Genomic DNA, 57,671 nt, shown 5'->3' on the forward strand with positions numbered 1-57,671 from the left:
CATACGAACAGCCCGCCCCACAGCCCGGCGAACGCGCCATTCACCAGCAAGACCCAGTACGGCGCCGCCGGCCACCAGGCGATCTCGGCAGCCCACAGCCCGAACGGCAGCGCGCCGAGCAGCAAGCGCAGCGGCCAGGCAAGCGCGCTATACCGCGCCAGCAGACCTGCGGCAAACAGCCGCTCGGGCCGCCTGGCCGCAAACCACGCAGCCCACAGCCCGATCGTCGCGCCCCAGCAGCGCGCGCATACTGCCATTGGGAAGCCCAGCAGCACATACGACTTTGCCGGCGTCGGGCAAACGTAGCGCGAAAGCAGGTCGCGCGCGAGCGCGCCCGAGTCGGCCAGCAGCGGCAGGCGCGTCGCCTGAAACAGCGGCGCAATCAGCGGCCCGAGAAACAGGATCGCCAGCAGCACCCGCAGCGGCCACAGCGGCCAGCGCGCCGGCGCCGCCGGCACATGGCCGAATGCACGCGTGTAGCTCATGCGCGCCCCCACCCCTCGGCGCGCAGGCGGCGGCGCACGCGCCAGAGGATCAGCAGCTTCTCGAGCAGCGGCACATACGCGCGGTGGCCAAACACGTCGAAATTGGCTGCTACGATCTTATCGAGAATGCCGCGATAGATCGCCGACGCAGCTGCGATCGCCAGCTGGCCGTCGGCCTGCAGCAGCCCAATGCCGGGCCAGGCTTCGTCGTACAGCTGGTGCGCGCGCGCGATCTCGAAGCGCATCAGCTCGCGAAACGCCTCGTCGCGGCGGCCATTCAGAATATCGTGGTCGGTCAGGCCGAAGCGCGCCAGGTCTTCGAGCGGCAGGTACACCCGGCCGCGCCGGGCATCCTCGCCAACATCGCGCAGGATGTTGGTGAGCTGCAGCGCCACGCCCAGGCTGATCGCATACTTCGTGGCGCCCTCGCGGTAGCCGATGATATGCATCGAGATCAGGCCAACCACCGAGGCCACGCGGTAGCAGTACAGCCACAGGTCGTCGAACGTGGCGTAGCGGCTGACCGTCAGGTCCATCGTAATGCCGGCCAGCAGCTCGTCGGGCAGGTAGCGCGGCACGTCGTAGCGCACCACCGTATCATTCCAGGCCAGCAGCACCGCGCTATCGGGCGGAGGCTCGGGCGCGTGCACCCGCGCGACCCAGGCCGCCAGCGCCTGGGTCGCGTTCAGCGACGAGTTATCGACAATATCGTCGCTAATGCGGCAAAATGCGTACAGCGCGCGAATCGCGGCGCGCTTATCGGGCGGCAGCAGCTGCGTACTCAGAAAAAAACTACGCGAGTGTGCCCGCGTAATCTCGACACACATCCGGTATGCGTCAGGGATCGGCATCGCTGGGCATGTGGGCCGCGCCACCTCGGTACGCTGCGGTTGTTCGTGCTCGGCGAGCCGCCGCAGAGTAGCCAGTAGCGCCGAAGCTTCGCTGTGCGGTACCTCGCGTTCGCTGTGTGTGAGTGGTATCCAACCAGGCGAATGACTAAGCGACACGCACGACTCCTTCCTTCCAAACGGCACGTGCGCCGTGGCGGTCCCAAGAGATTATATAGCGTTTAGCGAAGCTCTTCGCTGATTATACGCGACTTTGGTACAATTCGGATGTGACGCCTGGCGCCGATATGCAACCACCCCCTTCCTCGGGCATGAGAAAGGGGGTAAGGGCGTGTGATAGCCGAATGGGCTTAGTCGGGCGTATAGGCTCTCAGCGCGTGTCGCGCTCTTCGCCATTCGACGCGGTGCTCCGCGTCAGCAGCACCCCAACCATGTCGACGAACTCGCGCGCGTCGTGGCCCAGGAATGTGCCTGGAACCGAGGCGCACAGCTCGGGATTGACATTAAACACCCGGCCGCCATAGCCGAACTGCACGTCGGGGAATGTTTGCTGCAGCGCCCTGCCAACCGCGATAAGCTCGCTGGCGGTTTCCATCGTCGAGGCCGAGATGCACACCAGCGACGGGTTGACCCGCGTCACCGTGTCGAGCAGGTCGGCCAGCGGCACCTGCGGGCCGAGGTACACGACATTCCAGCCGCGCCGCACCAGGAACAGCGCCGACATGAGCAGCCCCAGGTCGTGCAGCTCGCCCGGCGCGCACCCCACGATCACCGTCGCGCGGTGGCTGCTGCCCTCGAAGACGTTCATCAGGCCAGAAAGCTTGCGGCGCACAAACTGGGTAGCGAAGTGCTCGGCCGCGACATTGATCTCGCCACGGTGCCAGCGCTCGCCGACCTCGACCATGGCCGGCTGGATCACTTCAAGCAGCACTTGCTCGAACGGGTAGAGCGAAAACGCCTCGCTGAGCAGCTGCTCGCTGTGCTGCAGGTCGAACGTGGTCAACAGCTGCAGGAACTCTTCAAGCAGCCGCTCGATCGAGCGCGAAGTCGTATTGCTCGCCGGCTCGCCGGCTGTCTCGTCAAGCGAGTTCGTCAGCAGCATCACGGCATGGCTGATGTTCACGCCCTCGGCCGTGCGATCGCGCAGCCAGCGAATGATCGCCATGTCGTGCTCGGAATACAGCCGGTGGCCGCCGGCGGTGCGCTGCGGCCGCGGCACGCCATACCGGCGCTCCCAGGCTCGAAATGTATCGGCGGGGACGCCCGTCTCGCGCGCGACCGCCTTGGTATTAAATACTGGTGCCGTTGAAAGTTGCGTCAGGAGTGGTGATTGGGCCATACGTGTACTCTATAGCGTGGGCGTTTACAAGCTCTCAGTGTATCACGTCGCACAGAGTACGTCAATCAATTGCACAACCCCGATTCAGAATCTAGAGCAGACGCGCCGCGGCGACGCTGCGGATCGGCGGCAGATCCTGCTTAACAACCTGCCAGCTGCGGCCCCGATCGCTGCTGATCAACAGCTGCCCAGCCTGGCCACCGGCAAACGCGACGTCAACATGATAGCCGGCCGGGGCGAGCACATCCAGCATGCTCTCGGCCTGCACGCTGCTCCAGCTGGCGCCATTGTCGTCGCTACGCGCGACCCCGCCGCCGGCCGCCGCCAGCAGCAGCGCCGGCTGCTTGCCAGGCAGCGCGGCGAGCGGCCCACGCGCGGCCGGCGCGCCATGAAGCGGCTGCCAATCGTGCTCGGCCGGGCCGAACGCATAGAGGCGCGCGCCGGACACCGCGTAGAGCAGGCCGGGGGTTTGCGGATGCAGCGCCAGCCCGCCAACCGGCGCCGGCAGCGGGCCACCCAGCCGCGCCCAGCTCTCGCCGGCGTCCTCGCTATGCAGCACCTCGGCGCCGGCCGCTACGTACAGCTCGCGCGGGCCGGCCACCAGCGCGCCAAGCCCCGCCGCGCCAACCGAGCGCGCTTCCCAGCTCGCCCCGGCATCGCGGCTGGCAAACACGGCATCATCGCCAAGCGCGAACACCTGCCCAGGCGCCTGCGGCTGCCCCACAATCGCCGCAGCCGCCCAGCCGAACAGCGGCTCCCAGCTTTGGCCGCCGTCCTGGCTGCGCTGCACGCCCAGGCCCTCAGCCGAAGCCAGCACCGTCAGCGGGTTATCGGGCTGCGCCCACACCGCGCGCAGCGCGTGCCCGCGAAACGGCTGGCCGATCCGCAGCCAGCGGCCGATCTCGTTGGGGTTGCTGAACAGCACCAGCCCGTCGTCGGTGCCTACGAACAGGAGCCCTGCCTTGGCCATAGCTTTCCTCCACCATCCGGCTCATCGCCATACGCGCTTCAAAGAAATTGCTACAGCAGCGCGCCGAAGCGCTCGAAGAAATCGGGGAAGGTTTTGGCCACTGCCTCGGCGCCGCCGATCCGCAGGCCGTCAATCTTCAGCCCGGCCACCGCAAAGCCCATAGCCATGCGATGATCGTAGTGCGAGTCGATCAGCGCGGGCTGCCGCCAGCCTGGGGCGATCGTCAGGCCATCGCGGCGCTCGTCGACCTCGACGCCGAGCTTGCGCAGCTCAAGCGCCAGCGCCGCGATCCGGTCGGTTTCGTGGTGGCGAATCAGCTCGACATTCCGGATGTTCGTCGGCCGGTCGGCGAAGGGCGCGAGCGCGGCCAGCGTGATCGCCATATCCGGCAGCTTGCTCATGTCGGCGTCGACGCCGCGCAGCTGCGCCGGCCCACACACTTCGACCCAGCCGTCGCCGGCGCTAACGCTGCAGCCCATCTGCGCGAGCACGTCGAGAAATGCGATATCGCCCTGGATCGACGCGCGCGTCAGGCCCGCCACGCGTACGCGGCCGCCGGTCGCGGCTGCGGCGGCAAAGAAATACGAGGCATTCGAGGCATCTGGCTCGATCTGGTAATCGCGGGCATGGTAGCGCTGGCCCGCGCGCACCTGAAAGCGCTCATAGCCCTGGCACGTGACGCGCGCGCCGAAATCGGCCATCATCGCGGTGGTGATGTCGATATACGGCGTCGCGGCCAGCGGCGCGCTGAGCATCAGGTCAACGTCGCGCTCGGCGTAGGGCGCCACCATCAGCAGCGCCGAAAGAAACTGGCTGGTTTTATCGGCTGCGAGCCTGGCCGCGCCGCCGCGCAGCCCACAGGCCTCAAGCGCGATCGGCAGCCCGCCGTGATCGCCCAGGCTGTGGCAGTACGCCCCGAGGTCGTTCAGCGTGGCGATCAGATCGGCCATCGGGCGCTGACGCATGCGCGCGTTGCCGTCGATCAAGTAGTGGCCCTGGCCCAGCGCGGCATATGCCAGGAGAAAGCGCGCGGCAGTGCCGGCAAGCTCGACCCACAGCTCGGCCTGGGTCGAGGGCGGGCCGCCGCCGACGCCATGCACCCGTACTTGCGCGGCGGCCTGGTCGGCGTCTACCGCCACGCCCAGCCGCCTCAGGCCCTCCATAAACCAGTGGCTGTCGTCGCTGAACAGCACGCCGTCGAGCTGCGAGATGCCGCCAGCCAGCGCGGCCAGCAGCAGCGCGCGGTTTGTAATGCTCTTCGAGCCGGGCACGCGCGCCACTGCGTCGATCGGGCGCCGCGCCACAGGCACCGTCACTACTGTCACACTCATTCTCTCTCTTTCTACAGATGCCACAGAGCGACGCGAGCCACGCGCTCAGGCCGGCACTGCCATGTGAAACATCACCAGGCCGTACTGCTGCTCGTCGAGAGTGCGCAGGCCGTGCGTGGCGAAGCGTGCCGAAAGCTCGCCCGCCGGCCAGAAGACCACGCCGCCGCTGCCAAGCAGCCCCTGAACCGCGCGCCCCGGCGCCGTCGCAGCGCGCGCAAGCGTCATAGCCACGAAGCGCCCGTCGGGGCGTAGCGCGCGCCGCACCTCGGCCAGGCAGCCGTCGAGGTCGCCGATCTCATTCAGCGAGCCGCCGATCGCCACGCCGGAAGCCTGGCCCGCCAGCACCGGCAGCGCCTGGGCGCTGGCGCGGGCATAGCTGATCGGCAGCCCGGCATCGCGCGCGAAGCGCCGCGCCTGCGCCAGCATGGGCAGCGAGTGATCGACCCCCAACACATGGCCGGGAGCGCCGCGCAGGGTGCGCGTCAGCGCGCGCGCGTACAGCCCGTTCGAGCAGGCCACATCAAGAAACAGCCCGCCGCGCTGCGGCTGCATGAGATCGACCATCAGCGGCAGCTCGCGCCGATACGGGAAAGCCTCGCGGCTGAGCAGCGTCAGCGCAAACGGGCGCCAGCCGCGCTCGTAGATCCACGCGGTCAGCGGCCACTCGTTGGTTACCTGGGCAGGGGTTGGTGGGCGGGGCGGCCCTAAAAAATCGGCAATGCCCTCGCGAATCGGGAAGATCGCCTGGCAGCCGGCGCAGGCCAGCTCACCTTCGAGGATCTCGCCAAGCGCGTCGCGGCGATCGTGCCGCAGCGCCAATGCCGCGCGGCAGGCCGGGCAGCCGAGAAACGGAAGCGCGTCGGTATACACAGGCACTCATCATAGCTCGCCGTCGTGCAGCACCTCGGCGCGGATGCGCTCGGGCTGGAGCTGGCCGCTGGCGATCAGGTCGAGGAACACATCGAGCATATCGGGATCAAACTGGGTGCCGCGCGCGGCCTTCAGCCGGCGGATCGCCTCGTCGTCGCTCAGCGCCGCGCGATACGGCCGGTCGGTAGTCATGGCGTCGTAGGCGTCGACGATCGTAATGATCCGCGCGCCCACCGGAATCTCCTCATCCTTCAGACCGCGCGGGTAGCCGCTGCCGTCCCAGTACTCGTGGTGCGCCAGGATGATCGGCTGCACATCGCGAGCGAAGCGCATCTGCGAAATAATCTGCGCGCCAATCTCGGGGTGGCGGCGCATCTGGGCGGTTTCTTCGGGGGTAAGCGGGCCGGGCTTGCGGATGATCGCCTCGTCGACGCCGATCTTGCCAATATCGTGCAGGATGCCGCCATAGCGCACCGCGCGCACCTCACTGGGCGCCAGCCCATACGCCAGAGCCAGGTGCTCGGAGTACGCCCGCAGGCGCCGCAGGTGCCCCTCGGTATAGGCGTCCTTGGCCTCCACCGCTGCGGCCAGCATGAAGATGACTTTTTCGGTATGCTCGAGCTGGTCGGTCAGGCGCTTGAGGCGCAGCTGCGAGCGGATGCGCGCGCGCAGGATGCTCTGCTCGAACGGCTTGGTAAGGAAATCGTCGGCGCCGGACTCAATGCCGCGCGTGCGATGCTCGCGGTCGTCGAGGCCCGTCAGCATAGTGATCGGGATGAGGGCGGTGCGCTCGTCTTCCTTCAGGCGCTGGCACACGCTAAAGCCATCGAGCTCCGGCATCGTCACATCGAGCAGGATCAAGTCGGGCGGCTCTTGCTGAACGCGCTCGAGCGCTTCGCGGCCATTCGCAGCTGTTACAACACTATACCCCTCGCGTGTAAGAAAACGTGTTAAAACGTCAACAATTGAGGGTTCATCGTCAACGACGAGAATTTTGGCAAACATATCGAACAGCCTCCTCGCGATCGGGCCAAATTGTCGCCAAATGGCTGAAATAATGCTCTGGCCTCGGTGAAGGCAGTTTTCCGGGGCAAACTACCAGGTACATTCGTATAACGACGCTAACAGTATAGCATATGTTGTCGATCGTCCGACCAGCCGGCACGCTCAATCGAGCGTTCGTAGGCGCGGCGGCGGCGCCAAACCGCCGGCCAGCACAAACGCGTCCATCGCGTCAATCAGCGCGCGCACATCGATCCCGCGCACGGCGGGCGGCAGCGCCACCAGCTTGGGCCGGCTTTTCTCCCAGTTGCGCCGCAGGCCGCGCGGGTTGCCACGCTGCCAGTGTACCAGCGCCGCAGCCGCCTGAATAATGCCTTTGAAGAAGGTTGAATCGGGCTCGGACGAGCGCATCCAGCACTGCTCCCACTGCTCGTGCGCGTGCCAAAACTCGCCGGCGTTGAACAGCCGGATGCCCTCGCGGTACGCCTCTGCGTCGTCATGTTCGAGCATGGTTCAAACAGCCGCTATTCGGCTTCCTCAAGCTACGCGTTTTTGCCCGCAGCAGCATGGCACTGCTCCATCTTCCGGGTTTTTCTGCGCGGAGCGCGAAAAAACCGCACGCAATACACAGGCTAGTGCCGCTCTGCCGAAGGCTGAGCGCGCCAGCTGCGCCAGCCCTAATGATAGCCCGTGCAGCGCTAGGCCGCAACACCAGAGATGAAACTTGGCGCTGTGCCGTTAGTAGCGCGCAATCGCCGGGTCGACGCGGATCGACCACTCGTTGATTCCGCCGAGCATATTCGCCACGCGCCCGAAGCCGCGCTGGCCGGCCAGGAACGCGGCCACTTGGGCGCTACGCCCGCCGTGATGGCAGAAGAACACGATCTCCTGGTCGGCTGGCAGCGTGCCGACCCACTCATTCGCCCGGCTTAGCGGCAGCAGCTCGGCGCCTTCGATCCGCGCCACTGCGTGCTCGTGCGGCTCGCGCACATCGATCAGCCGGAAGTCGTCGCCGCGCTGCAGCTTCTCGTGTACCTGCTCGACCGTGAGATTGGCATACTGGGCCATACTGTCTTCTCCATGCGAATCAAAAAGAGCTACCCGAAAACACGCCGGGTAGCTCTTAGCGTCTGTGTGAAAAGCGGGACGGCCACTCGCCTGAAATGAAGCGCGAGGGGCCTGTTTCAGACAGGCTCCCTAGCAGCCTGCCAGGCAAGTGCTAACCGTGGCCGCAGTGGCCGCAGCCGCCGCCGGCGTAGCCGTTATCGTAGCCGTCGTACTCTTCGGCCGCCTGCTCGTCCTTCGCGCGGAACGAGTGGCCGCAGCCGCAGCTCGCGACTGCGTTGGGGTTGTCGATCTTGAACGCGCCGGCGAGCATATTATCCTGCTGGTAATCGATCGAGGCGCCGCGCAAGTAGTTCGCGCTGATCGGGTCGACGATCAGCTTGAGGCCGAAGGCATCCCACGTGGCATCGCCCTCGCGCACCTCGTCGTCGAACGTCATACCATATTGCAGGCCCGAGCAGCCACCGCCCGACACAAACACGCGCAGGCCGTAGCCAGCTAGCTCTTTCTCGCCCATCATCGCCTGCAGGCGCTTCGCGGCGGTCGCGCTAATCGCTAGCAGCGGCGCCGGCGCCATGACGGAATTCACACGGATCAGATCCTGCTCGATCACTGCCATAACACTGCCTCCTCGTGGGGCTCTTGTTCGCTAACCGGCCACAGTATACCAGATATTCACTAGTTTTGCTAGAGCTTTCTTTCGTATCTCAGCCGCCCAATTGCGACATCCCGCGCAGCGTTGGCAGCACATGCTCGGGCAAGCCGTGGCCCCAGGGTTTGAGCGCCACCGCGTGCCGCACAATCTGCTCGACCTGCTCGGGCGTAGCGCCGCCGCGAATCGCCGCGCGCAGGTCGACTTCGTCGTCGCGCAGCAGGCACAGGTGCAGCCGGCCGTCGGCGGTCAGGCGCATGCGGTTGCAGGTAGCGCAGAACGGGTCGCTCACCGCGCTGATAAAGCCAAGCTTGCCGCGCGCGCCGGGGATGCGGAAGCGCCGCGCCGAGTCGGCGGCGGCGAGGCCCAGGCTTTCGAGCGGGCCGTGGATGGCCTCGAGCCGCGCGATCAGCTCGGTGCTCTTTACCACGCCATCCTCGGCCACGTCGGCCACGCCGGTAAGCGGCATCACCTCGATAAAGCGCATCTCCCAGGGGTAGGTGAGCGTCAGCGCGGCCAGCTGCGGTACTTCTTCGTCGTTCAGGCCGCGCACCACCACCGCGTTGAGCTTGATCGGATGCAGGCCTACCCGGTCGGCGGCGGCGATGCCCTCCCAGACCATCTCGAGACGGCCGCCGCGGGTTATCTGCCGGAACTTCTGCGGGTCGAGCGTGTCGATGCTGATGTTCACCCGGTCGAGGCCGGCGTCTTTCAGCGGCTGCGCCAGCTTACCCAGCCGCAGGGCGTTGGTGGTGAGCGCAATATGCTCGATCCCTGGCGTGGCCTTGATCGCCGCGACGATCTCGACCAGGTCGGGGCGCAGGGTTGGCTCGCCGCCGGTCAGGCGGATCTTACGGAAGCCGGCGGCGGCGGCGGCGCGCACCACCAGCAGCAGCTCATCGCTCGTCAGCAGCTCGGGGCGCGGCACGAACTGCATGCCCACGGCGGGCATGCAGTAGACGCAGCGAAAGTTGCAGCGATCGGTAAGCGAGATGCGCAGGTAGTCGATCCGCCGGCCGAAGGTGTCCTGAGCCGGCGCGCTGGTGTCGTAGCGCGGGATGGGGGCGCGCGCCTCGGGTGTATAGAGCGGGATCGTCGTCGTTCTCAGCTCTTCATTCAGCATACGCAGCCCCCTTGATGTCGGCTTCGTGTATGGCGCTCCGCGCCACCAGAGCACAGAAAAACAAATACCTCGCTGCCGCAGCCAGCGCCGGGAGGCGCGCAGCTCGCTAGGCGTACTCCATCACGCTGACGCGGGCCGCCAGCTGCTGGGCGATCTCGCGGAACACGGCCGCGTATGCATCCGGCTGGTCGCTGGTAGCGGCCGGCTGGCCGGCGTCGCCGCCAGAGCGCACGCTCATGCCAAGCGGGATCTGGCCCAGCAGCGGCACGCCGAGCTGTTCGGCCAGGCGCGCGGCCCCGCCGGTGCCGAAAATATCGTAGCGCGTGCCGGTATCGGGGGCCACGAAATAGGCCATGTTCTCGATCACGCCGAGCAGCGGCACATTCACTTTCTTGAACATCTCCATGCTCTTGAGCACATCGAGCGTGGCCACCTGCTGCGGCGTCGTCACCGTCACCGCGCCGGTGAGGCCGGCATTCTGCAGCGACTGCGCCAGCGTCAGCGCGATATCGCCGGTGCCGGGCGGCATGTCGATGATCAGATAATCGAGCGGCGCCCACTCGACCTGGTAGAGAAACTGGCGTAGCAATTGCGATACCATCGGGCCACGCCAGATCACCGGCTGGCTATCGTCGACGAGAAAGCCAACCGAGATCATTTTGATGCCGTAGGCTTCGATCGGCTGCATGCGCGGCTGGCCATCGGGGCCGCTAGTGGCCAATGGCGTCTGGCCCTTGGTGCCGAGCATCAGCGGGATCGACGGGCCGTAGATGTCGGCGTCGAGCAGGCCGACGCGCGCGCCCTCCTGCGCCAGCGCCACCGCCAGGTTCACCGCCACGGTGGATTTTCCCACGCCGCCCTTGCCTGCCGAAACCGCGATCACGTGGCTCACGCCGGGGATGGCGGCTTTGTCGAGAATGCCGCCGCGCGGCCGCACCGTGGCGCTGAACTCGATCGCTACGTCGGCCTTTGGCACACCGGCCACGCGCTCAAGCGCGGCCTCGCACTCGGCCTGGATCTGATCTTTCAGCGGGCAGGCCGGCGTCGTCAGCTCGACGGTGAATGCTACCCGATCGCCTTCGATCTTGAGGTTCTTAATCATCTTGCGCGAAACCAGGTCGCCGCCTAGCTCGGGCTCTTCCACTGTGCTGAGCGCCCGCAAAACCAGCTCTTCGGTGACCCTCGCGCTACTTCCGCGCGAAAACAGCCCCATCATTTACTCCACGTTACAAGGGCGCTGATGCGCCCAAGATTCGCGCTGAACATGCCAGTCCAACAGCACCTGCGGCAGCTTCTGTGTACAGCTTTCCCGCGCTCCGTATGGTACTGCGCTTTCTTTGTGCTGAGAGCCTGTTGGCGGGCTCGCCTTTGGCGCCACCAGTGGCGGCTTTGTCTCCTTTTGCTGAGATGTTGGCGCAAAGCGCCAACATCTCAGCACCATCCATGAAAAAGCACCGCTCTGCCGAAGGCAAAAACGCGCACCGCGTAAGTCCTGGATAGTATCGCTCTGCCGAAGGCTGAGAGCGCCAACTGCGTAAATCCTGCCTATTATACCACGGTTTAGAAAGTAAACACTATCGAAAGTCGGCAGAGTAGGTGCCGTCAAAGTCCGGCGCTGTTTGCCCTTTCTCGCTGCCCCTACCTGCGCGGGGCCAGAGGCCGGCACAACGGGCTTTAGCGGCGCGCCTCCTCGCCGGTAAGCAATTCGGCAACCGGCTGGCCGCCGCGCAGGTGGCGCTCGACGATCTGGCGCACGGCGGCGGGCGTGAGCCGCGAGTAATGGTATGGGCCAGGCCAGATCGTAAGGTTCGGCGCATAGTCGCAGCGATCCTGGCAGCCGCTGACGCGCACATCGACGGCGCCGTCGATCTGGCAGGCCCACAGCGCGTCCTCAAGCGCGCGCAGCAGTGCGTCGCGCCCTTTGGGCGTGCAGGTCGATCCGCCGCACACATACACCCGGTATTGCTTTTCGTCGCTCATGGCTGGCTTGTGTCTCTCGCGCTGCCGGTTGAGATGCGCATTGTACCACATGAAAATTCGAAGGCCGGGCCGGCGCTGCTATTGTGGCAGCGCCGGCCCGGCCAGGCAGGTCAAACGGCCAGGGCTACTTCATGCCGGTCAGCTCGCGGCCGAGCAAGCCCAGCAGCACGGCATAGGGCGTGCCGGCGTTCTCGGGGTGGTACTCGAAGCGCGCCCGCTCGAAGTGCTGCGTCAGGTACTGCTGCCCGTTGGTCGGGTTGGTCTCGACGGTAGCCTCGGAGAGCGGCAGGCCGAACAGCGCCAGGCTCTCGTTGAAGCTCTTGCCGGGCCGTCCGTCGAACTCAAGGCCATGGCCGGCCCAGTAGTCCCAAAACTCAGGCGCAATCGCGTGGCCAGTCTCGGCGAAGTAGTGCGGCGCGCTCGGGCTGGCCTTCGGGAAGGTCTGCCAGTCGCGGCCCTGCACGCCCAGGCTGCCCGCGCCAAGCCGGCCCAGCAGCACGTCGTAGGGGCGCGCGTTCTCGGGGTGCAGCTCAAGGCGGTTGCGCTCAAACAGCTGGGCCTGCACCGTCTGGCCCTCAACCTTCTCGGCGGTCTGGTCGGTGAGCGGGTAGCCAAACACCGGCAAGCCACCGTTCTGATCCCAGTACTCGAGGATGCGCCCGCACACCTGGTGGCCGGTCTCGGGGAACTGGCGGCAGCTGCCGCCCTGCGGCGGCGCGGGCGGCGGCGCGGCCTGGCCGGCATGATACTTGTCGCTCCACTCCTTCGTGAGCCGCAGGTACAGGTCGCCATACTGCTGGCTCGGCTCGATATGCGAGCCCTCGAAGAACTCATTCCAGCTCGTCACGATCACGCCCGCAGCATTGCGGTCGATCGCCGTCTGCCAGGTGCCGCGGTAGTAATCGCCATTGGCGCGGTCGCGGCGGTGGCCATTGCGGATCTTGATGTCGTCGTAGCCGGGCATGACCGTGGCGATGAACGGCTTACTGGAACCATGCGACGAGTTGTAGCGATCGAGCCGGCCGCCGTACGACGCCATCGCCGCGCCGGGGCGGGCCTCCCAGCTGATGTCGAAGTAGTACAGCGCGTCGTACACGTCGAGGTAGCCAAAGTTATCGGTACCGCCAAACCAGTACTCGTCGTGGTTCGGGTCGGCGCGGCCGCGCAGCGCCTGCCAGGTGCCCACGTCGCCCAGCGACGGCGGGTTGAACCAGTAGACTGCGGGCTTGCCCTGAAAGCGGAAGTACGCCGGGCTGCCCATAAAATCGCGCCGCAGCACATCGAGCGCGGCAGCTAGGCCATCGACCGTGCGCATGGCCGGGTCGAACGCGGCCGACTGATCGGGAATGATCGCGACCTTGATGTCGCGCCCGCTACCTTCGACCAGCTGGAGCAGGCGGCGGCAGCGCTTATTCAGCCGATCCTCGTTCGGGCCGTACCAGGTACAGATCAGCGCATCGATCCCGGCGTCGGCGGCCTGCTGGATGTGCCGGCGCAGGGTCGCCTCGTCGCCGCCGCTATAGGTTGGCGCGGCCACATCGCTCATTTTGTCGTAGCTCCAGTCGCCCGGCTCGTACCACGGATAGTAGAATGCCATCACCGGGCGATCGGAAGCAGCCCGCGCCGGGGTAGTGGCGTGCGGCGCCAGCAGCGCCAGCGCGCCGACCATCAACACGGCCCAGATAGCTGCGCGGTGTCGACGAACACGCATAATTCCTCCTCAGGCAGGGCCATACGGCACCTGACATATCTTGAACCAGAGCGCCAGGACATGCGCGACGCGGCAAGAAGCGAGGAGCGGTGAGGAAGCAATTTGCGGGGTATCAGGGAAACAGGGGAAACCAGGCAGGCCGCGCGCCAATGTTCTGCTGCTCTGCCGCCGCCTGAGCGCGACGTTACAGGTATGATACCAGGCCCGGCGCCTGCATGGCAATAGCCCACGGGTACTAGAATCGACGCGTATGTGCTACAATGGCTGGCGCATAGCGGTATTGCACGCGGCACGTGCGCTGAGCTTGGCCATGGATCAGCACCCTACAACACACACAATCGGCACCCCAGCCTGGCGCTGGCTGCTGGCGCTCGCGCTCGCGTTCGCGCTGGCCGCCTGCGGCTTCGACCCAACCAGCACGCCGGTGCAGGGCCAAGCTGGCGGCGGCGGCCTTTCGCCCGAGCTGGTAGCGCAGAACTTTTTCGACGACCTGAGCGCCGCGCTGAAGGATAAGCAGATCAGCAACGACACCAAGCGCAGCAAGTGGGTCGACCAGCTGGCGAGCTATTTTGCGCCGGCCGAGCGCGACGACATCAAGGTGGCGCTCAGCACCGCGCTCGACACGTACGTCGACGGGTTGGGCAAGCTTGGCACAAACGAAGCGATCACGCTCGACGTCAAATACGATCGCATCGAGACGATATCGGAAGACGGCAACCGCGCGCTGGTGCGGCCGATCAACGGCAGCATCTACCTGCTGATCACACGCACCACCGAGACAGGCGCAGTGATCACGCTGTGGGAGCAGGACGACCCGCTGAACAAGATCATTGGCAACGCCGACGGCGCGGTTCCGGCCGTGCGGATCGGCCGCACATGGTTTCTCAGCGAGGGCTGATACCAACTTGGCTTGATTCCTGACACTTTGGTGGGGGTTTGGCGGCTTCGCCGCCCCCATTTTCGTATTGTGTTGCACGACGTGGCGAAGCCACGTCGTGCAACACAATCTAGAAGTGATCAAGCGAACAGCGTATGACACGCCACGCGCCAACCGAACGTGGTACAATAGCCGGCACGACTGCCGCGACTGCTCGCGCGGCGCGTAGCGGCCGGCGCATCACGGCCGCAACAGCCTCCACGCAATGATGGGCGCTTCGCTCGAACACCAGCGCCAACATGATCTCACACAGGCGCACGCCCAGGCGCTCGCTCGGCAGCACGAGCAACGCAGCCTCCGCCAGGTCGCTGCGCTTGCCCAGCTCGACTGCCTGCGCGGCGTCGCGCCCGAGCACCTGGCCCAGATCGCCGCCATGAGCGCGCTGCGCGCGTTCGTGCCCGGCACGGTGATCCTGCACGAGCGCGCGCCTTGCGAGTTCGTCTACCTCATCCTGCGCGGCACCGTCAGCCTGGCGCTGCACGACCGCGGCGGCCAGAAGGTGCTGATCGGCATCCTCAACCGCGGCGACTGCTTTGGCGAGGGGCCGCTGTTTGGCGACCTGTTCCGCGGCGCCAGCGTCACCGCCGAGACGATCTGCTACCTGCTGCAGATCCCGCGCAGTCAGCTGCGCACGCTGCTGCCCGAAGCCCCCGAGCTCGCCCAGGCCCTGCGCTCAATCTACCGGCATCGGCTCGTCGAAAGCACACTTGGCCAGGTGCCGCTGTTTAGCCGGCTCTCGCCGTTCGAGCGCTCGCGGCTGGCCGCGCTGCTCCAGCCCGAACACTACCCGCGCGGCGCCACGATCATCCGCGAGGGCGAGCCGGGCCAGGCGCTGTATGTGATCGAAGAGGGCCAGGTGGTGGTGGCGCAGGGCGAGCAGACGATCGCGCACCTCGACGAGGGCAACTTCTTTGGCGAAATGGCGCTGCTCGATAAGCTGCCGCACAACGCCGACGTGCGCGCGCTGACGCCCGTGGAGGTGCTGGCGCTGCCCGCCGCCGACTTCGCCGAGCTGCTGCGCCAACAGCCGGCGCTGCTGGTGCAGCTGAAGGATGTGGCCAACCAGCGCCGCGCCGACAATGCCGCAATCCGCACCAACCACGAGCGCACCCAGGAGCTCAACGCGGCGATCCAGCGCGGGCTGCTGCGCGGCACGCACGTGCTGGTGCGCGACCCGGCGCGCTGCGTCGAGGGATGCAGGCTTTGCGAGGAAGCCTGCGCGGCACGCTTCGGCGCCACGCGCATCACCTTCAACGGCGTAATGCTGCACAACCTCGACGTGACCAACTCGTGCAGGCAGTGCCGCGTAGGCGCCGAGTGCGTCGAGGCCTGCCCCGAGAATGCCATTCAGTGGAACGACAACGGCGCGCTGGTGGTGACCGACCAGTGCACCGGCTGCGGCGCGTGCGTGCCAGCCTGCCCATACGACGCGGTTCAGCTCGTCGCAGACAAGGGCGCGCACAGCTCGCCGCTCTGGGCTCTGTGGCGCCAGATCAAGCACCTCCGCCACCCCACTATCCCGCTTCAAGCCAGCCAGCCGCCGCAGCGCGCCAACAAGTGCGATCTGTGCCACGGCCACAGCGACATGGCCTGCGTCAGCGCGTGCCCAACCGGCGCGCTGCGGCTGATGCCGGTCGAAGAGCTGTTCTCTTTTTAACTACACGAGTTACGCGGTGGGGGTTCGGGCGCGGCAAAGCCGCCCCGAAAACTTCTTTATGGCTGGTCGCGGCCACGGAGTGGCCGACCAGCCAAAAAGAGTGATTTCTGGAGGGCTTGCGCCCTCCAGAGCCTCCCACGCGCGAGGACACCGCATAACTCGTGTCATTTAGGATTGCTATAGTACCAAACGCATGCGCAAAAGAGTACTCTGGTGGTATTCCGGGCCAGCGCCCAACGGCGTATACTGCGCCAGGGAATACTTGAGCACAGGTGAGGAATGGGCCGCCAGACACTGCTCGAATCGCTGCTGCAACTCCTATTTCCCGAGCGCTGCGCCGGTTGCCGGCAGCTTGGGTCGCTGTTCTGCCAGGCGTGCCAGGCCCGGCTCGCGCCGTACATCCCCGATGCGCGGGCGCGGCCGGCAAGCCTGGCGCAGGTGCATATCGCCTACAGCTTCGAGCCGCCGCTGCGCGAGGCCATTCACGTGTTGAAGTACCTCAAGGCGCGGCGTGTCGCCCGGCCGCTCGGCGAGCTGCTGGCCCGGCATATTGCCGCGCAGCCCTACGCCTTCGACGCAGTGGCCGCCATCCCGCTCCACCCATCCCGCCAGGCTGCGCGCGGCTTCAACCAGGCCGAAGCACTGGCCCGCGAGGTAGCGCGAGCGCTCGCGCTGCCGCTGATCGACGGGCCGCTGGTGCGCCTGCGCGACACCGCCCAGCAGGCCACCCAGGCCGACACCCGCGCCCGCGCCGAGAACATGCGCGGCGCGTTTGGCTGGCGCGGCGCGCCGCCGCCACGCCGCATTGTGCTGGTCGACGATGTATACACCACCGGGGCGACCATGAACGCCTGCGCCGAGGCGCTGCGCGCGGCAGGCGCAGAGTCGGTGCAGGCGCTGGCGCTGGCGCGCAGCCGGCTTAGCTAGCAGCCGCCCCAAATTTCTTAGAAGCTGTTTGAAAGGTGGTTTGGAGGACTTCGTCCCTCCCAGCTTTCACTTTTCTGGCGGGTGGCGGCCACGAATGTGGCCGCCACCCGCCAGAAGAAGTGCGAGGGGCTATGCCCCTCGCGCACCCTTTTCAAACAGGCTCTTATTGTGTTGCACGACGTGGCGAAGCCACGTCGTGCAACACAATCTATACCTGATCAAGCGAACAGCGTATCAGACGGCTTCTAAAAATACAAACCGAGAGCCGCCGTGCAAACGGCGGCTCTCGGCGTTTGGTTCTCGGTTCTGCCAGGCTGCTACCAGCGCCCCTGGCCAGGCACCTGGGTGCCGAACACACTCGGCGGCAGCTTGAAGCCGTGCGCCTCGAGCCGCGAGGTAAAGCGCGGGCGCGTGCCGGTGGGCTTCAGCTCGGTGATCAGCTTGCCGTCGGCGGTTTTACCCTTCACCTCGAGCACGAAGATATCCTGCAGCACAATCACGTCGCCTTCCATGCCCTGCACCTCGGTAATATAGGCGATCTTGCGCTGGCCGTCTTCCAGGCGGCTTTGCTGCACGATCAGATCCACCGCCGAGGCCACCTGCTCGCGGATCACCTTGAGCGGCATGTCCATCCCCGCCATCATCGCCATTGTCTCCATGCGCGCGCAGGCATCGCGCGGGGTGTTGGCGTGCAGCGTGGTGAGCGAGCCGTCGTGGCCGGTGTTCATCGCCTGGAGCATGGCCATCGTCTCGCCGCCGCGGCACTCGCCGATCACGATCCGCTCGGGGCGCATACGCAGCGAGTTTATCACCAGGTCGTTGATCGACACCCGCCCCGAGCCGTCGATCTCGGCCGGCTTGGCCTCGAGCCGCACCACGTGATCCTGGCCCAGCTTCAGCTCGGCGCTGTCTTCGATCGTGACAATGCGCTCGTCCTCGGGGATGAAGTTCGAGAGCACGTTGAGCAGCGTCGTTTTGCCCGAGCCGGTGCCGCCCGACACGACGATATTCAGCCGGCTCACCACGCAGGCGCGCAGAAACTCGGCCATCTGCTCGGTCATCGAGCCGAAGCGGATCAGGTCGGCGACCTCGAGCTTCTTCTTCGAGAACTTGCGGATGGTGATCGTCGGGCCATCGATCGAGCAGGGCGGAATGATCGCGTTGACGCGCGAGCCGTCGGGCAGGCGCGCGTCGACCATGGGCCACTTGCGATCGATGCGCCGCCCGAGCGGGCGGATGATCCGGTCGATCACCTTGAGCACGTGGTCGTCGTTGGCGAAGCGCACCGGCGTGAGGCTGACCTTGCCGCGCTGCTCGATATACACCGTGTTCGGGCCATTCACCATCACCTCCGACACCGACTCTTCGCGCAGCAGCGGCTCGATCGGGCCAAAGCCGAATAGCTCGTCGGTCACCATTTCGTAGAGCTTTTTCAGCTGGCCCTCGCTCAGGCTCACACCGCTCTGGCGATAGTAGTTGGTGAAGCGGTCCTGCAGCATGCGCTCGGACTCGGCATTGCGCTTGAGCTCGGTCTGGTTGCCAAGCGAGCCCTGAATGCGGTCGACGATCCAGAGCGACAGCTCGAGCACGCGCTGGTCGGTGGCGGCGCCAACCTCGGCGGCAGGCGTAGCGCTGGCCACGGGCGCGCCAGTGACGGCAGAAACAGCCGGGCGCGGCTCGGGCGGCGCCGGCGCGCGCGGCGCAACCGGCTCGGGCGCGGGTATGGCTGCGGCCGGCGTAGCCTGAGCCGGCGGATCGTTGGGCTGCGGCACGCCGCCAAGGCGCTTCAGTAATGACATGGGAAGACTCCTCTCAGAGTTGTAGTAGTTCGTTGCGTACTACGCGGCGCGTAGCGCTGCTCAGCCGAGCTTCACAAAATACGCCTCGCAGGCGCGGTCGATCAGCTCCTTCGACATTGCCGGCGCCACGCTGCGATACTTGGCCTCGTCGAGGATCTGGTCGCATAGGTCGCGCGGGTGGCAGGCCCGCAGGTCGCGGCGTACCTTGATGTAGTGCTCGTGGATCAGGTAGCGCAGCCCATCGTCGCTATACGGGATCTGCTTGGCGCGGCAGACGAGCTTGAAGATCTCGCGGTACTCGTCGGGCGTGGGGTTGCCGACCTCGATCTTATGACGAATTCGCCGCAGGAAAGCATCGTCGACCAGATCCTTGGGGGCCAGGTTGGTCGAGAAGACGATCAGCACGTCGAAGGGCACCTCGAGCTTTTTGCCCGTCTGCAGCGCCAGATAATCGACCTTCTTTTCGAGCGGCACAATCCAGCGGTTCAGCAGATCTTGCGGGCGGCACTTCTGGCGGCCGAAGTCGTCGATCAGAAACAGGCCGCCGTTGGCCTTCAGCTGGTAGGGCGCCTCGTAGACCTTGGCGATCGGGTCGAAGATCAGCTCGAGCTGCTCGAGGATCAGCTCGCCGCCAACCACCACCTGCGGCCGGCGGCACACCAGCCAGCGCCGATCGGGCTGCGGCGGCGCGGCTGCCAGCGGCGCGGCGCCGAATGGGCGGGCCGGCTCGGGCGCGGGCTGGGCCGGCAGCTCGACAGCGCGGTGGATCAGCGGGTCGTACAGCTTGATAATCTGGCCATCGATCTCGACGGCATACGGGATCATCACGTGGCCGCCGAGCATGTTGGCGATCCCCTCGGCGATCGTCGTCTTGCCGTTGCCGGGCGGGCCATACAGAAACAGCGAGCGCGCCGAGTTGGCGGCCGGGCCGATCTTATCGAACATATGCTCGTTGATCACCAGGCCGCTGAAGGCCTCGCGCACTGTTCGCGCGTCGACCACCAGCTCGCCCATGGCCTGGCGGCGCACCATCGCGACGTACTCGGCCAGCGGCACCGGGGCCGGGCCGGCGTACTGCGAGCGGTCGAGCACCTCGTTTACCTTCACGCGGCCCTTCGCCGCAACCACATACTGAAACGAGCGCTCGCTGAAGCCGCCCTGTGCGCCGATTATGTCGACATACTCTTCGAGCTTGAGAAATTCGAGCACTTTGTCGAGCACGCCGAGGAACGGCAGCTTGGTAGACTCGGCGATCTGCTGGCCGGTGATATTGCCGTGGAAGTACACGGTCTTCAGCACGAGGTCGGTCAGGAAGCCCATGCCGAGGCCGGTCTCGTCGATCGTGGTGGGCTCGGGCGGCAGCTTGGGCAGCGGCGGCGGCGCGGGCGGGCCGGCGGCCGAGGTAAACTCGCGCAGCATTGGCGTGCTCATGGCTGCTCCTTCACCGCCGGCGCCCACGGCACCGGCCGCACGTCGGCCATCGCGTCGAGCGGGCTCAGCATCACAATATGCCGGTAGGAGACCAGCAGAAACGCGCTGTGGTACAGCAGCGACTCGCTGGCTGCGTCGTAGACACGCGCGTCGGTAACTGGCAGAAAGCGCGAGGTATCTTCGCTCAGATCATCTTTGATGCGCTTGTCGGGCCGCACATACACCTGGCCGACGATCACCTGATCCACTGTGCGGATCAGCGCGGGCAGGGTATCTTTCGCAACGCGCGGGGTATAGAACTTCCCTTTTTCATCAAAACGCATGTCCATGACGGCTCCTCGCTGCTTGCCTGAATGGGGCAAAGCGCCTGCGGGCACAACGCGCGCAGAACAAAAATCCGGGCATCGCTTTCGACGCCCGGTGTTCAGTATAGGCTTTCGCGCGCGCCAGATCAATAGTACGGCAGAGCTACTTAGCATTAGGAGACATGGCGGCCGCGAGGTACTACTCTTGGCCGTTTGGCCCAACGAGCGCCTCGGGGGTGTCGGCCGCGAGCATGGCGGCGAAGCGGCTGCCGGGCCGGGCCATCAGCTCGCCGGGCGGGCCATCCTCGGCGATCCGGCCGTCGGCGATCACCACTACGCGGTCGGCCGAGCGCGCCAGCGACAGCCGGTGCGACACAATCAGCGTGGTGCGGCCGCGCATCAGCCGCTCGAGCGCCTCGATGATCAGCGCCTCGGACTCAGGCTCGACTGCGCTGGTTGGCTCGTCGAGCAGCAGCAGCGGCGCGTTTGTCAGCAGCGCGCGCGCCACCGCCAGGCGCTGCTTCTGGCCGCCCGAGAGCTTGACGCCGCGCTCGCCCACGAGGGTATCGTAGCCTTCGGGCAGGGCCGCCAGGAAGGCGTGGGCATTGGCGGCGCGCGCGGCGTCTTCGGCCTCGGCGCGGCTGGCGTCGGGGCGGCCGAAGCGCAGGTTTTCAAACGCCGAAGTATTGAACAGAAACGTCTCCTGCGCCACCTGGCCGATCTGCGCGCGCAGTGAGGCGAGCGTCACCTCGCTCAGGTCGTGGCCGTCGACAGACACGCGGCCGGCGTCGGGATCGTACAGGCGCGCCACCAGCGCCAGCAGCGTCGACTTCCCGGCGCCCGAAGGGCCGAGCAGCGCCACGCGCTCGCCCGGGCGGATGTGCAAGCTGATATCGTGCAGCACCGGCCGGGCCGGGTCGTAGCCGAAGCTGACGCGCTCGAAGCGGATGTCGCCGCGCAGTGGGGCGGGCAGGGCACGGCTGCCCGGCGCGTCGGCGATCGACACATCGGCGTCGAGCACCTCGAAGATGCGGCGGCCGGCGGCTGCGGCCTGCTGCAGCAGATCGTTGATATTCACCAGGTCGTCGATCGGGCCGTAGAAGTAGCGCCCGTAGCCGCGGTAGGCCAGCAGGCCGCCGAGGGTAAACTGGCCGCGCATGATAAACCACACGCCGCCGCCCAGCATCAGCACATTGCCGAAGTTGGCCACCCAGCGAATAAGCGGGAACACGCGGTTGCGCAGCATCACCGCGCGCACCTGCTGGCCGTACAGCTCGCGGCCGATGCGCTCAAGCGCTGCCGCGACGCGGCGATCCTGGGCGAAAGCCTGGATCACGCGCACGCCGTTGATGTTATCGCTGATCTGTGCGCTCAGCTCGCCCAGGCGGCGGCGCGCCGCGCGATAGACCGGGCGCACGCGGCGGTTGTAGCGCATCAGCAGCAGGCCCACCAGCAACATCGGCAGGAGCACAATCAGGCCGAGCGCCGGCTGCAGCGCGATAAAGATCGCGGCCACGCCGAACACGCGCAGCGCATTGGCCACCACCGAGTCGGTGCCGCGGATCAGCACATCCTGCACGCTCTCGACATCGGCGGTGAGGCGCGCCAGCAGATCGCCGGTGCGGCGCTGGGCGAAATACGCCGCCGACTGCGACTGGAGCTTGGCGTGCATGCGCAGGCGCAGGTCGAGGGTCAGCTGCTGGCCCGCGCGCTCGAGCAGGACGCCGCGCACCGCCGAGCACACCTGGCCAAGCCCAAACACCAGCACCAGCACCGCCAGCTGCCAGCCGATGTACGTCCAGTCGCGCTGGGCCAGCCCGATATCGACGACCTGCTGCCAGACGAGCGGCGGGTACAGCTCGGCGGCCACCGAAAGAATCAGGCATGCCAGGCCGGCGGCGACGGTGGTGCGGTACGGCAGGATAAGCGAGTAGAGCCGGCCGAGCGTGCCAGGCTCGCGTTCGGTTGAGGGATGCGCGTTCTTCATGGGCTATCCATCCAGTCGGCACATGGCGGCAGCGGCGAGCATCGCTGCAGAGAGCAAGCCGCTACTGTGTTCGCCAGCGGTACACCAGCGCGCCGCCGACGCCCAGCAGGCACAGGCCGGCGCACAGCAGCAGCGTCTCGGAGACGCCGATCACATTCGAGAGCGAGCCGATCAGAAAGCCGCCAATCGGCGTGCTGCCGGCGAACAGCAGCATATACAGGCTCAGCACACGGCCGCGCAGCGCATCGGGCACGGTGAGCTGCAGCAGCGTATTGGCGCTGGTGGAGAACAGGATGCCGGCAAAGCCCAGCGCCACCAGTAGCCCGCCCGAAAGCGTGAAGTTGGTGGAAATCGCCACCAGGCCCAGCAGAATGCTAAACACAATCGAGCCGCCGATCAGCCGCCGCACCGTCACCTGGCGGGTGTAAGCGGTGCTGAGCGCGCCGACGAGCGAGCCAAAGCCCAGGAACGCCGAGAGCCCGCCGTAGCCAGCGGCGCTGGTGTGCAGCACAAAGCCCGAGAGCAGCGGCAGCACCACGCTGAAGTTATAGCCAAACGTGCCGATCGCCGCCACGACGATCATCACCAGCAGCACCGCGGGCGTGCGCCAGACATATGCCAACCCCTCGAGCAGGCGCTGGCCCATGTTACCAGCCGGCGCGGGCGGGGCAACCCACAGCGCGGCCGGGTCGATCATCAGCAAGCCCGCCAGCACGGCCACAAAGCTCACCGCGTTGGCGACCAGCACCAGGGCAATACCGGCGAGCAGGTTGCTCGCGCCGGCGATCATCAGGCCGGCGACGGCCGGGCCGACGATCCGCGCGCCGTTGAACAGCATCGAGTTGAGCGCCACGGCGTTCACCAGGTGCTCGCGACCCACCAGCTCGACGACAAATGCCTGGCGCACAGGGTTATCGATCGCGGTAATGATCCCCTGGAGCAGCGCCAGCACGTACACGTGCCAGAGCTGAATCGCGCCGCTGGCCACCAGCGCGGCAAACAGCGCCGCCTGCACCAGCGCCGACACCTGTGTGATCGTCACCAGCCGGTGCTTCGACCAGCGGTCGGTGATCACACCGCCCACCAGCGAGAGCAGCAGCACCGGCAGAAACTGCAGCGCGGTGACCAGCCCGAGAGCGAACGGCGAGTGTGTAAGCTGGAGCACCAGCCAATCCTGGGCGGTGCGCTGCATCCAGCTGCCCGTCTGCGAGATCAGCTGGCCCACCCAGAATAGGCGGTAGTTGCGCACCTGCAGCGCGTGAAAGCCGCGCGCCAGCCGGCCAAGCACGCCAGCCTCCGGCCGCGCCTCGGCAGCCGGCGCCGGCGATTTAACGTTCGTCAACCGCATTATCTTCTTCCTGTATCAGCACGCGGCGCAGCGCGGGCAGAGCCACGCGGATGGCCGCACGTTCATGGTCGTTCAGCTGCGCCAGCAGCGGCGCCAGCCGCTGCAGCGCCTGCGATTGGGCGCGCTCGTAATGCTGCCGCCCGTGGTCCGTAAGTTGCAGCAGCGACTGGCGCCGATCACGCGGGTCGGGCTCGCGGGTGATCCAGCCACGGCCGACGAGCACCTGCACCAGCTCGCTCATCGACTGCAGGCTGACGCGGCGCCGCTTGGCCAGCGCGCTGAGCGTCAGCGCTTCGGCCGCCAGGTACGCCAGCACCCGAAACTGCGGCATGGTCGTGTCGTCGCCGGCTTCGCGCCGCACCTCGGCGGCGACGATCCGGTTCAGCAGCGGCAGCACGCTCAGCAGCTCTTCGGTTGTCTCCATCGTACTATCAATCGTCATGGCATATCCTCAAGTTACCTGATAATAAGGATACCTGATGAATTTTTATTTGTCAAGCCGCGAGGCTTATAGCAACTTCGTTTGATCACTGTTGTTTTGCGCTGCGCTGCCCAGCTTTGCCGGGCAGCGCAGCGCAAAAAAGAATAGGAGTTATTCGCTGTTGGCTTGATCACGTATCGATTGTGTTGCACTACGTGGTGTCGCCACGTAGTGCAACACAATAAGAAATTTGGGGGCGGCTTCGCCGCCCCAAACCCCCACCGTTTGTCCTACAGAAAAGAACACCCCCGCTCCCCATGCGGGAGCGGGGGTGGCACAGCAGCGATTGGCGGCGCTACTCTTCGTTGATATCTTCCTCTTCGCCGATATCCTGCTCGATATCGTCGAGGCCCAGCTCTTCTTCCTCGCCGCCGAACGACTCCTCCTCGACCTCCTCGCGCACGTCGATATTGTCGTCGTCTTCGAGCAGCTCGTCGCCATACTCGTCGTAGCGCGCCGAGGCGAAGTAGCCGCCATGGAGTGCGCTTTCGCCGAGCTTGCCGGGGAACGAGACCCGGCCGCGCTGGCTTGGATCCTGGTACACCTCGCGGATCAGCACGCGCAGCTGGTGATTATTCGTCTGGGCCACCGCCGAGGCATAGCGATTACCGCCGAGCATCAGCTCGCTGAGGCGCTGGGCCAGCTTCGGCTCGACCCGGCCGATCACGTGGCTGCTGGCGTCGAGCACCAGCACATTGCGGCCTTCGAGCTTCAGATCGACCTTCTCGCCCGTGACCACGGCATCGACCACCGGGCCGCGCGGCACGTCGACGAGCGTAGTAAGTGCGGTTTTGCCGGTTTCGGTGATAAACAGCCGCAGGTCGACGAGCTGGCGGGTGGTGCGCACCGGCGCGGTAGCCGAGCGCGCCACCAGGTCGTTCAGGCGCTCGACGTTTTTGCGGGCGATCGAGTTGGCCGGGTTGAGGCGCAGCGAGCTCTGGTACGCCTCGCGCGCCTCGGCCAGCTTGCCCAGCTCGAAGTATGCCTTGCCAAGGCGGTTGAACGTGTCGGCGTCTTCACCAAGGCTAATCAGCTGGAGGTTGGCTTCGATCGCCTCGTCCCAACGATTTTTGGCCGCCAGATCGACCGCCTGATCCTGAAGCCGGCGGCGTAGGCGCAGTTTCTCATCCTGCTTGCTCAAGCAATATCCCTCCGCACAAATACAATCGTGCCCTGCCTTCGTCAGATCGCCGGGCAGCCGGCCATGCCGGGGTTATTGATACAGATCACCAGCGCAACCAGCGCCACACCATTGTTTATCGCATGCGCAATGATACACGGCAGCAAGCTACGCGTGGTGTGCATGGCCCAGGCCAGCAGCAGGCCGATCACGAAGAGCGGCAGCATCAGCCCCAGCAGGCCGCGGCTCACCGAGAAGACGTGCACGGCGGCAAACAGCAGCGCGCTCACGCCATAGGCCAGCGGCAAGCCCCAGCGGCGCTGGCCAAACGTTTCGCGCAGCGCGTTGAACACATAGCCGCGAAACAGGATCTCTTCGCCGATGGGCGCCAGCACCGCCGCGCCGAGCATAAACAGCGCCTGGCCAAGGTAGTCGCCCTGGAACAGCGGGAACTGCGCTGACTGATCGGGCACCACGCCGTAGCGCTGGAACAGGCCGGAGATCAGGCCGTTGGCCAGCAGCGAGAGTACGCCCACGCCCACGCCGATCGCGATCAGCTTTGGCAGGTTGCGGGCCTGGAAGCCGATCTCGGCCAGCGGCTCGTGGCGCAGCCAGCGCACGCGAGCGATCGGAATAAGCGCAAATGCGGCGTTCGTCGCCAGCAGCGTGGCGAACAAGCCATCGGCGCCGATCAGCTTCACGGCCTCGGCTTGGTCGCGCAGGCGCGCCTGCAGATCGGCCAGCGAAAGCCCTTGCTGCGCCACGCGGATCCCCACGAACGCAATCTGCACCAGCAGTGTCAGCCCGACGAATGCGACCAGCGCGATCACGAAGTCGATCGCCATAACGCCGGCCAGCGGCCATTTGCGCGGGCGCGGCGCCGGCTCGGGGGCGGGAACAAACGGCGCGTCGTACTGCTGTGCCATCAGGCCGGCGTCCCTTCGCCCACCAGCTCGCCGCCAAGCGACCACGGGCCGGTGTGAGTGACGCGGATGCGCGCGAGCTTGCCGACCCAATCGTGCGCGTCGGCGAAGAACACTAGCTTATTGCCGGGCGTACGGCCGCGCCACTTGCCGCGGTGCTCGCCTTCAACCAGGATCTCGACCACCTGGCCGAGCAGGCGGGCATTGCGCGCGGTGGCGATGCGCTCCTGCAGCTGCTCGAGTTCGACGCGGCGGGCCTGCTTCTCGTCCTCGGGCACCGCCAGCGCCGGGTCGTCTTCCATCGCGCCTGCGCGCGTGCCGGGGCGCGCCGAGTAGGCGGCGATATGCACCTTGTCGAAGCCGATCTCCTCGATCAGGGCGCGCGTGCCGTCGAAGTGCTCGCGCTCCTCGCCGGGGTGGCCGACGATAATATCGGTGGTGAGCGCAATATCGGGCATGGCCGCGCGAATCTTGCCGATCAGGTCGCGGTAGCGCGCCACGGTGTAGCCGCGCCGCATGATCTTGAGCATCTCGTCGTGGCCGGACTGCACCGGCAGGTTGATCTCGCGCTGGGCGCGCGGCAGCTCGGCCATGGTGGCGATCAGCTTCTCGGTCATCCAGGCCGGGTGCGATGTCAGGAAGCGCAGCCGTACCAGCCCGGGCGTGGCGTGCACGGCGCGCAGCAGATCGGCCAGATCGGGGCGGCCGGGCAGATCGTGACCCCACGAGTCGACAATCTGGCCGAGCAGGGTGATCTCGCGCGCGCCGCGCGCGACGATCCGGCGCACCTCGTCGGCGATCTCGCCGAGCGGGCGGCTGCGCTCTTTGCCGCGACGCAGCGGGATCACGCAGAAGGCGCAGCTCATGTTGCAGCCGTACTGGATCGGCACGTGCACCGACACCGGCGGGTGCGCCAGATCGGCCACCGGCAGCGCCGGCTGGTCGAGCTGGTAGAGCGAGTGCGGCGCCAGCGCCACCACTTCGTCGACGGCCGAGGGCGAGACGAAATGATCGACCATCGGCAGGCGCGCCTGAAAGATCGACTGGTTGTTCGGGCCGACCATGCAGCCCCACAGCACCACGCGCGTGTCGGGCAGCTCGCGCTTGACGCGCTGCAGCTCGCCAAGCTTGCCGATGATCCGCTCCTCGGCCGAGGCGCGCACGCTGCACGAGTTCAGCACAATGAAGCTGGCGTCTTCCGGCCGATCGGCAGGCGCGTAGCCGACGCCCTGGAGCGCCGCTTCAAGGCGCTCGGAGTCGGAGACGTTCATCTGGCAGCCGACCGTCCACACATAGTAGCGGCGCTCGCGCGGCGTTGCATCGCGCGAAGGCCGCGGCACGCCACCCACCAGCTCGTCTTTTGCTACCAGTTTCAGCTCAATCATCGAGGTACACCTAACCAGCCAGCGTAACGGGCAGGCATTATACCTGCTTCCGAAGCCAACCGCAACCCGCCAGCCACGCGCCGTGGCGGCAGCCAGCCCCGACAGGCGCCAGTAGACACGCGACGTAACGCGATCTCAGAAATAAATAGCCTGAGAAGAGACCACCAAGGCACGAAGACACCACGATCGTGTATGTGGTGTTGGTGTTTTCTCACGTAGTACCGCTTGGTGCCTTGGTGGTACACAGATATTTCAGACAGCCTCTCACAGGCTCGGCGCCGCCGGATCTGGCTGGTGCCGCTACCACACAATGATCGGCAGATCGTTGGCGATGCTCTGGTCGGCGGCTTCGCGCAGCACGCGCAGGCAGCGCACGGGGCCGCTGCTGGCCGGAACGCCTGCCGCCTGAAGCATGCCGTCCAGCTCGGCCAGCTCGCGCTGCAGGCCAACCGACGAGCCAAAGCTGATGTACGGATCTTCGGCGTCCTCGTCGTCCTCGTCGATCTCTTCCTCGTCGGCCTCAAGCCAGATCGGCTCGGCGAAATCGACCGGCAGGTAGTAGCCGCCGTCGGCCTGGTGATTGATCAGGTGTGGGAAGCGCGTCGTCTGCTCGCCATCCCAGATCGCCACCAGGGCCGGGTCGGGCTCGCTGTCGTCGGGTACACCAGCGCCGAGCATGCCCGAGACATCGCGGCCCTGCTCGAGGTAGGCCGCCAGCTGTCGCAGCTGGTAGAGATCCATGAAGCGGTCGATCCCGCCCTCCCAGATCTCGACGCCCGGCCGCGACAGCAGGTCGATCTCGATGCCTTCCTCGCGCAGCAGATCCTGAATGTCCGATAGCCACTCGCGCTCGTCTTCGTACAGCTCGCGATCTTCCTCGGGGCGCGTGGTGAACATCGAGCCGACGACCAGATCCAGCTCGGTTGTACGATCTGACATGTGTACTCCTCACGTGGCGACGACACTGCGCCACTGTTTCATAACGTATCAAAGACACACCAGTATACCATGTTCTCTGCGATTCATTGCATCGGGCCGGCGAGCGTGGTATGCTGTGCGCGGCGGCCCAGCGCGGGCCGCGCCAACGCTCGACGACACGTAGACCATGACGAGCTACCTAACTCGCACGCCCAAACCAAGCGCCAGCCACTGCGCAGCATGCGGCGCGCCGCTCACCAGCGGCTACTACTACCTGCGCGATCGATCGGATCGCTTCTGCCCAACCTGCATCGCCACGCGCCCGCGCTGCGACGCCTGCTCGGCGCCAGTGGGCGACACCCACTGGTCGCTGCACGACGGCCGGCAGCTATGCAATAGCTGCCACGCCACCGCGATCGTCGACCCGGCGGCGGCGCGCGCGCTCTACGACGAAACCGTGGCGGCGATTGTGTCGCAGCTTGGCCTGGCGCTGCGCGTCGGCGTCGAGTTCCGGCTGGTCGACGCGCCGGCCATGGCCCAGGTGCGCGCCGCCGCCCACGACGGCCACGCCCCCGACGAGAAGACGCTCGGGCTGTACCAGCGCCAGGGGCGCCTGCGCGTGATCTACATGCTCTACGGGCTGCCGAAGCTGCTGTTTCGCACGGTGGTGGCCCACGAGTACGCGCACGCCTGGCAGGGCGAAACCTGCCCGCTGCTCGACGACGACGCGCTGCGCGAAGGGTTCGCCGAGTGGGTCGCCTACCGGCACCTCCTGTTCCTTGGCTGTACGCGCGCGGCCCAGCGCATGCTCAGCTCGTCGCACCCCTACCGCCCGCTGATGGAGCGGGTGCTGGCGCTCGAGGCCCAGGTGGGGCCGGCCGGCGTGCTGCAGCATATCCTTGAGGTTGGGCGCGGCGCCGTACCATCCGGTAGCTGATCGGCGCATGCCCTGCCACGCCTACCGCCGTAGCGCCCCCGCAGGCGCCGCTGCCAGTACACCCGGGCCGCCGCTTGCGCTATAATGGCGCCATGCCGACGCTCACCCTTCAGATCGAGCCACCACAGCCCGCCCTGGCGCTGCTGCCCGAGCCGCAGCTCTGCTACCTGCTGCTGACGCTCGGCGCTAGCGGTGCCGGCGGCGCGCACGCCGTCAACTGGGCGCTCGTGGCCGACGCCAGCCGCTCCATGCGCATCCCGATCGTCAGCGAGGCGCAGTTCCGCGAGCTGCTGCGCAGCGGCACCGCCCAGGAAGTGCTGGTCGACGGCGTGCCGGTGTGGCAGCTGGCCGGGCCGGTGCCGCCCGACATGCGCGCCGCGGCGCCCAGCGCGCTGGATTTTGTGGCGCGCGCGCTGCACAGCGTGGTCGATCGGCTGAGCGACGGCGACCGCTTCGCGCTGATCGCCTGCGCCGAAGAAGCGCTCGCGCTGACCCGCAGCACCTCGGGCGCCGATCGCGCCGCGCTGGCGCGCGGGATCGGCCGGCTGCCCGGGCTGAACCTGGGCGAGCAGACCGACCTGGCCCAGGGGATCGCGCTCGGGCTCAGCGAGCTACGGCGCAGCCGCGCCGCCGAGCGCGCCGAGCGGCTGCTGCTGCTGACCGACGGCTTCACCCAGCGCCCCGACGAGTGCCTGCGCCTGGCCGCCGCCGCCGCTGCCGAGGGCGTGGCGATCAGCACGATCGGCCTGGGCGGCGAGTTTCAGGAAGACGTGCTCACGGCCATCGCCGACCGGAGCGCCGGCCGAGCGCTATTTCTGCGCAAGCCCGACGCCATCCCGCAGGCAGTTGGCGCCGAGCTGCGCGCCGGGCGCGCGGTGGCGGCGCGCGACGCCACGCTGCGCCTGAGCCTTGCGGCCGGCACGGCGCTGCGGCGAGCCACGCGCATGCGCCCGGCGCTGACGATCCTCGACGACGCGATCCGGCCCGCCGGCCCGCCCGGCAGCTACGAGCTGCGGCTCGGCGACCTCGAGGCCGGCGCGCCTACCACGCTGCTGCTCGAGCTGATGGCGCCAGCGCACCCGGCGGGCCTGGCCGAGCTTGGCCGCTGCGAGCTGCGCGCCGCCGGAACCGCGCCGTACGCCGCCAGCCTGACGGCGCGCTACACCGCCACGCCACCGCCCGCGCCGCCAAGCCTGCTCGACGCAGCGGCGCGCGCCAATGCCGCCCGGCTGCAGCTGCGCGCGCTCGATCGCGCCGCGCACGGCGATGCGCGCGAGGCCGCCCGGCTGCTGCGCGCCGCCGCTGCGCGCTTTGCAGCGCTGAACGAGCCCGCGCTGGCCGCACTGGCCAGCGACCAGGCCGCCGCGATCGAGCTGCGCGGCAGCGCCAGCGCGCTGGCCGTCAAAGAGCTGACCTACGCCACGCGCCGGCTGGGCGAAGGCTAGTGTGGTATCATAGCGGCTACGGCAATCGCTTCTTATAGTAGAGATAGAGACCCGCACCATGACCAGCACCCCGGCTCGCCTGGGCCAGTTTGGCGCCTACGGCGGCAGCTACATCCCCGAAACGCTCGCGCCGGCAGTCGCCGCGCTCGAAGCCGCCTACCTGGCGGTCAAGGCCGACCCGGCCTTCTGGGGCGAGCTTGATACGCTGCACCGCAACTTCACTGGCCGGCCCACCGCGCTGACGTACGCGTCGCGCCTGACGGCCGAGCTGGGCGGCGCGCAGATCTACCTCAAGCGCGAAGACCTGGCGCATACCGGCGCCCACAAGATCAACAACGCGCTTGGCCAGGGCCTGCTAGCCCGGCGCATGGGTAAAACCCGGATCATCGCCGAGACCGGCGCGGGCCAGCACGGCGTGGCCACCGCAGCGGTATGCGCCATGCTCGGCCTGCAGTGCGTGGTGTACATGGGCGCGAAAGACATCGAGCGCCAGAAGCCGAACGTCTTCCGCATGCGCCTGCTCGGCGCCGAGGTGCGCAGCGTAGAATCGGGCAGCCAGACGCTCAAAGACGCCGTCAACGAGGCCATGCGCGACTGGGTGACGAACCCCGATTCGTACTACCTGCTTGGCTCGGCGCTGGGGCCGCACCCCTACCCAGTGATGGTGCGCGATTTCCAGAGCGTGATCGGCCGCGAGGCGCGCGAGCAGATTGTGCAGGCGGCCGGGCGCCTGCCCGACGTGGTGCTCGCCTGCGTCGGCGGCGGCTCGAATGCGATCGGCATCTTCAGCGCCTTTCTCGACGATGAGCACGTCGACCTGCGCGGCGTCGAGGCCGGCGGGCGCGGGCCGGCGCTCGGCGAGCACGCGGCGCGCTTCTCGGGCGGGCACCTCGGTGTGTTCCAGGGCACGCGCTCGTATGTGCTGCAAGACGACGACGGCCAGATCGCGCTGACGCACAGCATCTCGGCCGGGCTCGACTACGCCGCAGTCGGCCCTGAGCACGCAATGCTGCACGACGACGAGCGCGCGTTCTACACCTCGGCCACCGACGCCGAGGCGCTCGACGCATTCCAGCGGCTTTCGCGGCTCGAGGGTATCATCCCAGCGCTCGAGAGCGCCCACGCCGTGGCCGAGGCGATCAAGCTTGCGCCGACGATGCGCCCCGAGCAGATCATTCTGATCAACCTGTCGGGCCGCGGCGACAAAGACATTTTCACCGTCGCCGATGTGCTAGGGGTGACGATCTAGCACGCAACGAGATAACACTTTCTTCATTTTTTTGCGCCAAACGCGCCAGCGCCAGGCGGCGCGAGCGATACCCAGGCTTTCTGATGCGCCCCGGCGTGGCATACCGCGCCGGGGCGCGCTGCGCTGGCCGATTGACAGCACATCTCGCAATGTTATAATCTCATTCACCTGAGTACCCGGAATTGAACACAACCGCCGTCACCGCCCGACGAGTCTCTTACGCGCCGCGGCTGTACGCCACTGTACGCCCGCGCCGCAGTACCTTCACAGGCATGGCGGCCTAATATCACCAGGCAGACCGTACATCGTAGCGAGCGGCGTGTGCAGCCGCACTGCTCGTTGCGATATGCGGCTCCGAGGTTAAGGATCCACCAGTGCGCTTGCGAATGTGCCCAGATTGGCTCGCGCTGCTGAGCCTTACCATGCTGATGCTCGTTGGCGGGGTTGCGCAGGCCGCTCAGCTCGCCCCGGCGCCCGCCGGCCCTGCGGCCCCTGCCGCGCCACTTCTGTTTGTCGCCAATGCCGGCCAGCTCGACGCACGCGCCCGCTTCGCCGTGCGCGGCGGCGCCGCCAGCCTGTTTCTGGCCGACGACGCGATCTGGCTCGTGCTGGCCGGCGACGCGACCCAGGTCAATCTGCGCGTCAGCTTCCCCGGCGCCCGCCCGGTGCGCCCCGAGCCGCTCGGCCCGATCGCGACGCGCGTATCGTTTTTTCTTGGCAGCGACCGGCGCGGCTGGCACACCGGCGTGCCGGCCTGGGGCGGCGTGCGCTACCGCGATCTGTACCCCGGCATCGACCTCGAGCTGGGCGGCGCGGACGGGCAGCTGAGCCTACGCATGATCGCCCACCCCGGCGCCGACCCTGCGGCGGTGCGCATGCGCGTCGAAGGCGGCGACCGCCAGCTAATCAGCGGCGACACCCTCAGCATCGGCACGGCGCTGGGCGAGGCCCGCCTACCGCTGCCCGCGCTGCTTGGCGCCAATGGCCAGCCGCTCGGCACACACGCGTACGCCAGCGCCAGCGGCGACACCATCGCCACGCCCTTCGCGCGCGGCGACCGCCCGGCCGCCGCGCCAGCCGGCGGGCTGGCCGACCTGAGCTACAGTACGCTGTACGGCGCCAGCGGCGACGACGAAGGCGACGCAATCGCCGTCGATAGCCAGGGCGCGGCATATATCGGCGGCTGGTCGGACTCGAGCCAGTTCCCAAGCACGCCCGGCGCGTACAAAAGCAACCCTTCGGGCATCAACGGCGTGATCGTCAAGCAGGCCGCGGAAGCCGGGCAGCCGCCAGCCTACGCCGCGATTATCGGCGGCGACAGTGTCGACTACATCAGCGGCATCGCGGTCGATACCAGCGGCGCGGCATATGTGGTGGGCTACACCGCGTCGTCCAACTTCCCCACCACGAGTGGCGCGTACGACACCAGCGGCAGCGGCGTCGACAAGATCAACCGCGACGCGTTTATAGCCAAGCTGCGGCCCGACGGCAGCGACCTGGCATACAGCACCTACCTGGGCGGCAGCGGCGACGAGCGCGGCTTCGAGATCGCGATCGACGGCGCCGGCGCGGCGTATGTAACCGGCCGCACGACTTCAAGCAATTTCCCGACCAGCCCCAGCGCGCTGGACACCAGCTACAACGGCAACTTCGACGTGTATGTTACCAAGCTGAGCGCCGACGGCAGGCAGCTGGTGTACAGTACCTACCTGGGCGGTAGCGAAAACGACCAGGGCAACGATATCGCGGTCGACGCCGCCGGCTCGGCCTATATCACCGGCTACACGCTGTCGCCGATCTTTCTGCCCGCCAGCGGCTACGACCCTGGCTTCAACGGCCTGGAAGATATTTTCGTGGTCAAGCTCAGCAGCAGCGGCACCAGCCTGGTCTACGGCACGTATGTCGGCGGCACGAATACCGACCGCGGCGAGAGCATTGTGGTGGATGGCAGCGGCGCGGCGTACGTGGCCGGCTATAGCCTATCGACCGATTTCCCCGCGACGCCGGGCGCGTTCGGCCAGCAGTCGGGCGGCCTCGACGACGCGATTGTGCTGAAGCTCGGCGCGAGCGGCCAAACGCTGGAGTTCGCCCGGTACCTGGGCGGCAAAGACGAAGATTTCGGCACCGGCGTGGCAGTGGTCAGCAATGGCGACGTATTCGTTGTGGGCAACACCAGCTCGGCCGACTTCCCAACGAGCGCTGGAAGCCTCGCGCCGCAGCCAAAGGGCCTGCAGGACGGGTTTGTGGCGCGCCTCGACGCCAGCGGCGCCACGCTGAGCTACGGCACCTACCTGGGAGGCGCAGCGCTCGACTCGATCGACGGCATTGCGCTCGACCGCAACGGAGCGCCGTTCGTCACCGGCTTCACCACCTCGTCAAACTACCCGACAACCTCGGGCGCCTACGACAGCAGCTACGCCAGCGGCCACGACGCAGTGCTGAGCAAGCTAGCGCTTGGCAGCGCGCCGCGCTACACCATCAGCGGCCATGTGTACGACAAGAGTGGCCAGAGCGGCATTGGCGGCGTCATGGTCAGCGCGGGGTCGCAGAGCACCGCGACGCAGAGCGACGGCAGCTACAGCATCGGCGGGCTGCTGGCCGGGCAGTACACGATTACGCCCAGCAAAGCCGGCTACATCTTCAACCCGCCATCGATCGCCAACCTGCAGATCAGCGGCGACCAGACCAACCTGAACTTCAACGCCGACGTGCCAACCTACACGATCAGCGGGCAGGTGATCCTCGACGGGAGCGGCGCGCCGCTGGCCGGCGTGACGATCGACGATGGCGTGGGCGACAGCGCCACCACCGACGCCGCCGGCAGCTACACCATCAGCGGGGTGGCGGCCGGCAGCTACACGCTCACGCCCAACCGCAGCGGCTACACATTCCAGCCCGCGCAGCAGGCCATCGCGGTCAGCGGCAATGCCCAGGCCCAGCCGTTCGCCGCCACGCCGGTGGTACAGCGAACCGAGACAAAAGCCTACGCGCCGTTCGCCTCGTACACCTCCCAGCCGCAGGAGCGCGGCTGCGACGCGTATGAGCCAAACGACGATCGCAAAGCCAACCCCGCGCCGATCGCGATCGGCACGCAGATCAGCGCCAAGATCTGCAGCAAAGAAAAGCTCACGCCGCCAAACAACCTGCGCGAAGACAACTACATCGTGCAGAATCCTGCCGGCAACACGATTGTAGTGACGCTGGGCCTGCCAAGCACGCTGCGCGGGCACCTGTATGTGGCGATCTATAACAACGACAATCTCAACCAGCCGGCGTGCTTCAACACCGACGCCCGATCGGCGTCCAACCAGATCACCTGCTCGTTCGTCCAGGCTGGCTCGAATGTCATCCGCCTGTATACGCCCAAGGGCGACGGAACATTCGACGACGTCCACGAGTATACGCTTTTGGTTCAGCTGAAGAATTAAGCCATCTTTACATATTTATACGCTTTTCGCTTGATCACGTATAGTTTGTGTTGCACTGCGTGGCTTTGCCACGCAGTGCAACACAAAAAGAAATACGGGAGCGGCTTTGCCGCCCCGAACCCCCACCAAAGTGTCAGTCATCAAGCGAATTTGTATTATGCGGTAAACAAGCCGAATGACCGACCTGAGCGACACATACCTGGGGCAATACCATCTGATCGAGCCGATCGGCCATGGCGGCATGTCGACGGTATACAAAGCTTACCAGGCCTCGCTCGACCGGTATGTGGCCGTGAAGGTGCTGACGGCCAGCCACGACCCGCAGTTCGCCTCGCGCTTCCGCCGCGAAGCCCGCGCCGTCGCGGCGCTGCAACACCCGAATATTCTGCCGATCTACGACTACGGCGAGGAAGGCGCGCTGGCCTACTTCGTGATGCAGTATGTCGAGAATGGCGTGACGTTGCAGGATCGGCTTGGCACACCCATGCCGCCAACCGAGGCGGTGCCGCTGATCGGGCAGGTGCTGAGCGCGCTGGAGTACGCCCACCGGCGCGGGATCGTCCACCGCGATATCAAGCCAGCGAATGTGCTGCTGCCGGCGCCTAGCTGGGCGATGCTGGCCGATTTCGGCATTGCAAAGCTTGTGAACGACAGCCAGCACCTTACGCTCACCGGCTTTATCGTCGGCACGGCCGCGTACATGGCCCCCGAGCAAGCCGCCGGCCGGCCAGTCGACGCGCGCACCGACCTGTACTCGATCGGCGTGGTGCTGTACGAGCTGCTGGCCGGCCAGCCGCCGTTCTACGCCGATACGCCCATGGCCCTGCTCACCCAACACGTGTACGACCCGCCGCCGCCGCCGCGCACGATCAACCCGCAGATCCACCCTGCAGTCGAAGAGGCGCTGCTGCAGGCCCTGGCCAAACACCCAGACGACCGCTACCAGAGCGCCGGCGAGATGCGCGCCGATCTCGAGCGCGTCGTATCGCTGCTGGGCAAGCCGTACGTGTCGCCCAAGGTAACCGACCTGTACCTTGCGGGTGTGCAGGCGTTTCACGAGCAGCGCTGGGACGAAGCGGTCGACCGGCTGAATCGCGCTCTGCGGCTCGACCCCGAGCACGACGACGCGGCCAACATGCTGGAGATGGCGCGCGCGCAGCGCAATGCCGGACGGCGCTCGGCGGCGCGCCCGCAAGCCAACACTGGCCCGCGCCCGGCCCTGGCGCCGATCGGCCAGACGACCGAGAAAGTTGTGCCGAGCGCGCCGAAGCCGCGTATTCGCTGCCAGGAATGCGGCCGGATCGTGCAGTCGGACTGGCAGGTGTGCCCGTATTGCCGCGCGGCGATAGCGCCCTTGGCCGATGCCAGGCCGGACGCGAGCAGCCAAGGCGCGCCAGCGGCGCCCGTAGCAATGCCGCCAAAGCTCCCAACGCCTGCGCCAGCTGCCACACCTGTAACCCGCCCGCTGGCCGAAGCTGCCGCCCCAGCACCGCGCGCGCCAGCTGTGGCGCCCGCCCTCCGCCCACTGGCCGAGACCGCTGCGCCGCCAAGCCGCCGCGCGATCTGGCCGCTGCTGCTGGTTGCACTGGCGCTGATCGGCGTGTCGTTGGCGATCTGGCGACCGTGGCAGAGCCGCGGCGCCGCCGCGAACGCCGGCGACCCGGCCGCTACCCAGGCGCCGGCGCTGCTCGCCGCCACAAGCACGCTCACGCCAACCAGCACGCTCGCCGCCACCAGCACGCTCACGCCAACCAGCACGCTCGCCCCAACCGAGGCGCCGAGCGCAACGGCAACCGAGGCGCCGAGTGCGACGCCAACCAGCACGCCAGCTCCAACGAACACCGCCAAGCCAACCGCAAAGCCAACAGCTAGGCCAAAACCAACCGCGACATCCGCACCGCCAACCGACACGCCAGCGCCGCCGACCGCGACAGCCGCGCCGCCGACCGACACGCCTGTGCCGCCGACCGACACGCCCGCGCCGTCGCGCCCGCGCAAAACACCGACGCCGGAAGGATAACTTTCGCGGATCAACAGCGCTACACCAGCTAATAATCGGCGAAAGAGACACTAGACTTGAGACTGATGACGATCAAATAGTTAAAGACTACAATTATATTTACGGCGTAATTAACGCATAGTAGCCCGTAAAATCTCATTTTAATGGCAAATTTACTTTAACACACATCCGGCAAATCCACCTAACTATAGCGAAATAGCCTTGTTCACACTTCACCACGGCGCCCGACAGATCCAAAAGCCATTTTCAGAACGTTTAGTAACAAAGGCTTGGTTGCATGGTGCCGAGAAGGAATACTAGCCGATGAGCGATCTGATCAACACCTACCTGGGGCAGTACCAGCTGATCGAGGCGATCGGCCACGGCGGTATGGCCACCGTCTACAAAGCCTACCAGCCCTCGCTCGAGCGCTTCGTCGCCGTCAAGGTGCTGCTCTCCAACCGCGACCCTCAGTTCGCCGTCCGCTTCAAGCGCGAGGCTCGCGCCATCGCCGCCCTCCAGCACCACAACATCCTGCCGATCTACGACTACGGCGAGCAAGACGGCCTGCTCTACTTCGTGCTCCAGTATGTCGAGAACGGCCTCACCCTGCACGACCAGCTTGGCGCGCCGCTCGCCCCTGCCCAAGCCCTGCGCCTGATCGGCCACGTCCTCGCCGCCCTCGAGTACGCCCACGCCCGTGGCGTCATCCACCGCGACCTCAAGCCCGCCAATATTCTCCTGCCCGCGCCGAACTGGGCGCTGCTGGCCGACTTCGGCATCGCCAAGCTGCTCAACGACAGCCAGCACCTGACCATGACCGGCTTCATCATCGGCACGGCGGCGTACATGGCCCCCGAGCAAGCCGCCGGGCGGCCGATCGACGCGCGCACCGACCTGTACTCGCTGGGGGTGGTGCTGTACGAGATGCTGACGGGGCGGGTGCCGTTCGACTCGGACACGCCGATGGCGGTGTTGACCAAGCACGTGTACGAGGCGCCGCCGCCGCCGCGGACGCTGAACCCGAACCTGCCGCCGGCGCTGGAGGCGATGCTGCTGCGGGCGCTGGCGAAAGACCCGGCGGCGCGGTACCAGAGCGCGGGGGAGATGGCGGAGGACGTGGAGCGGGTGGCGGCGCAGTTCGAGCGGCCACGGCCGCCGAGCCAGGTGCACGGGCTGTACCGGGCGGGGGTGGAGGCGTTTCAGCGGGGGGAGTGGGACGAGGCGGTGACGCAGTTCGAGCGGCTGGTGGCGTTTGCGCCCGACTACGAAGACGCCGCCATGCTCCTCAATGCCGCCCGCGTGGCTCAAGATCAGATGGGCGCTACCGGCCAGCAGCGCAGCGCGACGGCACCGTTCACACCGACGGCCAACCCGCTGCCGCCGGCGCAGCCAGCTGCGCCACAGCCGCCAAGCACACCCGCGCGGCCGGCTGCATTCACGCCGCTATCGTTTGGCATCGCGCAGCCTCCGGCCACTCAGCCCGAGGCGCCGGCCGCGAGCGCGGCCTCTTCGCCGGCCGCGCCCACCGCGCCTGGCGTCGCGGCGACATGGAACGTCGCCCCGCCGGCCGCAGCGACCGGCGGCATATCCGAGCAGGCATTCTCACCGCAGGCAGCCGCGATACCGGCTGGCGACACAGCGGCCGGCGCGGCCCCCAAGCGCCCGCTTGGCCTGTGGATCGGCCTTGCGGCAGCGCTCGTGCTGCTGTGCGGCGGCGGTTTCTTCGCCGTGCGCGCATTCGGCCGCAGCAACGACCCGGCGATTGTGCCGCTGGCGAACACCACCGCAACCGCCGCCCCATCGCCGTCGCAAACGCTCACGCCATCGCCGTCGCCGACACTGACATCGACCGATACGCCCGTACCGCCGACGGATACGCCCGCGCCTACCGATACGCCCGTACCGCCTACCGCGACAGCCAAACCAACCGCTAAGCCGACGGTGAAGCCCACGCCCAAGCCCACACCACGGCCGAAGCCCACGGCGGTTCCACCTACCGATACGCCCGTGCCGCCGCCACCGCCGCCAACCGATACGCCCGTGCCGCCGCCGCCAACCGATACGCCTGACAATGGCGGAGGCGGTGGAGGCGGAGGAGGTGGTGGTGGAGGCGGTGGAGGTGGTGGTGGCGGAGGCGGCAATCCGTCGCCGCCGACCAAAACGCCGCGACGCCGGTAGCAGCCGCCATACGCACACGTGTTTGGCGCCAATTCAATAGCACCGGCGAGGGATCGGGCACTGCTCGATCCCTCGCCCACTAACCCCACCAAACGATCGTCGTGGTGCATATCCGGGAATGTGGGTGCTGCTATACCCCTTCCAACAGCATACCGCACCACCAGCAAGAGGGAGCCAAGGTATGAATACGCGACTATTCGGCGTCGCCCTGCTTATCGTCAGCGCCATATCTGCTGCGTCGGCGCGGCCCGCGTACATGGCGCCAACACAATCTGCTGCGAATACGCGCGTAGCACCAGCCCAGAGCGGCCAACACCCTGCTGGCAGCCCGCTGATCTTCATCGCCAACGCCGGGCAGGTCGCGCCCGACGTTCGGTACATGGTGCAGGGCGAAAAAGGCACCCTGTTCATTGCGAATGATGCGATCTGGCTGACGGCGATTGATCTTCAGCAATCGCCGGCTTCTGATGCCAAAGCTAAGCCGTTCAGCAATATGCGGCCTCATTCGATGATGGTCACCGACCACCTGCATGTGTCGAATGTCAAGATCAGCTTTGTGGGCGCGAACCCCCACGCCAGCATCGAGTCGTTCGGGCGCCTGCCAACGCACGTATCGTATTTCCGCGGCGACCCAAGCGCCTGGCAGTCGGACATACCCGTATGGCAAGGCGTGCGCTATACCAACCTTTACCCCGGCATCGACCTCGAGCTGAGTGGCGCCAGCGGCGAGCTAGCGGCGCGCCTGAAGGCTCAGCCGGGAGCCAACCTGGCGGCGGTACGTATGCGCATCGACGGCGCGGATTCGCAGATGCTCGCCGGCAACCAGATCCGGCTGCGCACGCGCACAGGCGAGATCGCGTTCCCACTGCTCCAGCTCGACAGCGGCACCACCAGCGGCGCGCTCGCGCCGTCCGTGCAGGGAAGCGAGATCCGCACGCCATTCGCGGCCAGCGCCGATGCGCAAACCACCGACGCCACCACGCAGGCCAGCACGGATCTCAGCTTTAGCTCGTTCCTGGGCGGATCGTTCGACGACATTGCCTGGAGCATTGCCGCCGACTCCAGCGGCGCCACGTATGTCACCGGCGAAACCTTCTCGCCAGATTTCCCAACCCGGCCAGGCTCATTCGACCTGCTCTGCGGCACGGATGGCCACTGCGACTTCAACGGCCAAGGCTACTACCGCGATGCATTTGTCGCCAAGATGAACCCGCAAGGCAGTGACCTGGTGTACGCCGCCTTTCTGGGCGGCAGCGGCGTCGACATCGGCAACGATATTGCGGTCAATAGCGCTGGCGAAGCAGCGGTCACCGGCGCTACCTACTCGGCCGATTTTCCTTCGTTTATCGCGAGCGCTGCAGCGAATCAGGGCAGTAGCACCACCGGCACCCGCGAGGTTCAGGCGTTCGTACCTTCCGCAACGCAGGGCGCCCAGCCGAACAGCAGCACCGCCACCGACGACGCGTTTGTCGTGAAGATCAACGCCGCCGGCACGCAGCTGGTCTACTCGCAGATCATCTTTGGCGGCGGCTCGCGCGATGCCGCGTACGATACCGGCTACGGCGTCGCGTTCGACGGCTTCGGCAGCGCCTATGTGAGCGGCTCAACCGCGACAAACGATTTCAATGCGTTTGTCATCAAGCTTGCGCCCAACGGCTCGCTGCTGTTTGGGCCAATTTTCGGCGGCAGCGGCAACGACGAAGGCTTCGACGTAGCGGTGAGCGACAATGGCAGCACGGTGTATGTGACCGGCTACACCGAATCGAGCGATTTCCCAACCACCTCGGGCGCGCCGGATCAATCGTGCGGCAGCGACGGCACCTGCGATACGCAGAATGGCACATCGTACTCGGACGCCTTTATCGCCAAATTCAACCAGTTCGGCACGCGCACCTACGGCACCTACGTCGGCGGAAATAACGTCGAGAATGGGTTTGGCATCGTCGCCGATCAGCAGGGGGCCGCGTATATCACCGGCGTCACATTTTCGGCCGATTTCCCCGTCTCGAACGACGCCTACGACACCACGCTCGGCGGCAACCGCGATGCCATTCTGGCCAAGCTTTCGCCGAACGGCTCGAACCTGAGCTATGCGACATTTCTTGGCGGCGATAATGCCGACCAAGGCGTGAGCCTGGCGCTGGCCGGCGGCAACAATGTGCTGGTGACCGGCTGGACGCTCTCGGCCGATTTCCCGCACACCTTCAAAGCCCTGCAGAGCTCGATCGGCGGCGGTACCGACGCATTCCTGGCGCTGATCGACCTGGCCGCGTCGAAGCTGCGCTACGGCACCTTTTTAGGCGGAACATCAAACGACGAAGGGTTCGCAGTAGCTACCGACGCGGCTGGCGGGGTGAATATCACCGGCCGCACCGTCTCGGGCGATTTCCCAACCACCGACGGCGCACTCGATCGGGCGTATGCCAGTGGCTTTAACTGCGGCACTAGCCAGCAACCCAACGATCACCCGTGCTACGACGGGTTTATCGCGAAGATCAGGCCGACGATCAGCAACGCGCCAGAGCTGGTTTCGGAGGTGAACGTGCCGTTCAGTCTGATCAATACCGCGATCGGTACGGGCGTGATCGAGGCACCGCCCTGCGATGCTTACGAGAGCAACGACGACTACAAGCATCCCTTTACGATTCAGGCGGGCCAGAGCTACTCGGCCAAGCTGTGCCAGAATGATAAAGAGGACAACTACATCTTCGCCATTAGCCGCAAGGCCAAGCCAAGAATCACCGTCGATATCCCGCAGGGGCTGCGCGGCAAGGTACAGGTGTGGCTGTTCGACCCAACGAATCCGAACAACACTATCTGCGGCTACGGCGACAGCAACCCGATCGCCCAGGTAGTGGTGTCGAGCTGTCCCGCGCTAGCGCCAGGCCAGTATATCGTAGTGCTGTACACCGATGACAGCCAGCAGCTCTTCGATAACAACAGCCCGTACACGCTCAAGGTCACGCTCGCCTGAAGCGCCGCAGCTAGCTTGGCTGCGCCTGATCATACGCTGTTCGCTTGATCACGTATCGATTGTGTTGCACGACGCGGCTTCACCAAGCCGTGCAACACAAAAAATTTGGGGGCGGCTTCGCCGCCCCCAAACCCCCACCAAAGTGTAAGTCAGCAAACGAATAAGGTACTCCATCCCTTCTGTGCTCAGATGTTGGCGCTTCGCGCCAACATCTGAGCACTTTACATGAAAAATACCGCTGTACAACGTTCAGTAGTAGAACCCCTTTTTTCGAGTATAATCGCTGGCATCCATTCCGGCGCAAGATGCGGCCAGCTCCCTGGCGAGCTTATGTCAAACAGATCGCCTGTACAAGAATAAGGAACAGCCGATGAGCGATCTGATCAACACCTACCTGGGGCAGTACCAGCTGATCGAGGCGATCGGCCACGGCGGTATGGCCACCGTCTACAAAGCCTACCAGCCCTCGCTCGAGCGCTTCGTCGCCGTCAAGGTGCTGCTCTCCAACCGCGACCCCCAGTTCGCCGTCCGCTTCAAGCGCGAGGCTCGCGCCATCGCCGCCCTCCAGCACCACAACATCCTGCCGATCTACGACTACGGCGAGCAAGACGGCCTGCTCTACTTCGTGCTCCAGTATGTCGAGAACGGCCTCACCCTGCACGACCAGCTTGGCGCGCCGCTCGCCCCTGCCCAAGCCCTGCGCCTGATCGGCCACGTCCTCGCCGCCCTCGAGTACGCCCACGCCCGTGGCGTCATCCACCGCGACCTCAAGCCCGCCAATATTCTCCTGCCCGCGCCGAACTGGGCGCTGCTGGCCGACTTCGGCATCGCCAAGCTGCTCAACGACAGCCAGCACCTGACCATGACCGGCTTCATCATCGGCACGGCGGCGTACATGGCCCCCGAGCAAGCCGCCGGGCGGCCGATCGACGCGCGCACCGACCTGTACTCGCTGGGGGTGGTGCTGTACGAGATGCTGACGGGGCGGGTGCCGTTCGACTCGGACACGCCGATGGCGGTGTTGACCAAGCACGTGTACGAGGCGCCGCCGCCGCCGCGGACGCTGAACCCGAACCTGCCGCCGGCGCTGGAGGCGATGCTGCTGCGGGCGCTGGCGAAAGACCCGGCGGCGCGATACCAGAGCGCGGGGAGATGGCGGAGGACGTGGAGCGGGTGGCGGCGCAGTTCGAGCGGCCACGGCCGCCGAGCCAGGTGCACGGGCTGTACCGGTCGGGGGTGGAGGCGTTTCAGCGCGGGCAGTGGGACGAGGCGGTGACGCAGTTCGAGCGGCTGGTGGCGTTTGCGCCCGACTACGAAGACGCCGCCATGTCCTCAATGCCGCCCGCGTCGCGCGCGAGCAGGTGCTGATCGCCACAACCGGCCAGCAGCGCGCGGTTGCCCAACCGGCGGCGCCAGACAGCGCGCCAGCGCTACCGCCGGCGCCAGTGCTGGCCCCGCCGACGCAGCTTAAACCACAGCCCGAGCCGGCCAGTGCCACGGCAGGGGCCAGCGCCGTGTGGAGCATGCCGGCCTCGGCTGCGCAGGCCACGGCGCCCACGCCAGCGGCCGCACTTCCGGCGCCAGCCCAGCGCCGCCGCATCGGCATATGGCTGGCCTTCGTGGCGGCTTTGCTGCTATGCGGCGCCGGCGGGTTCTTCGCGCGGCAGATCTTCGGCAGCTCGGCCAACCCTGCGGTGGTGCCGGCGACGGCCGCAAGCGCCACGCCGACGCCCAGCGCGACGCCCTCGCCATCACCAAGCGCGACACCCACGCCCAGCGCGAGCCCCACGGCCTCGCCCGCGCCAACCAACACCCCTGCGCCCAGCGCGACGCCAGAGCCGAGCGCTACGGCCGTGCCGACCGATACGCCCAAACCAACACCCAAGCCCACGGCGAAGCCAACGCCGCGGCCCGCACCGCCGCCAACAGCCATCCCTCCGACCGACACGCCGGTGCCGCCAACTGCGGCCCCGCCAACCGATACGCCGGTACCGCCAACCGACACGCCCACCGAGACGCCCACCGAAAAGGCCAAGAAGCCAATTACACCAACCCGCGTGGGAGGGTAATCAATCAGCCGAAAGGAAGTCGCCATGAGAACACATCTGCTGCGGTTTGTCGTTGCGATCTGGCTGGTGCTTCTCAGCGTGCCGGGTGCGGCAGCGCATAGCCCCATGCGCCCTACTGCGGCGGGTATTCAAGCTACCAGCACCACGTTTACCTACCAGGGCTATCTCACTAGCTCGAGCAATCCCGCAACTGGCAGCTACGACTTCCAGTTCAGCCTCTACGATACCGCCACACTCAACACCGGAACGCTGGTGGCCGGGCCAATACAGCGATCGAGCGTGACGGTCACGCGCGGCTTCTTTACCGTCGATCTCGATTTCGGCGATGTGTTCGACGGCAGCTCGCGCTATCTCGAGATCAGCGTGAAGCAGGCCGGAACAAGCGCCAGCCCTACCACGCTGAGCCCGCGCCAGCCGCTCACGGCCACGCCCTACGCGATCTCCAGCCACTCCAGCGAGGCGCTGCAGGGCCGCGCCGTCAGCGCCAGCGCCCCGGCCAGCGGCCAGGTGCTGAAATGGGATGGCTCGCAGTGGGCGCCAGCCGCCGATAACACCGGCACAAGCAGCGGCGGCGATATCACGGCGGTGAACGCCGGCAGCGGCCTGAGCGGCGGCGGCACCAGCGGCGACGTGACGCTGAGCGTCGACACCGGCGCCATTCAGGCGCGCGTGGGCGGCACCTGCCCGAGCGGCAGCAGCATCCGCGTGATCGACGCCAGCGGCAATGTTACCTGCCAGACCGACAACAATACCACCTACACCGCCGGCACCGGCCTGACGCTCTCGGGCGGGCAGTTCAGCGTGAACTTCGGCAATACCTCAACCACCGTCGCACCGGGCGACCACGTGCACCTGGGCCAGGGATGGTCTGGCGCGGTTGGCACCGGCCTGTATGTCGAAAGCACCGCCGCGAATGGCATCGGGCTCGAGGGCGTCGCGAACTCGGGCGGGAGCAGCGCTGGCGTGGTTGGCATCGGGGCAAGCGGTTTCGGCATCTACGGCGCCTCGAACAAGGTTGCAATCCTCGGCAACAGCGCCGACGGGCGCGGCGTCGAAGGCGATAGCACCAACAGCCTCGGCGTCGCCGGCTTTAGCACCAACTACATCGGCGTTTTTGGGCGCAGCGACAATGCCAGCGGAGTGGGCGTGTATGGCTATAACAGCGCGGGCGGATACGCCGGCTACTTCAATGGCAATGTGCGCATCACCGGCAGCTGCTGCGCTGCGGCGGCCGGAACCTACCAGATCGACAACCCGGCCGACCCGGCGAACCAGATCCTTTCGCACGCCGCCGTCGAATCATCAGATATGAAGAACATCTACGATGGCGTGGCGGTGCTCGACGCCCAGGGCGCCGCCGTGGTTCAGCTGCCGGATTGGTTCGAAGCGCTCAACCAGGATTTCCGCTACCAGCTCACATGCATCGGCGGCTTCGCGCCAGTGTATGTCGACCAGGAGATCAAGAATAATCGCTTCAGCATCGCCGGCGGCAAGCCGGGCATGAAAGTTTCGTGGCAGGTCACCGGCATTCGCCACGATGCGTATGCTCAGGCTCACCCAATGCAGGTCGAGCAGGCGAAGCCGCCCCAGCAGCGCGGCAAGTACCTCCACCCGCTCGAGCACGGCCAGCCCGCAGCGCTCGGCATCGACTCCGCCCAGCAGCAAAACCTGAGTACGGCCGCGCCATCACAGGTGCAGCGCACTTCGCGCTGATACGCCTCGCCATTGCACAACAAGGAGGCGTCTGTGAGCAAACATAACAAGCTTATCTCCACGCTGGCGATCGGCGTCGCAGTTCTCGTGCTAGCCACGGGCGCGCTGGCGCAGAGCGGCAGCCTGGCACTGCCATGGTGGAAGGTATCCGGCGGCGGCACAGCCAGCAGCGCGGGCAATTTCACCCTCGTCGGCGCCGTCGGCCAGCCCGAAGCCGGCGCCATGCAGGGCGGCAACTACGGCCTGACCGGCGGCTTCTGGGTGAATGGCGACGTGGCAAGCAACCCGAATACCAACGTGCATATCTACCTGCCCATGGCCCGGCAAAGCAGCTCGACGCCTACACCCACACCCGACTGCGGCGACGACCCGAAGAACAATAACGGCATACCCGAAAAAGCCGTGCCGCTGCTGGTGGTGAATGCGCCCTGCAAAGGCACGCTGCTCGGCAGCAAAACCGGCGACGATTACTACAAGCTCAACCTCGGCGCAGGAACCGTGGTGAGCTCAATGCCGCTGCAGCTGACCAGCGGCTCGGCGCGGACCCTGCTGATCGAGCACCCCAACAACAACAAGACCGACTTCCACCCGGTGACCATGCCGTATACGCTGCTGGCCGACCACACCTACTACACGCTGGTGCGGCAAGTAGCCGGCGCTACCGACTACATCCTGACCGTCAACACCCGCTAGAAACAGGCTACCGCAGGTTCGATCCGAGTTTTTAGGACGAAAGACAGAAGATGAATCATCGCCGTCTTCTGTCTTTCGTCAAACCCGGTTCGGATATGCGAAAGCCTGCACTGGAATGCGCCCCTCCCGATGCCCTTGCCTGCGCCCGAGCCCGGCCCAAACCACGCCGTTTTATGGTATGCTGAACCGCGTCACTGTTTGGTATGCGGCGCGCTGGCGCTGCCGACTATCACAGGGAGCGAATGTGAAGCACCTCATCCGATTGATCGCGCTCGCGGCGCTCGCGCTCGTGCTGGCCCTGCCGGGGCTTGCCGGCGCCCAGGGCCGCGTGGTGATCGACGACACAACCGGCCAGGTTGATACCGCCACGGTGCAGCGCGCCGCCCAGGCGCTGACGCGCAAAGGCGCCACCGTGGTGGTGCTGGTGAGCGACCAGACCGGCAGCGACCCGCAGGCCTACGCCAGCCAGAAGCTGCGCGCGAACGGCATCCAGGCCAGCCCGCTCGATCCCAGCGCGGTGATCTACCTCGTGGCGCTCGATCGCCGCAATGTGTTCATCTACTACGGCGCCGATTGGAACGCCACGCTTGGCCCCAGCTACAAGACGATCGCCGACCGCGATATGATCCCGCAGCTGGCGCGCGGCAACTACACCGACGCGCTGGTGGCCGGAATCAACGGCACTGTCAGCGCGATCGACAACCCGCCCGGCGCGCCCACGAGCCTGACGCCAATCGCCATCGCGATTGTGGTGATCGCGCTGCTGGTGATCGGCGTGCCGCTGCTGCTGCGCAGCCTGGGCAGGCGCCGCGCCGCCGCCCAGGCGTTTGCCCAAGCCCGCCAGGCCGCCGAGGACGCGCGCCGCCGCGCCGGCGCGGCGATCGCCGATTTCGGCCAGGCGCTGGCCAATGCGCGCGCCAAGGCCGAGTACGACAAGCTTTCTTACACGCCGTCCGACACCGCCCAGCTTGCGGCGCTGCACGCCGCGGCCGAGCGCCAGTTCGTGGCGGCGCAAGAGCGCTTCGACGCGGCCGGCGAGGCGCTGGCCGCCAAAGCCGCGCCCAGCCAGGCCGAATACCAGGGCGCCGCACAGAGCTACGAGCAGGCCAGCCAGCTGGTGCAGGCCGCCCACGAGCAGCTGAGCCAGGCCGAAGCGCGCCGCGCCGAGCTCGATCAGCTCAACGCCAGCGCGCCCGGCGAGGTCGATCGCCCAAAAAAAGCGCTGGCTGACGCCGCCGCACAGCTCGACGCCCTGCGCCCCGAGTTCCCGAACGCCCAGGCGATCCTGCGGCCGCTCGAGGGCCTGGTGGCGCGCGCCGAGTCGCTGCTGGCCGAGCACCACGCCGCCGAGGCCATCGCGGCCGCGGGCGCGGCGTCAGCCTCGATCGACGAGCTTGCCCGCACGCTGGCGCGCTACGCCGATATCCGCGAGGGGCTCTCGGCGGGCCGCGCCGCCGCCGAGAAGGCCGCCGCGCAGGGCTATCGCACCGACGCGGGCCTGGCCGCGTTTGCCCACGCCGAGGATGTGCTGCGCCAGGCCGCCGCGTCGCTGGATCGCGACGCCGCCGGCGCGCGCGACCTGCTCGACCAGGCCGAGGCCGCGCGCGCCGAGGGTGTGGCGCATGGCGGCGGCATGCCCGCGCTACGCCAGGCCAACGATCAGCGGCTGGCCGAGCTGCGCGCCGCTGCCGAGCAAGCCGCCGCCGCCATCGCGCGAGGCCGCGAGGCTTTCGCGCTGGTGAACCAGTTCGCCGAGGCCACCTGGAGCGATATTCGTGGCAATGGCAGCGAGGCCGAGCAGGCCGCAAGCCGCGCCGGGCAGCTGCTCGAAAGCGCCGCCGGCCGCAATACCATGGAAACCCAGGAGTTCGCGGGCGCGCACGCCGACATCGCGCAGGCCGAGCAGCAGCTTGCCTTCGCCCGCGCGCTTGTCGAGGCGGTTCAGGCGCGCCTCAAGGATCTTCAGGCTGCGCGCGAGGCCGCCCACGCCGAGGTCGCCGCCGCGCAGGCCGATCTCGACGCCGGCTGGAGCTACGTGCACGCCAACGACCCCGATATCGGCAAAAACCCCGAGCACGACCTCGAGCAGGCCGCCGCGCTGCTGACCCAGGCGAATGCCGAGCTCGGCCAGGCCCGGCCAAACTGGCTCACGATCGTCAAGCAGGCCCAGGCCGCCAACCGCATGGCCGACCAAGCGATCGCAAATGCGCGCGGCGAGGTCGAGGCTATGCAGGCGCTGCGCACCCAGGCCCAGCGCGCCCAGCAGCTGGCGGCCGGCGAGGTGCAGAAGATCGCGCAGTTCGCGCCGCTGCACGAGGCCGACTTGCCCGGCGACAGCCCCGAGCGCATCGAGCGGCTCCGCGCCGAGCTACAAAACGCCTACGCCGCGCTCCAGGCTGCCGGCCAGCACGAAGAGGGCGCGCGCGCCGACGATCTGCGCGAGGCGATCGCGCGCTATACCAGCGTCGAGCAGCACGCCGAGGCGCTGTACCAGGATCTGTACGCTGCCTTCCAGCGCGCCGATCAGCTGCGCCGCCAGGTAGCCGCTGCGGCCAGCCAGGCCGATCGTGCGATCGAGCAGGCCGAGCAGCGCCTCCACAGCTACTCCGCGTACCTCGCGCCGAATGGCGAGGCCGCGCGCCTGCTGCGCGAGGCCCGCGCCATGCTCGATACGATCGATAGCCCGCGCGGCGAGCCACGCCTGGCGCAGGCGCTGCGCACCGCCGAGGCCGCCCGCGACGCAGCCGGCCGCGCCGATCAGCTGATCGACAATCAGATCGCCAGCATGCGGCGCGCGCCTGCCAACGACCGCGCCGGCGATATCCTAGCCGGTGCGATCATTGGTGCGATGCTCAATAACGGCGGCGGCCATCACGGCCATCATGGCCACCGTGGTGGTGGCAGTGGCAGTGGCGGCGGATGGAGCAGTGGCGGCGGGAGCTTCGGTGGCTGGGGCGGTGGCGGCGGCAGTGGCTGGGGTGGTGGTGGCGGCGGCGGCGGCGGCTGGGGTGGTGGCGGTGGTAGTGGCAGCGGCTGGTAAAAGAATCAAACAGCCGCGACATCCTCGTCGCGGCGGCATGAAAAGGCCGTACGGGCTAGTGCCGGCGCGCCTGCGTATCCCACGGCATGGGCGCTTCGGCTGGCCGGGAGCTTGCGCCCGGCGCGCGTACGATCAGCTGTGTGCCATACATAAAGAACGTGCCATGCTCTTTGCAGATTAGCAGATCGCGCTCCTGGGCAAGCGCCGCACCGCACTCCGGGCAGTTCAGGTTCGCGGCCTGGGGTTCTCGCTTGAACATACAGTCCTCCTCGCTTCCCAAACAAAAAAGCCCACCCCGATAGGGTAGGCTGCAACCGCCTGGCTGTCGGCATACATCGCCGGCTACATGTAGGCCGTAGTGTACCATTATTTTACCAATCTGTAAATCACAGGACTTACGCGGTGCGCGTTTTTGCCTTCGGCAGAGCGGTACTTTTTCATGGATGGTGCTGAGATGTTGGCGCAAAGCGCCAACATCTCAGCACAAAAGAACGTACGGTACCATGCTGCCGCAGGCAGAACAAGCCTCTATCGCAGGCGACCGCGTAATACCAAATCCGGCTGATCGCTTGGATTATGGTGGGGGTTCGGGAGCGGCTTCGCCGCCCCCGAAATTTTTTTTGCGGCGCCCGGCTTTGCCGGCGCCGCACAAGAAAACACAAGTAATCAAACGGAGTTGGTATAAGCCCTGTAAATCACCGCGAGCAGCGCGCGTTCCAATTTCATTCGAAAAACTCTCCACAAAATCTCTATACAAACCAAGATAGAGTGTAGTATAATACTCCGTACTGCTCGCCCCCGACCGGCGCGGCTCGTCAGTGTCACCAAAGCGCATTCCCAACGCGATCGCACGACATGATGCATCAGCCATGGCCTGTTCCATAGGCCATGGTTTTGGGCAACATTAACATCCCGCCACGGCGCTCGCAGAGGTCAGTGACGACCTCGAAAGGACACAGTCGATGATCGACACTGTTATCCAGCACCTGCTCGAAACCACGATCGATTCGCCGATCAAGCTGCAGCTATGCTTGCTATTCTACGAGAATCGCCAGCTCGAAGGCACTGCCGCGCAGCTCGCCAACCGCGTGTATCGCGATATCTGGAGCACGCGCGAGGCGCTGCGCGAGCTGGCCGAGGATGGCATTTTGGCTGAAACAGCCGCGGGCGGCGAACCAAGCTACCACTACCGCCCGCACGCTCATTACGCCGATCCGATGTTTCGCCTGGTGCAGAGCTACAACGAGCCATTCGAGCGCGACCAGATCCAGCGCCTGCTCCACGATATCGCCAGCTACGCCCGCTATGTGCGCACCGACCACCGCAGTGGCGGGTTTGAGCTACAAAGCCTCTGAGCAATTGCATCGTATCTCCTCGCAGCAGCCGGCATCCCCCGCGATCGTCGCGCCGCCAGCGCCAATCGCGCTTCGGTGCGGCTGCGGCCGATCCGAACTGGCGGCGCGCGCGTATAGAACAATGTAACGCTGGCGCATCTACGAGGACTGATCAGTGCCAGGCAACCCATCGAGCCAGTATCAAGGAGCATCCGATGTTTAACGCGTTTCGCAAGAAATACGACCGCGCCACCCCCGAGGTGCAGGATCGCATTCCACCCGGCCAGTACCTCACTGAAAAGTTCCCGGTGCTACACTATGGCAGCGTACCGAACTACCGCGACCTTGAGCAGACCTGGGATCTGCGTGTGTGGGGCGAGCTCGAAGGCCCGGTGCGCTTTTCATTCAAGGAGTTCCGCGCGCTGCCGACGATCGAGCTGACGACCGATATCCACTGCGTGACGCGCTGGAGCAAGCTCGATACCCGCTGGGAGGGCGTGCAGTTCAAAGAGTTCCTGAAGCATATCCCGGCGCTCAAGTCCAGCGCGCGGTTCGTGCTGTTCCACTGCGAGCAGGGCTTCACCGCCAATGTGCCGCTCGATCTGATGCTTGAGGACGAGGCGATGCTCGCCTACAAATACGACGGCCAGGAGCTTACGCCCGAGCACGGCTTCCCGCTGCGCTCGCTGGTGCCGAAAAAGTATTTCTGGAAAAGCGCCAAGTGGCTGCGCGGCATCGAGCTGCTCAGCGAGGATCAGCTCGGCTTCTGGGAGCGCTACGGCTATAACAACCACGCCGACCCCTGGCTCGAAGAGCGCTACTCCGATTAATGCCACAGCCGGCCGGTCATTTGCTGTATGTGGGGTTCGGGGGCGGCTTTTCCGCCCCCGAACCCCACCAAGGTGATGTTCGTTGGACTGGCCTACAACCTTCGACGAGGCGCTGGCGGTGCAGCAGCAGCTGCGCGCTCAGGTGCGCGCCAGCGACGACTTCGGCGCCATCCGCACCGTCGCCGGCGTCGACGCGGGCTACGAAGATGACCCGCAGGCCCCCGAAGGCCACGGCGTTGCGCGCGCCGCAGTCGTAGTGCTCGAGTTCCCCTCGCTACGCCCGCTCGACTACGCAATCGCGCGCCGCCCCACGGCGTTCCCGTATGTTCCGGGGTTTCTCTCGTTCCGCGAGACACCGGCGGTGCTGGCGGCGCTCGAGGCGCTGCGGGTGCGCCCCGACCTGCTGATCTGCGATGGGCAGGGCATCGCGCACCCGCGCCGCTTCGGCATTGCCTGCCACATTGGCCTGCTGGCCGATCTGCCCGCGATCGGCTGCGCCAAGTCGCTGCTGACCGGACGCCACGGCCCGCTGCCCGACGAGCGCGGCGCCACCGTGCCGCTGATCAATCGCGGCGAGCAGATCGGCGTGGCGCTGCGCTCGCGCGCCGGCACCAAGCCGCTGTATATCTCGATCGGCCACCGCATTAGCCTGCCTACCGCAATCGAGTATGTGCTGGCCTGCCTCACCAAGTATCGCCTGCCCGAAACCACCCGCGCCGCCGACGGCCTGGCCTCGCACGGCCGCATCCCGAACATCGCCCCCTAGCAGCGCTACACTGCCCCAGCCAGCGGCACATACTGGTGGTTGACGCCGGCCTGCAGCTCGGCCAGCGGGAACGAGCGGCGTGCGCGCGGCGGGATCAAGAAATTCTGGCGGTGCATCGCGCGAATCACCTGGTTGATGCCATTGGCGGTATCGGCGATATTGTACGGCGACGCGCGCAAATTCGTGCCGTCGGGCATTACCCCGGCCATTGCTAGCCGCATGGCGTGAAACTGCTGGCTGGTGGCTGTGAACGACACAAAGTGCAGCCCGGCGGCCGGCACCGCGCTATACTGATCCAGGTCGGGGTTCGAAGTCCACGCGAATGGGTTGTCGAGCGTGTTGAAGTCGTCGCGCAGCGAGATCGGCGTGCCGGCCGGCCATGCGCGCCCGTAGTTGTCGACGATGTCGGCGGCGAGGCGGTTGGCCTGCTGTAGCGTGGCGTTGTGGCCCAGCAGGCTGTAGCTCGCGGCATCCTGCACCACATCCGCCAGGCTCGAGCGGTGCGCCGCGTCGTTGGGGATGGTGACAACATTCGGGCCGGCAAAGGTGCGCGGCGAGAACATGCGCGCCACGCGCTCGGCCGGGGTGAAGCGTCCATACCACTGCGCCAGGTCGCTGAAGAGCTGCGACAGGTGCATGCAGCAGCCGCCCACGAAGTAGCCGTTCGGCCACTGGTCGGTGGCGCCGGGCACCGTCTCGAAGCTCACCAGGTTGCCCGGCGCGAGCGCGCCGTGCTGCGTGCTGGTAAAGCCCATCATCAGCTGGGCCTGGTCGGGGATCTGGTCGGCGCCGGGGATGTTCGCGGCCAGCGCCAGCTGCTTGGCGATGCTGCGCGAGTCGAAGCCGCGCCCCACAAAGCCCTTGCGCACGCTGGTGAGCGCGAACAGGTCGCCCACGTACGCCGGGCTGGTTTCGTCTTCGAAGAGCGCCCGCTCGGCCGCCGCGACCGTCGCCTGGCTATCGCTGCGGAACAAAAACACCACCGCGTTCTGCTCCACCAGCATCTCGTCGCGGTCGCCAGGGAAGCGGATCGCGTCAAGCAACACCGGCTGGCGCTTGCCGGTGGCGGCCGAGTACTGCAGGTCGGTCGGCAGCATCCGCTCGACCAGGTCGGCGGCGAGGTAGCTGCGGAAGTACGGCAGCCCCCAGCCCACCACCAGCGTCAGCCCGGCCGGCGTCGGCGCGTAGGGCGCCTCGACCAGCCGCAGCGCGGCTTCGAGCCGGCCCTGGGCCGCGATCAGCGCGGCCGCGCCGGGAGCGAAAGCCAACCTGGCGGTGATGATCTCGTGGTACAGCGGCGGAATGATCACCTTCACGCCATTGTCGACAATCGTCTCGACGTCGTCGACCAGGTACTGCTCCTGGCGGCGCGCGGTGGCGGTCGTGCTGGCTGCCGGGCGCTCAAACGCCGCGACAGTATCGAGAAAGCTATAGATGCCGCGTGCGCTGATCGCGCCGATGGAAAGGCCGGCCGCGCGTCGGAGGAACGCGCGCCGGCTGAGCGGCTGCTGATTTTTTTTCATATGGCAGTTGCATGGTGCGCGGGGGCGGCTGCGTCGCCCCCGCGCCAATAGTGCGATGCTAGGCCAGGCCCAGATCGCAGAGGAAGATCTTCGAGCCATACGCCGGCTTCCAGCTCAGCGGCTGGTCGGTAAACTGCGGCTGCCGGGCGGCTGCGGCCGGCGCCGCTGCCAGCGGCACGTACACCTTGGTGGCCGTTCCGCTCGACACCGTGAAGCCGTCGGTGCTCTGCGCCTGCTTGGCCGCGGTCGTCACGGTGATCTTGCCGGTGCTGGCGCCCTGCGGCACGATCGCCCGCAGCGAGGTGAGCGAGTCGACCGTGAAGCTGCTGGCCGGCGTGCCATTGAACAGCACTCCGGTCACGCCGGTGAAGCCCGAGCCGCTGACCGTCACTTCGGTGCCGGCCGCGCCAGCCGGTGGGCTGAAGCTGCTCACCGCCAGATCGGGCGCGGCCGCCAGCACGGTGAAGTTGGTGGCGGTGGTGGCGTCGCCGGTGGCCGTGCTGAGCACGATCTTACCGGTGGTGGCGCCGGCCGGCACCTGCACCACGAGCTGCCCGGCCGACTGGCCGGTGATGCTTATGGCCTGCGTGCCGTTGAACGACACGCTCGTGACGCGGTTGAGCCCGGTGCCGCTGATCGTGATCGGCGTGCCAACTGTGCCGCTGGCCGGGCTGAAGCCGCTGATCGTCGTCAGCGCCTGGTCGCTCGTCGCGATCACCAGCTGCGGCGGGTTGGTGCCCTCGCGCGAGCTGTAGCGCAGCGAGTCGGTGGCGGCGGTCTTCAGCGCGAAGTTGAACGTGCCATTGTCGCGCACTACGCTGGTCACGTCGAACTCGACCCAGGTGTTGAGCGCCACTGCGGTGGTGTTGCTCACTAGCGCAGTCGAGCCAAGCACCGGCGCGGTGTTAAGCGTGATGCCGGCCTCAGTCCACGGCCCCGAGTCGTCTTTGAAGCGATCGGGCGCCACGTACAGGTTGCCGCCTTTGGCGCTCGCGTCGGTCACGTACAGGCGCAGCTTAGCGCTCTGTACAGCATTGGTAAGGCCGGCGACGTTGAAGCGCAGGTAGCTGGTGTACGCGGTCGCGCCGCCATTCACACGCAGGGCAACGTCGGTGCCGTAGTTCCTGGTAGGCGCCGCCGAGGAGACATACGCGTCGGCCACGGGCGCGAACTGCAGCGGTGCGCTCAGCGGCACCATCACCGGGTCGACTGCAGTGTACGAGCCGAATGTGACCACCACCGACGGGTTGGCGTAGTCTTTGTAGCCTGCCTTCGAGACCGTCATGTCGTAGGTGCCGGGCGGAACATCGATCAGGTAGCGACCGGTGTTGTCGGTGCTGGTGGTGTACGGGCCGATCTTCACCGTCGCATTCGGCACGATCTGCAGCGTCACGCTGTCGTGGGCCTCGCCGGCCACAAACGTTGGCTTGGGCGTCAGCGCGATGTTCGTCGTGACGGTGGCGTTCACCGGAACCGCGACCGGCTGGTCGGCGCTGCTGTTGTAGCCGGTCGCCGCCGCGCTGATCGTCTGGCTGCCCGAGGGAATGTCGGCGATGGTGTAGTTGCCGTTGGCGTCGGCCGCGACCGTGCCGCCGACATAGGTGACGATCGCGCCGGCGATGCCCTGGCCAGTGGAGCTATCGGTGACTTTGCCGGCGATCGTGCCAGGTGGCGTGAGCACCACGTCCAGCGTCACTTTGGCGCCACCGCCGACCGGCTGGTTGCGCTTCACCGTGGCAAAGCCGTTTTTGGCGAACGTCAGCTGCACCTCGCCGGGGGTGATGTCGCCCAGCGTATAGATGCCGTCGACGTCGGTGGTGGTGGTGTCGCCCGCGTACGATACACTCACGCCGCTGACTGGGTCGCCGTTGCCGTCGGTAACTTTGCCGCTGACGCTGCCGGGCGTAAGGTTCGCGCTTGAGTCGATGCGTACGATCTTGGCTACCGAAGGCACGCCTTTGCTATCTTTCACCAGCAGCTGGTAGAAGCCAGGCGGCGCGTAGTTGGCGCTGGGCGGCGCCACCACATTCAGCGTGCTGCCCGACTGCGTGAACGACAGCGGAACGTAGCGCTGGTTGTGGTCGAAGGCGTGGGTCACGGCGTTCAGGCCAATCAGCGCGACGCCCTGGATGGTCGAGCCGTCGGTGATATTCACGCCGATGTTAAAGCCGCCGCCGTAGGTCAGGGTATCGGGGTTGCTGGTGATGCTGGGGCGCGCGCCCTTGAACAGGTAGGGCGGCGAAAAGATCTGGGCAGTGTAGCGGCCATTGTACTCGCCGCCGCTGGTGAGCACGCGGCCGTCGGGCAGCAGAATGGCAGCCGAGTGATACATGCGATCATCCGTCATTCTGGCGGTCACAGTCCACTGCTCGGTAGCCGGGTTCCAGATCTCGCCCTCGTACACCGCGCCGGTGAGCACGCCATCGCCCAGGTCGTCGGCCGAGCGCGTGCCGCCAACCGCCATCACCTCGCCGTCGGCCAGGATGACCATATTGTGGCGCCGGCGCGGGAAGTGCATCGACTGCACTTTCTTCCACTGCGGGTTGGCTGCGGTCATGTCGATCGTCGCCGTGTCGGTGATCGAGGGATCGTTGCCGCCCGAGCGAATGATCTTGCCGGGCGAATACATCGCCGACGACTCGGCGTAGCCGCTGCTGCCGAACGAGTTGGTGGGGCCGTTCGCCCAGGTGCCGGCGGCAGGATCAAGCAGAAATGTGCTCGTCGAGGTGCCAGCCTTGAACACCTTGCCGTTGGGCAGCACGAACATCTGCGGGTACAGGCCCAGATCCTTGAACGCGCTGTTGGGCAGGAGCGTCCAGACGTTGGTGGCAGGGTCGTAGATCTCGGGGATGTTGGCGCGGCCACCGCCGGGCATATCGCCCGAGCTGGCCAGAAT

General features: G+C 66.7%; 45 protein-coding genes (1 of these 45 running past the window's edge). 18 read left to right on the forward strand and 27 right to left on the reverse strand.

Features of this window, described 5'->3' with window-relative positions; translation table 11 throughout:
* The 14 genes from U0177_RS23370 to U0177_RS23435 all read right to left on the reverse strand — a co-directional run.
* A partial coding sequence (locus U0177_RS23370) for a DUF2085 domain-containing protein (protein WP_409573083.1) occupies window positions 1–485 on the reverse strand: 485 nt, incomplete at its 3' end.
* Window positions 482–1,336, reverse strand: coding sequence for a phytoene/squalene synthase family protein (locus U0177_RS23375; protein WP_409573084.1), 855 nt, complete (start codon window positions 1,334–1,336; stop codon window positions 482–484). The genes U0177_RS23370 and U0177_RS23375, both read right to left, overlap by 4 nt.
* A 367-nt stretch (window positions 1,337–1,703) precedes the next feature.
* Entirely contained in the window at window positions 1,704–2,672 is a 969-nt protein-coding gene (locus U0177_RS23380) for a MerR family transcriptional regulator (RefSeq protein ID WP_409573085.1), read from the reverse strand.
* Window positions 2,673–2,763: 91 nt separating this feature from the next.
* Window positions 2,764–3,642 (reverse strand): hypothetical protein, encoded by an 879-nt coding sequence (locus tag U0177_RS23385; protein WP_409573086.1) that lies wholly within the window; start codon window positions 3,640–3,642, stop codon window positions 2,764–2,766.
* A 50-nt stretch (window positions 3,643–3,692) separates the two neighbouring features.
* The gene (gene aroA, locus U0177_RS23390) at window positions 3,693–4,973 is read right to left on the reverse strand and encodes a 3-phosphoshikimate 1-carboxyvinyltransferase (RefSeq protein ID WP_409573087.1); all 1,281 of its coding nucleotides are present in this window, start codon (window positions 4,971–4,973) and stop codon (window positions 3,693–3,695) included.
* Between the two features lie 45 nt (window positions 4,974–5,018).
* Complete coding sequence (locus tag U0177_RS23395; protein ID WP_409573088.1) at window positions 5,019–5,843, reverse strand: methyltransferase domain-containing protein; 825 nt, start codon at window positions 5,841–5,843, stop codon at window positions 5,019–5,021.
* A 9-nt stretch (window positions 5,844–5,852) separates the two neighbouring features.
* On the reverse strand, window positions 5,853–6,848 hold the full coding sequence (locus tag U0177_RS23400; RefSeq protein ID WP_409573089.1) for an HD domain-containing phosphohydrolase: 996 nt from the start codon (window positions 6,846–6,848) through the stop codon (window positions 5,853–5,855).
* Window positions 6,849–7,010: 162 nt separating this feature from the next.
* On the reverse strand, window positions 7,011–7,355 hold the full coding sequence (locus U0177_RS23405; RefSeq protein ID WP_409573090.1) for a DUF309 domain-containing protein: 345 nt from the start codon (window positions 7,353–7,355) through the stop codon (window positions 7,011–7,013).
* A gap of 228 nt (window positions 7,356–7,583) precedes the next feature.
* Window positions 7,584–7,913: a rhodanese-like domain-containing protein gene (locus tag U0177_RS23410; protein ID WP_409573091.1), complete on the reverse strand. Its 330-nt coding sequence runs from the start codon at window positions 7,911–7,913 to the stop codon at window positions 7,584–7,586.
* Between the two features lie 151 nt (window positions 7,914–8,064).
* Complete coding sequence (locus U0177_RS23415) at window positions 8,065–8,529, reverse strand: HesB/IscA family protein (protein ID WP_409573092.1); 465 nt, start codon at window positions 8,527–8,529, stop codon at window positions 8,065–8,067.
* 88 nt (window positions 8,530–8,617) lie between these two features.
* Entirely contained in the window at window positions 8,618–9,685 is a 1,068-nt protein-coding gene (moaA, locus tag U0177_RS23420; protein ID WP_409573093.1) for a GTP 3',8-cyclase MoaA, read from the reverse strand.
* A 106-nt stretch (window positions 9,686–9,791) separates the two neighbouring features.
* On the reverse strand, window positions 9,792–10,898 hold the full coding sequence (locus U0177_RS23425) for an Mrp/NBP35 family ATP-binding protein (protein WP_409573151.1): 1,107 nt from the start codon (window positions 10,896–10,898) through the stop codon (window positions 9,792–9,794).
* 461 nt (window positions 10,899–11,359) lie between these two features.
* A complete protein-coding gene (locus U0177_RS23430; protein WP_409573094.1) occupies window positions 11,360–11,665 on the reverse strand; it encodes a (2Fe-2S) ferredoxin domain-containing protein in 306 nt (101 codons plus the stop codon).
* Window positions 11,666–11,789: 124 nt separating this feature from the next.
* Window positions 11,790–13,376, reverse strand: coding sequence for a glycoside hydrolase family 99-like domain-containing protein (locus U0177_RS23435; RefSeq protein WP_409573095.1), 1,587 nt, complete (start codon window positions 13,374–13,376; stop codon window positions 11,790–11,792).
* A 310-nt stretch (window positions 13,377–13,686) separates the two neighbouring features.
* Here U0177_RS23435 and U0177_RS23440 point away from each other — a divergent pair, with 310 nt between their 5' ends.
* The 3 genes from U0177_RS23440 (at window position 13,687) to U0177_RS23450 (ending at window position 16,897) form a co-directional block, all read left to right on the forward strand.
* Window positions 13,687–14,274, forward strand: a complete 588-nt coding sequence (locus tag U0177_RS23440) for a hypothetical protein (protein WP_409573096.1) — start codon at window positions 13,687–13,689, stop codon at window positions 14,272–14,274.
* A 244-nt stretch (window positions 14,275–14,518) separates the two neighbouring features.
* Window positions 14,519–15,970 carry a cyclic nucleotide-binding domain-containing protein gene (locus U0177_RS23445; protein WP_409573097.1) on the forward strand — a complete coding sequence of 484 codons (1,452 nt, stop codon included), beginning with the start codon at window positions 14,519–14,521 and terminating at the stop codon, window positions 15,968–15,970.
* Window positions 15,971–16,249: 279 nt separating this feature from the next.
* On the forward strand, window positions 16,250–16,897 hold the full coding sequence (locus U0177_RS23450) for a ComF family protein (protein WP_409573098.1): 648 nt from the start codon (window positions 16,250–16,252) through the stop codon (window positions 16,895–16,897).
* Window positions 16,898–17,214: 317 nt separating this feature from the next.
* On the opposite strand, the gene U0177_RS23455 is transcribed toward U0177_RS23450, so the two are convergent.
* From U0177_RS23455 to U0177_RS23500, 10 genes are all read right to left on the reverse strand, one after another.
* A complete protein-coding gene (locus tag U0177_RS23455) occupies window positions 17,215–18,696 on the reverse strand; it encodes a CpaF family protein (protein ID WP_409573099.1) in 1,482 nt (493 codons plus the stop codon).
* A gap of 60 nt (window positions 18,697–18,756) precedes the next feature.
* Window positions 18,757–20,115: an AAA family ATPase gene (locus U0177_RS23460; RefSeq protein ID WP_409573152.1), complete on the reverse strand. Its 1,359-nt coding sequence runs from the start codon at window positions 20,113–20,115 to the stop codon at window positions 18,757–18,759.
* An 8-nt stretch (window positions 20,116–20,123) separates the two neighbouring features.
* Window positions 20,124–20,456, reverse strand: coding sequence for a hypothetical protein (locus U0177_RS23465; RefSeq protein WP_409573100.1), 333 nt, complete (start codon window positions 20,454–20,456; stop codon window positions 20,124–20,126).
* A 175-nt stretch (window positions 20,457–20,631) separates the two neighbouring features.
* A complete protein-coding gene (locus U0177_RS23470; protein ID WP_409573101.1) occupies window positions 20,632–22,419 on the reverse strand; it encodes an ABC transporter ATP-binding protein in 1,788 nt (595 codons plus the stop codon).
* A gap of 61 nt (window positions 22,420–22,480) precedes the next feature.
* On the reverse strand, window positions 22,481–23,767 hold the full coding sequence (locus tag U0177_RS23475) for an MFS transporter (RefSeq protein WP_409573102.1): 1,287 nt from the start codon (window positions 23,765–23,767) through the stop codon (window positions 22,481–22,483).
* The gene (locus U0177_RS23480; protein WP_409573103.1) at window positions 23,748–24,209 is read right to left on the reverse strand and encodes a MarR family winged helix-turn-helix transcriptional regulator; all 462 of its coding nucleotides are present in this window, start codon (window positions 24,207–24,209) and stop codon (window positions 23,748–23,750) included. The genes U0177_RS23475 and U0177_RS23480 overlap by 20 nt, the downstream gene beginning before the upstream one ends.
* A gap of 334 nt (window positions 24,210–24,543) precedes the next feature.
* Window positions 24,544–25,389, reverse strand: coding sequence for a tetratricopeptide repeat protein (locus U0177_RS23485; RefSeq protein ID WP_409573104.1), 846 nt, complete (start codon window positions 25,387–25,389; stop codon window positions 24,544–24,546).
* Between the two features lie 41 nt (window positions 25,390–25,430).
* Entirely contained in the window at window positions 25,431–26,294 is an 864-nt protein-coding gene (locus tag U0177_RS23490; RefSeq protein ID WP_409573105.1) for a CPBP family intramembrane glutamic endopeptidase, read from the reverse strand.
* Window positions 26,294–27,676, reverse strand: a complete 1,383-nt coding sequence (miaB, locus tag U0177_RS23495; protein WP_409573106.1) for a tRNA (N6-isopentenyl adenosine(37)-C2)-methylthiotransferase MiaB — start codon at window positions 27,674–27,676, stop codon at window positions 26,294–26,296. The genes U0177_RS23490 and miaB overlap by 1 nt, the downstream gene beginning before the upstream one ends.
* A gap of 300 nt (window positions 27,677–27,976) precedes the next feature.
* Complete coding sequence (locus U0177_RS23500) at window positions 27,977–28,615, reverse strand: hypothetical protein (RefSeq protein ID WP_409573107.1); 639 nt, start codon at window positions 28,613–28,615, stop codon at window positions 27,977–27,979.
* A 166-nt stretch (window positions 28,616–28,781) separates the two neighbouring features.
* Between U0177_RS23500 and U0177_RS23505 the strand changes: the two genes are divergently transcribed.
* From U0177_RS23505 to U0177_RS23560, 12 genes are all read left to right on the forward strand, one after another.
* Window positions 28,782–29,531 carry a zinc-binding protein gene (locus tag U0177_RS23505; protein WP_409573108.1) on the forward strand — a complete coding sequence of 250 codons (750 nt, stop codon included), beginning with the start codon at window positions 28,782–28,784 and terminating at the stop codon, window positions 29,529–29,531.
* A gap of 92 nt (window positions 29,532–29,623) precedes the next feature.
* A complete protein-coding gene (locus U0177_RS23510; RefSeq protein ID WP_409573109.1) occupies window positions 29,624–30,976 on the forward strand; it encodes a VWA domain-containing protein in 1,353 nt (450 codons plus the stop codon).
* Window positions 30,977–31,034: 58 nt separating this feature from the next.
* Window positions 31,035–32,225: a tryptophan synthase subunit beta gene (trpB, locus tag U0177_RS23515; RefSeq protein ID WP_409573110.1), complete on the forward strand. Its 1,191-nt coding sequence runs from the start codon at window positions 31,035–31,037 to the stop codon at window positions 32,223–32,225.
* A 374-nt stretch (window positions 32,226–32,599) separates the two neighbouring features.
* The gene (locus U0177_RS23520) at window positions 32,600–35,653 is read left to right on the forward strand and encodes an SBBP repeat-containing protein (RefSeq protein WP_409573111.1); all 3,054 of its coding nucleotides are present in this window, start codon (window positions 32,600–32,602) and stop codon (window positions 35,651–35,653) included.
* Between the two features lie 175 nt (window positions 35,654–35,828).
* Complete coding sequence (locus U0177_RS23525; protein WP_409573112.1) at window positions 35,829–37,673, forward strand: protein kinase domain-containing protein; 1,845 nt, start codon at window positions 35,829–35,831, stop codon at window positions 37,671–37,673.
* 303 nt (window positions 37,674–37,976) lie between these two features.
* Window positions 37,977–39,833: a protein kinase domain-containing protein gene (locus U0177_RS23530; RefSeq protein WP_409573113.1), complete on the forward strand. Its 1,857-nt coding sequence runs from the start codon at window positions 37,977–37,979 to the stop codon at window positions 39,831–39,833.
* Window positions 39,834–40,014: 181 nt separating this feature from the next.
* A complete protein-coding gene (locus U0177_RS23535; protein WP_409573114.1) occupies window positions 40,015–42,807 on the forward strand; it encodes an SBBP repeat-containing protein in 2,793 nt (930 codons plus the stop codon).
* A gap of 370 nt (window positions 42,808–43,177) precedes the next feature.
* Window positions 43,178–44,083, forward strand: a complete 906-nt coding sequence (locus tag U0177_RS23540; protein ID WP_409573115.1) for a protein kinase domain-containing protein — start codon at window positions 43,178–43,180, stop codon at window positions 44,081–44,083.
* Window positions 44,084–44,168: 85 nt separating this feature from the next.
* Complete coding sequence (locus U0177_RS23545; protein ID WP_409573116.1) at window positions 44,169–44,876, forward strand: hypothetical protein; 708 nt, start codon at window positions 44,169–44,171, stop codon at window positions 44,874–44,876.
* 24 nt (window positions 44,877–44,900) lie between these two features.
* Window positions 44,901–46,589 (forward strand): hypothetical protein, encoded by a 1,689-nt coding sequence (locus U0177_RS23550; protein WP_409573117.1) that lies wholly within the window; start codon window positions 44,901–44,903, stop codon window positions 46,587–46,589.
* A gap of 33 nt (window positions 46,590–46,622) precedes the next feature.
* Window positions 46,623–47,282, forward strand: coding sequence for a hypothetical protein (locus U0177_RS23555; protein ID WP_409573118.1), 660 nt, complete (start codon window positions 46,623–46,625; stop codon window positions 47,280–47,282).
* A gap of 244 nt (window positions 47,283–47,526) precedes the next feature.
* Complete coding sequence (locus U0177_RS23560; RefSeq protein ID WP_409573119.1) at window positions 47,527–50,322, forward strand: TPM domain-containing protein; 2,796 nt, start codon at window positions 47,527–47,529, stop codon at window positions 50,320–50,322.
* 55 nt (window positions 50,323–50,377) lie between these two features.
* Here U0177_RS23560 and U0177_RS23565 read toward each other — a convergent pair whose 3' ends face one another.
* Entirely contained in the window at window positions 50,378–50,581 is a 204-nt protein-coding gene (locus U0177_RS23565; protein WP_409573120.1) for a hypothetical protein, read from the reverse strand.
* Between the two features lie 703 nt (window positions 50,582–51,284).
* On the opposite strand from U0177_RS23565, the gene U0177_RS23570 reads away from it, so the two are divergent.
* The 3 genes from U0177_RS23570 (at window position 51,285) to nfi (ending at window position 53,252) form a co-directional block, all read left to right on the forward strand.
* Window positions 51,285–51,677, forward strand: a complete 393-nt coding sequence (locus U0177_RS23570; protein ID WP_409573121.1) for a hypothetical protein — start codon at window positions 51,285–51,287, stop codon at window positions 51,675–51,677.
* 194 nt (window positions 51,678–51,871) lie between these two features.
* Window positions 51,872–52,486 (forward strand): sulfite oxidase-like oxidoreductase, encoded by a 615-nt coding sequence (locus tag U0177_RS23575; RefSeq protein ID WP_409573122.1) that lies wholly within the window; start codon window positions 51,872–51,874, stop codon window positions 52,484–52,486.
* Window positions 52,487–52,568: 82 nt separating this feature from the next.
* A complete protein-coding gene (nfi, locus tag U0177_RS23580; protein WP_409573123.1) occupies window positions 52,569–53,252 on the forward strand; it encodes a deoxyribonuclease V in 684 nt (227 codons plus the stop codon).
* A gap of 5 nt (window positions 53,253–53,257) precedes the next feature.
* On the opposite strand, the gene U0177_RS23585 is transcribed toward nfi, so the two are convergent.
* Together U0177_RS23585 and U0177_RS23590 are read right to left on the reverse strand one after the other, a co-directional pair.
* A complete protein-coding gene (locus U0177_RS23585; protein WP_409573124.1) occupies window positions 53,258–54,775 on the reverse strand; it encodes a hypothetical protein in 1,518 nt (505 codons plus the stop codon).
* Window positions 54,776–54,833: 58 nt separating this feature from the next.
* On the reverse strand, window positions 54,834–57,671 hold the 3' portion of the coding sequence (locus U0177_RS23590) for a carboxypeptidase regulatory-like domain-containing protein (protein ID WP_409573125.1). The gene runs 504 nt beyond the window's last position; the window shows 2,838 of its 3,342 coding nt (coding positions 505–3,342); its start codon lies beyond the right edge, outside the window; its stop codon occupies window positions 54,834–54,836.

The organism is Kouleothrix sp. (assembly GCF_046328425.1).
Taxonomy (GTDB): domain Bacteria; phylum Chloroflexota; class Chloroflexia; order Chloroflexales; family Roseiflexaceae; genus Kouleothrix.

Bases quoted from the DNA above. Each gene is read 5' to 3' on its own strand.
- U0177_RS23375 (WP_409573084.1), bottom strand. From the start codon at position 1,336: ATGCCGATCCCTGACGCATACCGGATGTGTGTCGAGATTACGCGGGCA.
- U0177_RS23380 (WP_409573085.1), bottom strand. From the start codon at position 2,672: ATGGCCCAATCACCACTCCTGACGCAACTTTCAACGGCACCAGTATTT.
- U0177_RS23385 (WP_409573086.1), bottom strand. From the start codon at position 3,642: ATGGCCAAGGCAGGGCTCCTGTTCGTAGGCACCGACGACGGGCTGGTG.
- aroA (WP_409573087.1), bottom strand. From the start codon at position 4,973: ATGAGTGTGACAGTAGTGACGGTGCCTGTGGCGCGGCGCCCGATCGAC.
- U0177_RS23400 (WP_409573089.1), bottom strand. From the start codon at position 6,848: ATGTTTGCCAAAATTCTCGTCGTTGACGATGAACCCTCAATTGTTGAC.
- U0177_RS23405 (WP_409573090.1), bottom strand. From the start codon at position 7,355: ATGCTCGAACATGACGACGCAGAGGCGTACCGCGAGGGCATCCGGCTG.
- U0177_RS23410 (WP_409573091.1), bottom strand. From the start codon at position 7,913: ATGGCCCAGTATGCCAATCTCACGGTCGAGCAGGTACACGAGAAGCTG.
- U0177_RS23415 (WP_409573092.1), bottom strand. From the start codon at position 8,529: ATGGCAGTGATCGAGCAGGATCTGATCCGTGTGAATTCCGTCATGGCG.
- moaA (WP_409573093.1), bottom strand. From the start codon at position 9,685: ATGCTGAATGAAGAGCTGAGAACGACGACGATCCCGCTCTATACACCC.
- U0177_RS23425 (WP_409573151.1), bottom strand. From the start codon at position 10,898: ATGGGGCTGTTTTCGCGCGGAAGTAGCGCGAGGGTCACCGAAGAGCTG.
- U0177_RS23430 (WP_409573094.1), bottom strand. From the start codon at position 11,665: ATGAGCGACGAAAAGCAATACCGGGTGTATGTGTGCGGCGGATCGACC.
- U0177_RS23435 (WP_409573095.1), bottom strand. From the start codon at position 13,376: ATGCGTGTTCGTCGACACCGCGCAGCTATCTGGGCCGTGTTGATGGTC.
- U0177_RS23440 (WP_409573096.1), top strand. From the start codon at position 13,687: ATGGATCAGCACCCTACAACACACACAATCGGCACCCCAGCCTGGCGC.
- U0177_RS23445 (WP_409573097.1), top strand. From the start codon at position 14,519: ATGATGGGCGCTTCGCTCGAACACCAGCGCCAACATGATCTCACACAG.
- U0177_RS23450 (WP_409573098.1), top strand. From the start codon at position 16,250: ATGGGCCGCCAGACACTGCTCGAATCGCTGCTGCAACTCCTATTTCCC.
- U0177_RS23455 (WP_409573099.1), bottom strand. From the start codon at position 18,696: ATGTCATTACTGAAGCGCCTTGGCGGCGTGCCGCAGCCCAACGATCCG.
- U0177_RS23460 (WP_409573152.1), bottom strand. From the start codon at position 20,115: ATGCTGCGCGAGTTTACCTCGGCCGCCGGCCCGCCCGCGCCGCCGCCG.
- U0177_RS23465 (WP_409573100.1), bottom strand. From the start codon at position 20,456: ATGGACATGCGTTTTGATGAAAAAGGGAAGTTCTATACCCCGCGCGTT.
- U0177_RS23470 (WP_409573101.1), bottom strand. From the start codon at position 22,419: ATGAAGAACGCGCATCCCTCAACCGAACGCGAGCCTGGCACGCTCGGC.
- U0177_RS23475 (WP_409573102.1), bottom strand. From the start codon at position 23,767: ATGCGGTTGACGAACGTTAAATCGCCGGCGCCGGCTGCCGAGGCGCGG.
- U0177_RS23480 (WP_409573103.1), bottom strand. From the start codon at position 24,209: ATGACGATTGATAGTACGATGGAGACAACCGAAGAGCTGCTGAGCGTG.
- U0177_RS23490 (WP_409573105.1), bottom strand. From the start codon at position 26,294: ATGGCACAGCAGTACGACGCGCCGTTTGTTCCCGCCCCCGAGCCGGCG.
- miaB (WP_409573106.1), bottom strand. From the start codon at position 27,676: ATGATTGAGCTGAAACTGGTAGCAAAAGACGAGCTGGTGGGTGGCGTG.
- U0177_RS23500 (WP_409573107.1), bottom strand. From the start codon at position 28,615: ATGTCAGATCGTACAACCGAGCTGGATCTGGTCGTCGGCTCGATGTTC.
- U0177_RS23505 (WP_409573108.1), top strand. From the start codon at position 28,782: ATGACGAGCTACCTAACTCGCACGCCCAAACCAAGCGCCAGCCACTGC.
- U0177_RS23510 (WP_409573109.1), top strand. From the start codon at position 29,624: ATGCCGACGCTCACCCTTCAGATCGAGCCACCACAGCCCGCCCTGGCG.
- trpB (WP_409573110.1), top strand. From the start codon at position 31,035: ATGACCAGCACCCCGGCTCGCCTGGGCCAGTTTGGCGCCTACGGCGGC.
- U0177_RS23525 (WP_409573112.1), top strand. From the start codon at position 35,829: ATGACCGACCTGAGCGACACATACCTGGGGCAATACCATCTGATCGAG.
- U0177_RS23530 (WP_409573113.1), top strand. From the start codon at position 37,977: ATGAGCGATCTGATCAACACCTACCTGGGGCAGTACCAGCTGATCGAG.
- U0177_RS23535 (WP_409573114.1), top strand. From the start codon at position 40,015: ATGAATACGCGACTATTCGGCGTCGCCCTGCTTATCGTCAGCGCCATA.
- U0177_RS23540 (WP_409573115.1), top strand. From the start codon at position 43,178: ATGAGCGATCTGATCAACACCTACCTGGGGCAGTACCAGCTGATCGAG.
- U0177_RS23550 (WP_409573117.1), top strand. From the start codon at position 44,901: ATGAGAACACATCTGCTGCGGTTTGTCGTTGCGATCTGGCTGGTGCTT.
- U0177_RS23565 (WP_409573120.1), bottom strand. From the start codon at position 50,581: ATGTTCAAGCGAGAACCCCAGGCCGCGAACCTGAACTGCCCGGAGTGC.
- U0177_RS23570 (WP_409573121.1), top strand. From the start codon at position 51,285: ATGATCGACACTGTTATCCAGCACCTGCTCGAAACCACGATCGATTCG.
- U0177_RS23575 (WP_409573122.1), top strand. From the start codon at position 51,872: ATGTTTAACGCGTTTCGCAAGAAATACGACCGCGCCACCCCCGAGGTG.
- U0177_RS23585 (WP_409573124.1), bottom strand. From the start codon at position 54,775: ATGAAAAAAAATCAGCAGCCGCTCAGCCGGCGCGCGTTCCTCCGACGC.